Consider the following 57,671-nt stretch of genomic DNA (forward strand, 5'->3'; position numbering starts at 1 on the left):
GCCGTTGCGACCGACTTTAGCGGCGACAAAAAGAACATCCGATTTAAGGATATCGAGGCGATGAAAGAGGCGAGCCAGATCACCGGGTCGGTGGGAATCGGCTTCGATCAGCAGACGCTGGACGGTACGTTCGCCGTCCACGGCATCGACATCCGCGACCTGTACGATGGGCCGGTGGGTGGCGTGCTGGACCTCAAAAACGTCGCGCTCTCGGGCACGATCGGGAGCCCGCTGGTGCAAGGGAACTTCGAAGCGAAGAAGGTGCTGGCGTATAACTTCGCAGTCGATTCCGCTGAGGGATTTGTTAACTATGACGGCCAAAACCTCCACATCATGCGGGGAACTGCAGACTTCGCCAAAGGGCAACTGTCGGATATTGCCGGCGACTTTTCGGTCAAAGACAAGAGCGGAAAGCTGACCGGAAAGTTCGACAAAGTCGATCTCGGCGATGTGACGGAATCGGCGATGCACCCGGTGAAGCAGTCGGACGGCGGAAGCGAGCAGCCGGATGAAGCGCCCCTCCAGTTGGCGGTCAAAGGAAGCACGGGCGGGACGTTTGAGGTGAACGTCGCCAACGGAACGTTTGCAAGCTTTAAGAGCCAAGGCCGCGTGGATGATGTCCACATCAACAAAGCCTTCTTCGGTTCGGGCGATTGGGACGCGTCGTTCGACGGCAAGGCGTGGACGTCGAATGCATTCATCGGCTCGCTGGACGAGTATTTCCGGCTGGATGGAGCCACCTATGTTCCAGACTCGCAGGGCATCGGAGGTGAACTGCTGTGCTACCGGATCCCGATCCAGGATTTGTTGAAGGCGGTAGAACCGAGGCTTGGATTAAGTCAAGATAATCTAGACAAACTTCATCAATTCGATGGCAAGCTCGGGGCGCAGATGGTGTTCGGCGGGAACTTCGATAACCCAACGGTCGACGTTCCCGACCTCGAGGTTTCCAACATCAAGCTGGGCAAAGAGGACCTTGGCAACTTCTCGATCAAGGGCCGGTACCAGAACCGAGACATTTCGGTCCGAGACGGTCTGCTGGAGGGACCGAAGAACAACAAGGTCAACATTCCGTTTGCGGGCGTCGTGACGCTGCCGGATCAATTGGCTCGACCGGACGGTACCGCCCAGTTAGCGGGCACCATCAAAGATACAGGCGAACTCGACATCGCGGGTTCGCTTTACGGCTTCCCGGTCAGTAAGTTTTCTGCGCTGGCACCGACGCTTTCCAATGTCAACGTGTCCGTCGACGAGGCGAACTTTACGCTGAAGGGCACGAAAGACCGTCCAATTCTGAATAGCCAAGTGAAGGTCTCAGCGGCACTAACGCCGAACGGCCAGGGGATGGTGGGCGAAAAGGGCTCGCGACTCCGTACGAATACAGATATCACGGTTCAGCCGGTGAACGGACCGGATGACGGCGCGCTGAAGGTGGACGCGACTGGCAAATTCCGACTCAGTTCGATCGCAGGAACCCTAGATTCGCATTTCTATCTGAACTCGGACTTCGGCTTGGCTCAGAAAACGCCGGTCGATATCCGTGCCAAGCTGGACGGAGACCGAGATGTGTCTAGCTTCTTCAAGGAGCTAGAGGGCGTCGAATTGGGAGACGACGGCGTGAAGTTGAGCGGTGGTTTCGACATCGGCAACACGTTCGAGAACCCGACGGTAGACGGCTCGCTGGACCTCAAGGCAGGGACGGTGCGGTACGGCAAATCACAAGACATTATCGGTCGTCCGCTGGACCTGAACCTCAAAGACCTATCACTGTCGGCGATGGTGGAAAACAATCCGAAGTTCGGCTACCTCTTGCACCTGAAAGCGCGGACGACCTCGAATTACTCCCACACTGACCCGGCGATCCCGGATCAGGGCTACCTGGCGTTCGATGGCAAGCTGTCGATCGATGACTTTGTGAAGCTAAAGCCGAACGATGGATCGTGGAAGGACCGCCAGATCATGGATGCCACGCTGGCGGTGAATAAGTTCGGCGTATTCCAATCGTTCCCGCAAGGCGCCTATGTGCAGGCCACAGTGGATGTGCCGGATCAACCGATCAAGATCGGAGGCACACTGGGCAAACCATCGATTTCGGGTGCCATTGAGTTTGAGGACACGAAGACGATCATCCCCACCCTGAACCCCACCAAGGGCACGGCCACCGAGTCGGTCATCGACCCGACGCTGGACCTGAAATTCTCGGCCAAGCAACCGATAAATATCAAGGCCTCGCTAGCGGAGATCAATGCCAAAGGTGAAGGTTCGGTTAAAGGAACCTTATCAAATCTCAAAGCCGATGGCCTACTGACGGTCGAGAGCGGATCGCTGACTCTGCCGGGCGGGAACGTGAAGCTGTCGCCGGACGGCACGCTCAAGCTTCAGTACGCCAGCACGGGCTTCGACAACAGCGCCAAGCTGGACGCGAACCTGCACGGCGAGACCTCGCTGACGGCGCTGAAGAACGGCGTGACGCCGGAACGGTACGACATCTCGATCGACGTGAAGGGCGACCTGCTCTCGACGACCGACAGCCTGCAGTTGACGGCGAGCAGTCAGCCTGGCGACCTCAGTCAGGACCGCATTCTCCAGCTTCTGGGCCGTACGGACATCCTCACCAACTTCCTGCAGTCGGGCGTGAACAGCAACGTGGAGTCCGAGCTTCGCAACGCCTTCGCTAGCTACGCGCTGCCTTCGCTGCTGAACGGCATCACCACCAAGTTGGCGAAGGACCTCGGCTTCGACTACTTCGGTGTGGACTACAACGCCTTCGAGCAGACGTCGGTGTCGTTCGTCAAGGGCCTGGGGAAGGGCTTCTTCTTGCAGGGGCGGCAGCAGCTTTATCAGCCGCTTCCCGGCCAGCCGACGGCATACGATTTCCGCTTGGCATACCGTCCGCGACGGGGGCCAAATGCCCTGCGCGCCCTCTCTTTCTCGCTCGGAACGGACCAACTACGGCCCTACAAACTGTCCATCGATTTCACGAATCGGATCGCCACGACAAAACGACCGTATCAAACGATCAAACTGCACGTCCCAAGTAAATAACGCAGGTACAGTTATTGTGTTTGCCCAGGGAGGATCGAGTTTAGTGCTGGCTAGAGTTGCAAGTGTCGCGTGTCTGTTCGCCATCGCCGTAGTGGCGCGAGCGCAGGATTCAGGGAAGATCAATGAGATCGCCATTCGTGGCAATAAACGGGTCTCGACGGTCGCCATCAAAGCGAATATGAAGGTGAAGGAAGGCCAGCTCCTGAACCTGGGCGCCCTGAAGGAAGACTGCCAGCACATCCGCGATATGGGTTGGTTTTCCAAGGTGGACTACACCACCACGCCGGTAACCAACGCCGAGGGCAACTCATGGAACGTGACCATCGACGTGCAGGAATACGAAGTCGTGCGCGAAGTAGCGGTGGTCGGCAACAGCGCGATTCCTACTCAAGACATCCTCAAAGTCGTCTCGTTCAAGCCGCCGGCAGGCGCGAAGGACGAGGACCTCAAGCCTTTCAATAACGCGGACCTAGGCCCGACGGCCCAGGCGATCGCCAAGCTTTACACGGACCGAAAACTCTTCGGTCTGGTCGAGGGCATCGGCCCGGATCAGCAGAACCCAGAGACGGTTATCATCAAGGTCAAGGAACTGACGGTCAACTCGGTGACGGTCAAAGGGATGACCTCGACCCGACCCGGAGTCTTTAACCACCTGATCAAGACCAAGCCGGGTGACGCGTACAGTCCGGACAAGTGGTACAAGGACTACTCCCGCATTCTCAGCACGCAGTGGTTCGAGGGCGTCAGCCCGACCCAGCCGTCGCAGTCTGACCAGGAAGAGGGAAGCGTGGACTTGGTGATGAACCTCAACGACGCGCGAACCGGCCTCTTCAACGCCGGCGTCGTGTTGGACCCGCAGAACTCGCTGGCGGGTGCGGTCAGCTACTCGGATTCAAACTTCTTGGGGAGCGGCCAAACGGTCGGATTCAACTATACGCAGGCGACGGCCGGTTATGGCGGAAGCGTGAGCTTGGACTACGCCAACCCGTTCATGGACAGCAAGGATACGGCACTCCGAGTGTCGGTTTACGACCGCCTGAACTTCCGCTTTAGCAGCACGTTTGCAGGGACCACCAATACGGCCGATCAGTACAAGGAACGGCGTACGGGTATGACGATTTCGGCGACGCGACCGGTCAGCGAAAAGATGAGCTTCGGCCTGTCGTCCCGGTACGAGCGCATCAACACCGACAATCCGACGTTGAGTACGTCGGTTGGCTCCGTACCGTATGTTCAGCAGGACGGCGAAGTGGGCTCGTTTGGCCTCACGTCGATCATGAACACTCGCGATCTGGACATCGACCCATCGAAGGGAACGTACCTGCGGGTCGATCTGGAGCCCGGCTACTCGGTGATCCGACCGGTGACGACCTCGCCCCCCGATCTCCGCAACGTCAAGGACGGCCGCTTCGGCTTTGTGAAGCTGAGCTTCGACTATCGCACGTATTACACGCGCAACAAGAAGCCGCGCACCCCGGACGACATTTCGCGTGAAGTTTTCGCCTTTCGTTTGAAAGGAGGCACCGAAACCGGAACTGTTCCGTTCTTCGAGCAGTATTTTGCAGGAGGAAATGATTCGGTTCGAGGCTATAGCGAAGACCGATTCTGGGGCCGCAACTCAGTGGTGGCGACTCTGGAATGGCGCAAGCCGATCCAGGAGCAGTTCAGCTTGGTCACGTTTGTGGACTACGGCGGCGCCTGGGGCGGTTACGCGGGCGTGGCTGGCTTTGAGCAGAGCGCGAAGCCGACGTTCCACTACGGCTACGGTGTGGGTATCCGCTTCCGCACTCCTCTGGGTCCCATCCGCCTCGATTACGCGTTTAACGATCAGGGAAGCTCCCGAGCTCACTTCATGATCGGAACAAGCTTCTAACACAAGGAAATAGAAACTGAATGAATAAGACATATTGGACAGGGTTCCTCTCCGGTACGACGGTTTTGGCGCTGGGCATGACGGCGATTTTGGCCGGCTCGGGCTTTCAGGGCGCCAACCAAAAGATCGGCGTGGTCGACTCGAACGACGTGATCCAGAAAGTGGCCGTCGCGAAGAACCTGATCGAAACGGAAAAGAACCTGCGCACGGACCGCGAGACGGTGGTGCAGTTCTTGGATCGGTACCGCATCATGAAGAAGGAAGATGCGGATAAGTTCAAGACTTTGACCATCAAGCCAAACAAAACGGATGCCGACAAGGCCGAGCTTGAGAAGATCAAGGCTGGGGCCGAAGACTCGCTGAAGAAGTTCAAGGACCTCCAGTTGAAGTCGAGCCCGACCGCCGACGAACTGAAGGCTCTGGACGATTTCCGCAACCGGCAGAGCGAGATGAGCGACTATCTGCAGAGCCTGGTCAACGACTTTAAGCAGGAACTGCAGGATATCCACGACAAGAACCAGAATGACCTGCTTGAGGCATTCAAGGCGGGTCTCGCCGACGTGGGCAAGAAGCAGGGCTACACGCTGGTCATGGACAAGAACGTTGCCCCTTACGGTGCCAACGACTTGACCGACGAAGTCTCGAAGGCCGCGGCGAAGAAATGAAGTCGGGACGCCTAGCTTGGACGGGGTGGATTGTGGCCGCTGGGCTCGCCGGAATGATGGTGGGCAGCGGGTTCCAGACCCCCTCGATCAAGCTGGGCGTCGTCGATTTGAACGGTGTGATCGATAAGAGCGAGGTCGGAAAGACGACCAAGAAGACCTTCGACGACATGAAAGGCGCTCGCGAAGGGGTGCTGGAGTTCATCGACCAATACCGAATCCAGACCATCGAACAAGCCACGCGCATCCGCGAACTGATGCTGAAGAAGGATCGGACCAAGCCGGAGGATGCCGAATTGGACCGCCTAAAGGCGGACGTGATCGCGACCAGCAAGCGATCGCAAGAACTGGCGACGAAGGCCAACCTGACGCCGGAAGAGCGGACGCTGGTGGAAGAGTATTCGCGTCGCAGCCAGATCATCATCGACCTCTCGAACCGATGGCTGCGGGAGTTTGCCGACGAGATGCAGAAGTGGGTCTCGGATCGCAAGGACGAGAACTACGTGAAGGCGCGGGCGGCAGTGAACGAGGTCGCGGCGAAAGACGGATACACGATGGTTTTTGAAGGGACGGTCGCGCTGTACGGTGCGAACGACATCTCTGACGCGGCGCTGACGGCGATGAACGCGAAGCCGTGAGATTTTGAGCTACAAGCTTCTAGCGTCTTAGTTGCAAGCATTTCGTTTGTCTGGCGGACGAAGGTGACCCACCCAGTTCGCCTCCTGCTAGAGCTTGTCGCCCGGCAATCGAAAGCCTGATCGCGGATGGATTCGAACCTGAAATTGTCCGAGGAGTCCCAACGGGATGTAACAGTCTCTTCTGCGATCAGAATTCCTGGCTGACAAGCCCATTTCCGATGCGCCAAAATGCTCCTATGCACCACTCGCTCAAGGCGACTCGCGAGAACCTAAACGGCCATTTTTCACGGGATCTTGCCCCTGTGCTGACCATCGATCCCGGCGACCGGGTGACGTTCGAATGCTTGGACGCGAATTGGGGATTGGAGCCGCACAACGGAACGGATATCGATCGGCGCACGGTTCAGCGACGGCCGGACGGCCTGGACGCCGGACACGCCCTCACCGGGCCGGTTTTCGTCCGCGGAGCAAAGCCCGGTCTGACCCTGAAGGTCAGCATCGAGAGCCTGGCGCTTGGAGGGTGGGGAACCACCTATGTGGGCGGATGGCCGAGCGAGTGGAACGCCAAGCTGGGCGTCGAGAGCGAAGGCGCGATCCTCTGCTGGGAATTCGATTCAGACGGCAAAGTGGCGACGAACCAGTTTGGAGATCGGATCGCGCTGAGTCCGTTCATGGGGGTGTACGGCATGCCGACCGATGTACCTGGCCTCCAATCGACGATTCCGCCTCGGCGCACCGGCGGCAACCTCGACTGCAAAGAACTGGGCGTCGGCTCGGTTCTCTATCTGCCCATCGAGGTCGAGGGTGGGCTGTTCAGCACCGGCGACGGGCACGCGGTGCAGGGTGACGGCGAGGTGTGCATTACGGCCATCGAGGCGGCGGTGGAGGCGGTGACGCTGGCGTTCGAGGTCGTTTCGGACATGCCGCTACGCCGCCCAGTCGCAGAAACGCCGTCGGGATGGGTTGGCCTGGGATTTGGGGCGACTTTGGATGAGGCAATGTTGGACGCGATCGAGACGATGGTCGAGCTCTTGGGATGGCGGTACGGGCTAGATCGGGTGCGGGCGATCGGGTTTTGCAGTCTGGCGGTGGATTTTCGGGTGACTCAGGTCGTGAACGGAACGGTCGGAGTTCATGGGGTCTTGCCGCATGGGAAACTGAAGCTTGGATAGCGCTCGTTTCAAAGTTTGGGAGGTTTGCTCCTGAACCGAACACGGGCAACTCCCAGCTAAGCAGGAGTCGTTGTCCGCGCAACCCTTCTTTCAGAGGCTCAGGGCTCAGCTCGCCGCGTGAATGACCGGTCGCAGATTCGGATCGGATTCTACTCGCCGTAAAATCTCGCGCGTCAACGGAGCGATGTCGCCTTCGCCCGAGAAAAGGAACTTCATCAAGTACGCGCCAGGGCCGCGCTCTCCCCAATTAAAGTATGCGTGGGCGCGCTTGCCGCTGAGGCGGCCAAGGTGGAGCAATAGTGCCGCCAGCGAGTTCGGCACGGCCACGCCAGTCGCGCGCAGAATCTTGTATCCTTCGACCTCGTAGCCGCGCACCGAAAGTACGCCGGAGAAGTTCGATGCGTCCTTGATCGTCACCTCGACAAAGAGGATCGGCTCGTCGGGTGCGATGTCGTGGTCGCGGCGCGCCTCGATCTCCTTCAGTCGATACTCCTCAAGGTCTTGTGACTCGGGGCGGTTGGGAATGACGCGGATATGACTGCTTTGGGCCGCGCACTGTCGCACGAATTCTAGCGCCTTCAGGTCGAGTTCGACGCTACTCACGCGAAGCTCCAGCGTGCGCCAAATGCGCGAAATGAACGAGATCAGCACGATGCCGAGGATGAAACACGCAGCGATGCGGATGCCGTCCGGCTTCTCGTAGATGTTGAGGACCGTGGTGTAGATGAAGATGACGGAGATGATGCCGAAACCCCACTTCGACCACTTCTTTTTGCGGCGGGTCGAGATGGTGGCAGCGATGGCGGCCGAGGTCATCAGCACCAAAACGCCGGTGGCATACGCGCCACCCTGGGCCGAGACGCTGGCGTTGAATACGAGTGTGACGATGAAGGCCACGAGGGTGAAGATGAGTACCAGCGGGCGGTTCGCTTTGGTCCACTCTGGTGCCATGCCAAATTTCGGCAAATAACGCGGAACGAGGTTCAGGAGTCCGGCCATGGCCGACGCACCGGCAAACCAAAGAATGAGGATCGTGCTGACGTCGTAGACGGTGCCGAAGTTCGGCCCGAAGAAGTCGTAGGCGAGGTACGCCAGGGCGCGCTCGTAAGCGGGTCCGCCTTTTTCGAACAACGGAGCCGGGATCAGCGTGGTGGTGACGATGCTCGATGAAATGAGCATGACGCTCATGATCAACGCCGCCGACAGCAGGAGCTTGCGGGTGTTCTTGATTCGGACCACCGGCTTTTCTTCCGTGTCCTTCTTTCCGCCCTTCACGAGGGTCATGACCGAAACGCCGGTTTCGAATCCGGAGAGACCAAGCGCGAGCTTGGGGAACAGCAACGCGGCCATCGCGATCAGCATGATCGGGTTACCGTTGTGGTACGCCGGGGTGTGAAGCTTGTCTTGCCAGATCTGAATGTGCTTGGGATCGGCAATGACGCGTTGGATGCCTTCGAAAATGACGATGGCGTTGAGCACGAGATAGCCGAAAACGAGCACGATCGCGATGTTGACCGCCTCCTTAAATCCCTTGAGAAAGACGAGTGCGAGGGAGATGATCAGCAGGAGCGTGACCGCGATTTCATGGCCCTGCATGTGCAGGTGCAGTTTGTTCTGTACGAAGTCGTTTTCGATGAAGTGGACGGCCGCATCGGCGGCGGAAAGCGTGATCGTTATGATGAAGTCTGTAGCGGCAAAACCTAACAGAACGAGGACAAATGCCTTGCCCTGCCACCACTTCAGCAGCTTCTGAAGCATGGCGATCGAGCCCTCACCGTGGGGGCTCTCTTGGGCAACTTTTGCGTACACCGGGTAAGCGCCGAACAGCGTGAGGAGGACCAGAATGATGGTGGCCAACGGCGACAGATACTTGGCGGCTTCGAAAGCGATGAACGGCTGATAGCCGAGGGTGGAGAAGTAGTCGACGCCGGTAAGGCACATGACCTGCCACCAAGGATGAGCGGCGTGTTTTCCCTCTTTGCTGGATTCGGGTTCGTAAGGTCCGACGGGCTCTTCGGCATGTCCTTCGAGGAGCCACTTCACGATGGGGGAATGTTTCGTGCTTTTGAAGGTGGATGGGAGTTTAATTTCCATAGATGGGCCGGTCGGCGTTTTCGATTAGATAGCTTATCCCAAACATATTCATACGGTCGGTAAACTGGAATAGATTCATGGCGAACTATGTATGTAGCGTGGGGATGGAAGTCCACGCGGAACTGGCAACCAAGTCGAAAATGTTTTGTCGATGCCAGGTTGCCTTTGGCGGAGAGCCGAACACTCGAACCTGTCCGGTCTGCCTGGGCCTGCCCGGCGCATTGCCGGTGCCTAATCGCGCCGCCATCGAAATGGTGCTGAAGACCGCACTGGCGCTGAATTGCAAGATCGCGATGAACAGCATCTTCCACCGAAAGAATTATTTCTATCCCGACCTGCCCAAGGGCTACCAGGTATCGCAATACGGCGAGGAAAACCCGCTGGGCTACCACGGTTACCTCGATATTCCGACCACAGATGGTGGCACCAAGCGCATCGGCATTCGACGCGTCCACCTAGAAGAGGATACGGGCAAATTGATGCACCTGCCGAGCGGAGGGAGTGGCGTGGACTACAACCGCGCTGGCACGCCGCTGATGGAGATCGTCACCGACTTCCCGCCCGACATCAGCAATGGCGACGAGGCGAAGGAGTACATGACCCAGCTTCGCCAGATTCTCATCTACCTGGGCGTCTGCGACGGAAAGATGGAAGAGGGATCGATGCGGTGCGAGCCGAACATCTCGATTCGCGTATCGGGGACGGACGAGCTGGGCACCAAAACCGAGCTCAAGAACCTCAACTCATTCCGCTCGGTGCAGATGGGTATCGCATTTGAGGTTCGCCGCCAGGCGGCGGTGTTGGACGCAGGCGAAAAAGTACTCCAGGAGACGCGCGGCTGGAACGAACAGCGCGAGTCGTCCTTCGCCATGCGCGTGAAGGAGGCCGAAAACGATTATCGGTACTTCCCCTGCCCGGACCTGGTGCCGATGCAGTTCGACGAAGCGTACATCGAGTCGCTTCGATCGTCCCTGCCCGAACTTCCGCTGGCGAAGTTCAAGCGGTACACGGAAGAGTACGGCCTCAGCGTGTACGATGCTAACCTGCTGATTTCCGACGTCGCATGGGCGACGTGGTTCGAGAAAGCGGTGGTCGAGGGCGGCGAACCGAAGGCCATCTGTAACTGGATGAACTCGGACTTTGCCAAGATGCTGAACGAAGAGGGCAAGACTGCGGCGGAAAGCAAGATCACGCCGAGCCACCTCGTCGAGTTAACCAAGCTGATTGCGGACGGAACCATCAGCGGCAAGATCGCCAAGAAGCTTTTCGCTGACGCCTATCAGACCGGCAAGATGCCGGGTGAACTGGTGAAGGAGAGTGGCGCGACGCAGATCACCGATGATTCGGCGATTCGCCCTATCGTGGAGGCGGTTTTGGCCGAAAATCCCGATGTGGTGGCGAAGTACCGATCCGGTCAAGCCAGCGTGAAGGGCTTCCTGGTGGGGCAGATCATGCGGCAGAGCCAAGGACGCGCCAACCCCGGACTCGTGCAAAAACTGCTCGACGAATTGTTACAATAGGAATTAATCATGGGTTTCATCGCCTCGACGGCATTCATTCTCGCGACGCAGGGGCTGGTTAAAAATGAGTCGAACATCCGACTCGATCCGCCTGTAGCCTTGGCAGTTGTGCCGACGAAAGATCGTCTGGACGAAATCTGGGGCAATGTCGACAACCGCGTCAACGAGCAGATCGACGTCTGGTTCGACGACGGCGAGTTTCCGACCATCATCTCGCTCCTGAAGGTGCAGTACGCGTACTCGCCCGACGACTATGAAGTGGCGACCAACCTGGGCTGGATGCAGGAGAACATCGAACTGAAGAACGACGCGATCGCAACCTACACCGAATACCTGAACGCCCACCCGAAGGACGGCGATGCCGCCCTGCCGCTGGCTTTCTTGTACTACAACATGAACAAGGACTACGCCAAGGCGGTCGAAATTCTGGAGCCGATGCTGAAGTACAATCCGAGGCCCAACACGTACCGTGTCCTGGCCAAGAGCTACGAACGGCTAAAGAAGTACAGCGACGCGATCCGCATTTGGGAGCTGGAACTGAAGCGCTGGCCGGACGAAGAAACCGCGAAGGCAAACATCAGGCGAGTGAAGCAGAAGCTGGGCATAGGCGGCTAATCGCCATGCACACCGACGTCGTGGTGACGGTTCAGCCGAAATCTTCGCAGAACAAAATCGCGGTTGAGGAAGTCGGAGTGAAGGTATGGGTCAACGCACCGCCGGTCGATGGCGAGGCAAACGAGGCGGTTTGTCGGCTGGTTTCCAAGGCGTTGCGGGTGGCCAAAAGCAAAATAGAGATCGTTCGGGGCATTTCTTCGCGAGAAAAGACTCTTAGAATTGAAGGATTGACCGAAAAAGAAATATTAGAGCGTTTGAAGACGCCCTAAAATAGAAACACTGTCGTCAAAGAGAATAGCCGTTATGAGTGATGCGAATCGAACACAGATGATGGGGGGTGCCAACCGCACGCAAATGCTGAACACCGACCCGAACCGTACGATGATGGCCGGCGCGCCGTCGATGGACCCCAACAAGACGATGATGGGCTCCGCTCCGACGATCAACGCGACGGTGACCATCAAGCCCGTGCAATGTCCGGTTTGCAAAACCTTCAATCCCGTCGGCGTGATGTTCTGCGTCGATTGCGGCCTCATTTTCGACCGAGCGCTCCCGGCTGACGCATTCGGCGCCCCAGCGGTGCAGGTTCCCATGCTGGTGGAGCAGAGCGGGCGCGAGCATCCGCTTCGCCCCGGCGCGACCACGATCGGCCGCGAAGGCGATATCTCGCTGATGGATTCGCGCATCAGCCGACGACACGCGCAGATCACCAACACCGACGGCGCACTCACGCTGGAAGACCTTGGCTCCTCGAACGGTACCAAGATCGACGGACGCGCAATCGCCGCAGGCGAGAAGGCCCCGCTGGCGGGCGGTGAAAAGATTTCGTTCGCTGGACTCGAAGTTTCGGTTCAGCTTCCCGGCGGACCCTCGGGCAACGCCACCCAGGCCTTCGCGAACAACAAGACGGCGGCCATCTCGACCGCACCCAAGAAGGAAACCGCGCCCGCAATCCTCACCTGGGACGGCAAAGACTTCCCGCTCAAGCTCGGCGCAAATACGTTTGGCCGCAAGGCAGACAACGACGTGGCAATCACCGATCCGTACATCAGTGGCCGACACGGTGTCATCGAGATTGCCGAGGACGGCATCTATGTGACGGACACCGGCTCCACCAACGGCACCAGCCTGAACGACAGCAAGCTGGCGCCTAACATGCGCACCCTGATGAACGAAGACGACGTCATCAAGATCGGCGCGATTCAACTAACCGTGAAGCGCGCGGTGGTAGCATAACCGGCGATGGACGAAATTACCGCTGAATACGCCGTTGCGGACCTTTTGCCCCCGGCAGAATTGCGGGCCTTGGCCAAGGTCTCGATCGGTGCGAAAACCGACCTCGGACGCGTCCGCGAAAACAACGAGGACAAGTTTGAATTCTATGTATCCGACGACGAGGCCGTGCTTGCTTCGCGCGGGCAGGTTTTTGTCGTGTGCGACGGCATGGGCGGCCACGCGGCGGGTCAAATCGCCTCCGAGCTCGCCTCCAAAACGTTCATCGATGTCTATCTGAGCCATCCGGCGGCGGACGCCAAAGAGGCGTTGGTTGAAGCGCTGACGGCGGCCAATCGGTACGTGTTCATGGTCTCGCGCTCGGTGCCCAATCGGCGCGGTATGGGAACCACGTTCACCGGCATGGTGCTGTTGCAGAACATGGGCTACGTAGTGCAGGTGGGCGACTCGCGCGCGTATCGACTGCGCAACGGCGAACTGACGATGTTGACCGAGGATCACACGTACATGAACGAGATGATCCGAATGGGCGTGCTGACGCCCGAGCAGGCGGCGGTCCACCCGCAGAAGCACGTTCTAACCCGCGCCGTGGGTGTGGAAGAGAACGTCGTGTGCGACGTGTACGAGTTCGAGATTCGCGAAGGCGACATCTACTTCCTGTGCTCGGACGGCATTTTGAACCATGTGGAAGACGACCAGATCGGCGCGATTTTGGGTGCCAACGGTCCGGCGTCGGCGGCGTGGAAGCTTGTCGGTCAAGCGTTACTGGGCGGCGGCAGCGATAATGCCACCGCGCTGGTGGTGCGTATCGACGAGCTGAAGACATTCGATCTGCCGGAGTGATTTTTTAGCCGCAAGCTTTAAGTCACAAGCCGAAGCGGGGCGAGAATTGTCTCGCTTAGAAGAACAAATCCCTACCTCACCTCTCCGCTAGCTCCTTCGTCGCGCGAAGGTCCTCTCCTAGGAGGAGAGGAAATGGGGGTCCTCGATAGCTCTGGCTGGCACGTGCTATTTTCAGGTGAGGTCAGCTCCTTTGGGAGTGCTCAAGCCTGCTTGAGCTTTCGACTAGCGAAGCCTGCTTCGCTGGTCCTGGGAGTCGGCCCGATCTCGGGACAAAGGGCGGCGCTAATCGCCGGGTCGCTTTCGCCTCCGTACTGGGCTTTGGCGGACAAGACGCTCCTCGGACTTTTCGCGGGTGCGGGACTTTCCAGGGGTCTTCACTCCCTTCGGTCGTTGCGACACCCTGGCTATTGTCTGCGACCCCTCCGGGGTCGTTTCTAGCCCTGAAACTTACGCCGTAGCGTGTTGCTCGGCTTGGTCTTCCAGGTCCTTCAGGTACTTTGCCCGCTCAAACTCGTCAAGCTGGTTTAAGCGATCGCCCATAACCTTCTTGCTGAACTCTACCGCGTTATACGAACTCCGCACGAACGGGCCGCTGGCCACGAACGCAAAGCCCATATCCGAGCCGATCTTTTCGTACTCCTTAAACACGCGCGGGTGGATGTATTCGACGACCGGCAGGTGGCGCATGGTGGGGCGCAGGTACTGGCCGATGGTGACGGCGTCCACGCCGATCTCGCGCAGGTCCTCGAGGGTTTGCACCACTTCGTCCTGCGTCTCGCCGAGGCCGAGCATGATGCCCGATTTGGTGTAGATCGACGGATCGATCTCCTTCACCGTCTCCAGCACTGACAGCGTTCGGTTGTACTTGGCCTGCGGGCGCACCAGCGTGTGCAGACGCTCTACGGTCTCGATGTTGTGGTTGAAAATCTCCGGCTTGGCGTCGCACACGGTCTGAATGCAGTCGCGATTACCCTTGAAGTCGGGGGTCAGAACCTCGACGATGCACAGCGGATTTTGCTTATGAAGCTCCTGAATGGTGAGGCCGAATTGACCCGCGCCCTGATCGGGCAGGTCGTCGCGTGCTACGCTGGTAACCACGATGTGCTTGAGGCCCAGGTCGGCCGCGACTTTGGCGACGTCGGCCGGCTCGTGGGGATTGACGGTCAGGCCGCGCCCAACCTTGATGGCGCAGAACCCGCACGAGCGCGTGCAGGTGTCGCCGAGGATCATGAACGTCGCGGTTTTCTTGCTCCAACACTCGGGAAGGTTGGGACACCGTGCCGATTCGCAGACGGTGTGCAGGTTTTTGGAGCGCATCATCTGCTCCACCTGCTTGATCGTGTCTTGGCGAGGTACCCGGACGGTAAGCCATTCCGGTAACCGTTGATTCATAGATTTATTCTACTTGAGTCGAGCCCCGAGCGTTCCCGGTCGGGGCCCAGACCTGGTAGCCGTTACTTGATCAGATTGCGCAGGATCACGTACAGGAAGCCGATGTTCGTCACCTGCTTGAAGATGCTATCTACCTTCGTCTGACCGTCGGAAAGCTGGGCGACCATCACGCGAGTTGGCACGAAGATCGTGTCGCCAAGCTCGATGCGGGTCTTGCCCTTCGCCTTGGTGATCGATCCCGAAGCGCGGATGATGATGATCTCCTCCTTGTCGGCGTCGATCGTCGGCCCGCCACAGCGGTCGAGGTAGTACTGCAGGTCGTGCGAGCCATCGTACAGAATCGTCGACGGCACGAACACTGCGCCGCGTACCGCCACGGTCGTCGGCTTCTCGGGGATGACAATGATGTCGCCGTCCTTCAGAACGATGTTATTCGGCGAGGTCGGCTGGTTCAGAGCGATATCGAGGCGGATCGGGATGTTGCCGCTCTCCAACAGTTCCTCGTTGTTCAGTTCGCGGGCGGGCGAAACCAATTCGCGGTTCTGCACCAGCTTCTTCGCCGCCTCCATGTCGGCCCCCGAAGCAGGTAGCTGGGTGGCGGTCGAGCCGAGGCCAGAAAGGATCGAGAGGCCGTTTAGCGCCTGGTTGCCCTGCGAGTTGAGGATGCGAATCTTATCGAGGTCCGACTTGGCCAGCGCACGCACGTACTGCGCTTCGTGGATCACGTCGAATACGCGTCGAATGCGCGGCGAGAGTTTGGCCTCCGCGTCGGACTGCAGGTTCTTGGGATCGCGCAGGAACTGCGCACCCTCGGCCCAGGCATCGGTGGTGAGTCCGCCCGCTTCCTTTATCAGGTTGGCGATGGTTTCGGATCGTGAATTGACGGCGTACACGCCAGGCTTGGCCACGCGACCGCGAAGCTCGACCAGAAGCGGAGCCTCTTGGTAGTCGCCACGGTAGGGAATCGTCACCACGTCGCCATCGCGCAGAGCGATATCGACCGCGCCCTTGGCGAGGTCGGCGATCTGATAGGTCTCGATCTTGGTGTTCTCCGGCACGCGCGAGTGGGACACCTGGACCGTGGTTCCCACCGACGGCATGAGCCCACCGGCGAGCTTGATCAGGTCGGTGAGCATGAGGTTTTCGGCCCGTGGGAAGTTGCCCTGGTGCTGAACCGCGCCGTTGATCGACACCGTGTGCTCTGGCGTAAATTTGGCATCGGAAACGCTGAACACGGTCACGAGGTCGAGGTCGTTGAGCGCAACGTTGTCGTCGCCGCCCTGGAGCACTTTACGCACGTCGAGCTGGAGCAGCGGACCCTCGCTGCCGTCCGGATTCTTGCGGTTGACGAACAGTGTGTCGTAGCTAGCGTCGGGCTGAAGGCCGCCACCCTGAAGCAGGAGGTCGCGTATCCGCATGCCGTCCATTCGCACGTACTTGCCAGGGTTGCGCACCGCGCCGCGCAAGGTAACCATGCGGTTGTCCAGCCACGAGACTTCCTTCTGGAAGTAGATGTGCAGACGGTCGTGGTTTTGGAGCGGCACATTGGCTTCGCTATCGCCGCCGAGCGCTTTGCTGAGGTCGATCGGCACCAGCTTGAGCGATTTATCCGAGTTCTCGCGGTACAGGTCGGCGCGAGCAGTGAAGGCGTCGGAAAGGAGTCCGCGTGCGCCGCGCACGGCGTCGGCCACGGTCATGCCTGGCGCGAGCTGATACTTGCGCGGCTGGTCCACCGCGCCCTCGACTTCGATCGTGTTCTGGAACTCGCCTCGGACGGGGTAAAGCGTGATGATGTCGTCCGTCTTGAGCTTGGCGCTGGCCGCCTCCGCCATGTTCACGTTGATGATGCGGCGGCTAACGCCGGGCTCGGTGGAGGCCACTTCGATCTGGTCGACCACGGCGGTGGACTTTGCACCGCCCGCATAGGAAATCACGTCCTTCAGGCTGTCGCTGCTGGTGGTTTCGTACACGGCCGGACGTCCGACCTCACCCTTGACCGCCACGCGTTGGGTGGCAATGGGTACCAGGATGAGGTCGCCCGGCTGGAGCGGCACATCCTGCGAGGCGTCGCCTTTCAGCAGGTAGGAATAGAGGTCAACGGTAATGGCCTTGCCGTTGCTCCGGCGAAGCTGAATGTTGCGCATGGAGCCGTTGATCGTGGGTCCGCCAGCGGCGTAAAGCGCGTTGAAAAGCGTCATCACGGACGGAAATTGGTAGTTGCCTTGGGCTGTGACTTCGCCGACGATCGAAACCGAGATGCTTCGGAGTTCGGAAAGATTGACGGTGACCTGCGCGTCCTTCAGTCCGCGGCGAATCTCCTTTTCGATGGCGGTCTGAGCCTGGGCGAGGGTCATTCCTCGCACGGTCAATTTGCTTCCCATCACGGGGATGCTGATGCTTCCGGCCGCATCCACGACCACGATCTTCTCGACGGCCTCTTCAGTAGGACTCCAGAAGCGAACCGTCAGCTTGTCGCCAGGACCCAGTTGGTAGCGATCGGGCGCCGGCGTGTTAATGTTGCTGAAGGTCATCTGATTTGGGCCGACCGAGTTCGCCAAGCCGTTGACCGTCGGGCTTGCGTTGGGGTTCGTAGGCGCATCGATCAGAGCCTGCGACTGCGGGCCGCTCTTGCTCTTCACCGCTTGGCGGGCGGCGGCGAAGTAGGAGTAGCCGAAGGACTCCAGGCCCTCGAACGGGCCACTTTCAAAAAGGACCGGCTTATAGCCCGTGACCGGGGCACCAGTCGCGCCGATGAAGGTGACTCGACCGAGCCCGAATTCGGTGGGAGCGTCGGTATTTCTTGGCTTGTGGCCCGCGTCTTTCTGCTTGCCGAGAACATCATTGATGTCGAACGAGTTGTCGGCGGGCGGGTTACTTTTGTCCTGCGTGGTCCCGGAGTCGGTGCTTCCCGTGGTGCCGGTGGTGTCCTTCTTTTTGGTCGGCGAGTCTTGTTGCTGGTTTTGGTCCTGAGCCCATGATGGCGCGGTGATCATGGCAACCGCGAGCACCAATGCGGACAGGGCGAAGAGACGGACCGGTTTCATGCAAGCACCTAGGTTCCCCGATACATCGAGGTACCCCCTAAATTTACCTGGGTCCGGGTTGGATTGGGGTGGTTTAGGCCTGTTTGGCGTTGTAAGGTTGCTGGCTTGCGACTGTGTTCTAGGAGCGCGGGTTAACTTTGAGCAAGCCGACTAACCACGCGGGTGATCACTTACCCGCATAGTCTTCGACTATTCGGGCCACCCAAGATTATCGATGCCCCAATTCCTCTCCTCCTACAGCCTGTCGCACAGCAATCGGAAACCTGATCCCGGAGGGATCACAGATGGTAGCCCGGGGTGCTTGTCACCCCGAGAAAGTCTCGCAACGAGAAAGAGTCCGAGGAGTCCCGATACTAGGGACGACCCCGCCATTATGGCGGAGGCTCGTCGTTGGACTCCGCCGAAGGGAAATAGAGCAAGAGCCCTTGTTTGCTATGAAAAATGAGTTGCGGGACCGAGGCGAAGAGGCGAGGTAGAGAATCTTCATGATCGGCGAGGCTAAACCACCCGAATCTCAGCCGAACCCTCAGCCACAACCCCAATCGGCTCCATTCCCTCGATCTCCTTCGCCGTGAACAGTGCGAGACCGCCGCTGGTCTGGGCATCCAAGATAGCCTCGACCCGCCACGGATCGACCGAATCTGAAACCACAAAGGCAGAGCCAAGAAACTCTCGATTGCGACGCGACCCGCCCGTCAGGTGACCTCGCTCGATCAGCGACGGCAGGCCAGAAAAGACTGGCAAACGGTCGGCAAAGACCTCGATGGCTACCGACGACGCCCGCGCGACATTGAACAAATGCCCCGCCAATCCGAAGCCAGTAATATCCGTCGCGCATCGAACCTCATGCACATGCCCCAACTCGGCGGCGCGGTCGTTCAGCATCGCCATGCTGGCGATCGCCTCATCCAGCGTCGATGCCGGGCAGTCGTCGAACTTCGCGGCGGTGGTCACAATGCCGGTGCCCAGTTGCTTGGTCAGATAGATCAGATCGCCAGGGCGAGCCTCGGTATTGGCAAACATTCGACGAGGATCGACGGTGCCGGTGACGGCCATGCCGAACTTGGGCTCCTTGTCATCCACGCTGTGCCCACCGAGGATGGTCGCCCCCGCCTCGTGGGTCTTATCCGCCGCACCACGAAGCACCGACGCCCACACGTCGGCGGGAGCCGCAGTCGGGTCGAAACAGGCGATGTTCAGCACCGTCATCGGCTTGCCGCCCATCGCGTACACGTCGCTCAATGCGTTGGCGGCCGCGATCTGACCAAAAGCATACGGGTCATCGACGACCGGCGTGAAAAAGTCGACGGTTTGCACCAACGCAAGGTCGTCCGAGACGCGAAAAACCCCTGCGTCGTCGCGTGTTTCCAGACCGACGAGCAGATTCGGATTTTGGCTAGGCGGAATCTGACGGAGAACCTCCGTCAACTGGGTCGGACCCAGTTTCGCCGCTCAACCTGCGCAAGCAACCAGGTGCGTAAGTCGCATATTCGGCAGTGTACCGGCGGTACTCTGAGCGTAGAAACATTAAATCTATGCAACGCCCGCCCGCCCAATTCGACCTGCCCCCATCCTTCGATTTGGGCGAGCCGCCGCTTCCCCGCATGAAATGGGCGTGGTGGGTGCTGGCCGTGGCACTGATCATGCTCGTGTTTTTGGAGCTATCGGCGAACGATAAGAAGGGACCGGCGGTGCCACCCAACACGGCGCGCGATGAATCTATCTCGATGAAGCTGTCGGCCAAAGCCCTGCAGATGAAGACCGGGCAGGACAATAAGGACATGAAGCTGTTCGATGAGGAAGTCGACCAGCTTTTGGACGCCTCGAAGACCGATCCGAACGCCCAGAAACTGCGCATCGTGCTCCGCAACGAGGACCACGAAAAGCCGTTTTCGGACGACCTTAAGAACCTGGCGAACTCAAAGGACGAGAATAATCGGGCGTTTGCGAGGCTATTTGCCGACCCGCCGCCCAGCAAGGACGAGTCGAGCGAACTGCTGAAGAAGCTGGACACCAAGAACATCGCCGAGAAGATCGCGATGGTCGAGGTGAAGGAGCGGCTGGGTGATAAGGAAATTCGTGAGAAGACCTTCGATCCAACGCTCGCGATGCGGATGGGCTCGGTGGTGTTTATCGGCCTAGTTGGCGCAATCATGGGCATGATCGCTTGGGCCATTTACTTCTCCAAGCGGCAGGCCGGTCTCCTCCGGCCGAGGGGGCTTCCGATGGCCGACATCGACTGGGGTCGAGCCGACCGCCTCGCGTTCGTCGCATTGGTCCTTCTGCTGACCTTCGTCCTTGGCGGAAGCACGCTCGCCTACCTCCTGACGGGGACCCGAGCGCCAATCGATTTGATAAGCTTTGTACCGGTTTACATTGCGATATTCATCTGTCTGCGTGTGCCGATTTTCGGCTGGCGGATCATGCCCGAAAAACTGGGGGTCTCGCTGAAGGGTCTCCAGGAAAACCTTCTCTGGGCCTTGACGGCATTCCTCGGAAACATTCCCATCATCGCTGCGGTCATGATGCTCGCTTCGATCCTGGCTCCGTACCTACCCGGCGGCCCGCACCCGATCGGCAAGGAACTGACCGACAATCCGAGTGTCAGCAATATCCTCATGCTGGCAGTTGCCGCGAGCATTCTTGCGCCGATTTGGGAGGAGATCATGTTCCGCGGGCTCCTGTTCCCGGCTTTCACCAAGTTGCTTGGCAACCCGATTCGGGCCGCACTGCTGTCCAGCTTTATCTTTGCATCGATCCACCCGCAGGGTGTTTTGGGCATTCTCCCGCTGATGAGCATCGCGCTGATGCTGTGTGCGGTTAGCTACCAAACCAAATCGCTGGTCGCGAACATGATTCTGCACGGCCTTCACAACTTGGCCGCCCTGGGGCTCGCCCTGTTACTTGGTCCGCTCCTTGGTTGACATCGCGCCGCGCGGGTTGTGCCGCGCGCCGTCCCACGCCGCCACTTCCCAGTTGTCCGGCTCGGCCTGGCGATTGACCCACAACGGCAAGTCCATCAGGAGTCCGCGACCCAGGGCCACGCAATAGGGCTCGTACATCCAGCGCGCGTCGCACAGCGATTCGTATGCGCCGGCTATCGGCAGTCCGAGGTCGCGCAGTTCGGCCACCATGTACTCAAAATCGTCTTCGTTCAGGCGATGCGAGCAGTCGTCCGTCGGCGGCATTTTGATGACGTAGGCAAGGTCCACGATGACATGGCGAAGCATAGCGAAGGTGGCTTTGGCCTGAAAACGGAGTACCTTCGCATCGTCCTCTTCGGACTGGTAGCAGGCGTCGATCAGGGTGCAGGCGTCCATGATCGCCGTGGCTGTTTTCACCCAGTTCTGAGCGTCGTGCTGACTGCGGTAGTAGGCAATGATTGGGTACGAAAGGTACGCCTCCAGCATCTCGGCCCCCCATTGCTCGTACTTCTCGAGCAACGCCGGCAGGGCGCTCATCGCTCCCGCCGAGGCATGCCGCCTTAGAAGCTCAAAGCCGGTCGGCTCGGAGCCTGCTTTGGTGTCCAGCAGAACAATCGGGTACTCGCGCTTCTGCACGACGCCATACATAACAGGCAGATAGGTGATGACGCTGGCGAGGAAGACGAGGCCAGTAGCGGCTTCGGCCACCGCCATCATGCGACCGACCGGACCGGTTGGCGCGATGTCGCCATAGCCGAGCGTGAGGAAGGTGACGCCGCTGTAGTACCAAGCCTCGAACGGCCCCAGCGGGCCGTTGTTGTGCGGCAGAGCGAAGCCGTAGTTGATCATCGCGAAGCCGAGGATGAGGAAGCCTCCCCACAGGACGAAGAGGATGATGACCGAGAGCGGCGCGTACACCATCAGCATGGCGTGTCGCCACCGCTCGTTTTTCACCTTGGCGGCGGTCCGATAGTAGGTCTTGCGGGCGAAGTAATAGAACAGCTTGCTCAGCCGCCAACTCCGGCTGACGCTCCGTGTCATCACGATGGTCTCAAAGCCATCCCAAAGGGTGTTGAGCGCCACGAAGATGCCGAGAATGCCTACGACGAAAATAGACTTCCTCCTTGGTCGGGAGGTGTCATTTCAAGATGTTTATAGGCAAAATCTGTTACACATCGACCGCGCGGCGTTCGTTGAAGCAAGCCGATTTGCAGGAGGTACGGCTCGTACACGTCCTCGATGGTTTGGCTGTCTTCACCGGTGCTGGCGGCGATGGTGTCGATGCCGACCGGTCCGCCCTTGTGGCGTTCGATGATCATCCGTAGAAGGGTTCGATCGACGCGGTCGAGGCCGAGATGGTCGATCTCCAACGCGCGGGCCGCCTTCTCCACGATCGGCTTGTGGATCTCGCTGTGGTTCTCCACTTGGGCAAAATCGCGCACGCGACGCAGGAGTCGGTTGGCGATTCGGGGCGTGCCACGGCTCCGACGGGCGATCTCCTCGGCGCCGTCCGAGGCGATGTTGTAGCCGAGGATGTTGGCAGAGCGGCGTACGATTTCGAAAAGCGCCCCTTCTTCGTAGTAGCGGAAGTGGCTGATGATGCCGAAGCGGTCGCGCAAGGGGCCCGTCAGCAGGCCCTGGCGGGTGGTCGCGCCGACGACGGTGAAGGCCGGAACCTCCATGCGGACGGATCGGGCGGCTGGGCCCTGGCCGATCATGATGTCGACCTTTCGATCCTCCATCGCGGGATACAGGTACTCCTCAACGGTGCGGCTGAGACGATGGATTTCGTCGATGAAAAGGATCGCGCCTTCTTCCAGGTTGGTGAGGATGCCGACGAGGTCGCCGGATCGCTCGATGGCGGGGCCACTGGTGACGTGGATCGGCGCTCCCATCTCGTTGGCCACGATGTGGGCGAGGGTGGTTTTGCCCAGGCCTGGCGGGCCGTACAGAAGCAGATGGTCCATCGGCTCCTCGCGCTGGCGGGCCGCCTCGATGAACACGCGCAGGTTCTCCTTCAGTTGGTCTTGGCCGATGAACTCGCGCAGAAACCGCGGACGAAGCGACAGCTCGTCCCCGTCGCCGGGAAGCTGGTTGGGGTCTAGCGCGTCGTTTCGCATCGGTTGGTAGATTTTAGTCTACCAAGTCGGGTTGGGGCAATGGGTGAAGGACGCCATCAGGCCCTCACCTGATTGAGTAGCTCCCGTGTGAGGTCGAGCGGGAGGCCGACGACATTGTCGAACGGACCATCGAGCGACTTCACCAGAAAGCTCCCCATGCCCTGCGCGCCGTAGGCTCCCGCCTTATCCATCGGCTCGCCAGTGTCCACATAGTTCTCGATCTCTTGGTCCGAGACGTCGTTGAACGAGACATGAGTGACGCAGTGCGAGACGACGCTTTGGCGCGGCGTGAGCACGGCGACACCAGTGATGACCTGGTGGGTGCGGCCACGTAGCGTCTGAAGAATGCGGATGGCGTCGGTGCGGTCCCTAGGTTTGGCGTATTGGCGGCCATCGAGGGCGACCACGGTGTCACAGCCGATAATGACTGGGTTTTCGTACGTTTTGGGAATCGCATTCGCCTTCTCGAAAGCGAGTGTTTCGGCGGTTTGGATGGGATCGTCGGTGGTCAGCGCATCCTCGTCAATGTCGGTCGGGACGATAAGAAAGTCCTCGACGACCTGCTTAAGGAGTTGGTGGCGACGGGGCGACGCGCTGGCGAGGATGACCATGCGAGGGATAGTTTACATTTTGAAGTGAGCGAATCCGAATTCACCAAGGTCTAAAATGGGGCATGACGATTCACGAAGCGGCCGAACTTCTAAGCGACGCACCCGAGCTGACTCATCGGGCGATGTTTGGCGGATACGGCTTGTACACCAGGGGAAGAATGTTCGCCATCATGGACGAAGGCGTCGTGTACCTGAAGGGCGATTCGGTGTCGATTCCGATCTATGAAGAGGCGGGCGGCCAACAGTTCAGCTACCTCTCGAAGGATGGTCCGATGCAGATGAAGTATTGGAGCTTTCGCGACAACGAAGCCCTTTTGGCGCATCTGCAGGACGCGCTTGACACTGCCGCCCGCGCCCCGGCGCCAAAGCCGAAAAAGCCCAAGGTCAAGAAGGCTTAGCCCCGACTAGGCGAAGAGGCTAGCCCGATCGGGATGGAGGACGAGAAATTCCTCCGGCTTTCGGCCCCGCCGCGCGATCTCCTCGAATAGACCCTGCTGATAATGCTCCTTCGAAAACGCGCGCTCCTCTGCGTTCAAAAAGCCTAGGGTGAGGAAGACGATTCGGCGTCCATCGGAAAGATCGAGCACCGGAAAGCCCTGCGGCAGAATCATCGGCGGCCAAAGAACCGCCACCGAAAGGTCGGTGCCCGGAAACGGCTCGGCTGGATCGTCGCCGATCGTATGACCACCCCACAGCCAGGTTTCGTGGCGATGCGGCATTCGGGCAAGCTTGACTAGCGTGGCGATGGGCCAGCTTGCGGGTTGACCAAACTCAGCGAACAACTCGACCGGCATCTGGAGGACGAGCTCGGCGTAGCGATACTTCTCGGGGTCTTGTACCTGCGATGGCACGTTCATCGGCTTCTCAGCCATGCCGGTGGTCACAAACGTGACGAGGTTCGAAACCGGATCGGGGCCAAAGCGATAAATGTCGATATGGACAAACTCGGAGATGTTCTCGTGCAGGACCTCGACGCACGGTCCAAAGAACCGCTGGCAGTGGTTAGCGACCTCTTCGATGAGCACGAGGTCGCCGTCAGGTTCAGGCAGGAGGTCAGGCAATTCGTCCATCGGTGATGATAAGCATATCTTGTTTGGTGGACGCGCGGCCTGCAACCCAAGTAACCTAGGGTTCGTTCCTTGTAGAGGTTGGCGCAATGCAGATAGTCATCTTCGTGCTCTTCGTGGTCATGGTGATCGTTGGACTGATCTTCGCCAACCAGCAACAGAAGAAACGCTACGCGGCCCTACAAGAGCTTTGCAACCGCATGGGCCTGACCTTTATTGAGGGCGGTATACCGCTCCCTAATTCGATGGGCCTTGGCGGGCTCTTCGGACTTTCGACTCCCCCTCCGCAGATGGGCATCCAGGCTGGGTTTGCCACCTTCTTTCCTCTGTTTGGGCATGGCTCGGCACGGCGGATCGAACCAGCAATGGTCGGCCAGGACCGCGACGGCAACTACTGGTTCTTGTTTGACTATCGGTATACGGTTTCAAACGGAAAAAGCTCCACGACTTACCGTTTCAGCGTGGTCGTGGCCCAAGTGCCGCTCATGCTCCCCACGATGTCGCTTGCACCGGAAAACGTCGGCTACTCGATCGGTAAGTTCCTCGGCATGCGGGAGATGCAGGTCGAATCGGAGGAGTTCAATAAGCGGTATTTCATCAAGACCACCGACGAAAAGATGACGCTGGACCTGCTGAATCCCATCGCGATCGAGACGCTCCTGCGGCAACCGGCGTACGAGTGGCAAATGGCGGGACCGTACGTGATGCTCCACCTGTCGGGTCAGATCCAGCCGGAGCTGTACGAAGGATTGACGGTCTGCATCCGCGAGTTCTTGGCTCAGGTTCCGGCCTTCTACAAGCAGGACCATGGAGCTTTTGGAGCGCCAAACTAGGTGGGAAACCAGGACTTCGGCATTTACATAGGCGTCGGATTCTTCTTTCTCTTTGGGCTCATCGTGCTTCTGGTTATAGACGCGGCACGACGCCAAAACCTGAGAGAGCAAGACCTGATGGCCCTCGCGACTCGCCGCGGTCTCACCTATCTGCCCAACGGAATGCAATTGAAGTCAGATACGCGCGGTTGGTTTCGATCGCGAAAGGAAGATGCCCCTATCGCTGAATTTTCTGACTTCTTTCCTTTGTTCAAAACGGGAAGCTCGCCGCGTATCCCACGGGCTCTGGTTGGCAAAGACGAGCAAGGCACTTATTGGTACCTTTGTGACTTTTCCTACGACGAGCACACCACCACGACCGACAATCGAAGCGATACGCGCACCTTCTGGTATAGCGTCGTCGTGGGCATGGTGCCGATGCAACTGCCCACCATGCATCTGCGCCCCGAGACCGGCATGGACCGATTTGGCAAAATGCTCGGCAACCGTGAGATGGAAGTTGAATCCGAAGAGTTCAATCGACGGTATTTCATAAAGACATCCGATGAAAGAATGTCGCTTGACCTGCTTCATCCGACCGCGATCGAAACCCTGCTCCGCCAGCCGGCGCTGGAGTGGCAGATGAATGGCCCGTTCGCCATGCTCTACCTATTGGGGCACATCTCAGCCGACGACTATGAAGGTTTGATGGGTTGTCTCAAGCAATTCTTGGATAAGATTCCTGAATACTATCGTCAGGACCACGGTTACTAAATGGAAATTGCCATCATCATCGTCTTTGTGCTGATCGTGCTCCTCATTGGAGTACCGATCTCGATCTCGAACAACATCGTTCGGCTGGATCGCCTGTGCGACGAGGCCTGGTCGGGTATCGACGTGGCGCTGAAGCGGCGGCACGACCTGATTCCCAACCTCGTCGAGTGCGTAAAAGGCTATATGAAGCAGGAGCAGACGGTCCTCAGCCAAGTCATCGCGCTCCGCAATGAGGCTGTTCACGCCCACGGCCCACAGGGCGTATTGGCCGCCGAGCGAGCGCTGGTGCCCGCCCTCTCAGGTCTATTTGCGCGGGTGGAGGCGTACCCCGACCTCAAGTCGTCGGCGAACTTCCTCCAACTTCAGCAGGAATTGGTGAACACCGAAGACCGAATCGCGGCGGCGCGGCGGTTCTACAACAACAATGTGCGTGCCTTCAATGTCTCCATCGAGACGTTCCCGGGGTCGATGTTTCGCGGCGGACGACCCGAGCGGGAATTCTTCGAGGTCGAAGAATCCGGCGTGCGTGCTCCCGTGAACGTCGTCTTTACAAATAACTAAAAGAGCCCGGCCCCTTTTGGGGGTCCGGGCCTTTGCGCATTAACAGGAGGAGATTAATTCTCCGTCTGAACGGGGATTCGGAGGGCCTTGGGCTTCTCCTCTTCCACCTTCGGGATCGTGATGGTCACGAAGCCGTTCTTGAAATTGGCTGAGACGGCGTCCTGGTTGAGCTGAGGCGAAAGGCGGATCGAGCGGCTGAACGAACCATAGGTGTTTTCGCGTCGGAAGACCTTGGCGTTCTCGCTGATCTCCTCGGTTTTGTGCTCGCCCTTGATGGTGAGGACGTTGTTTTCGATGGTGATCTCCAGCTCTTCGGGATTGATTCCGGTGACGGCGGCCTTAATGGTGACCTTGCCTTCGTCCTCGATCACGTCGAGCGGAATGCTCAGCAAGTTCGATTGGGTGTTGACCTGCGGTGCACCGCTCATCAACCGGCTGAAGAGGTCGTCGAAATGTCGAATGTCGTCGAGGGATCGAAATGGGATCAGTGTGTTCATGGTTTTCTCCAACTGTTTACATGTGATACATACGCCAACATATTTCTTGAGCGTTTCACTATCAAGTAAAAATTTCTATTTATGAAGGAAAACTGTACAGTTTGCCTTCATAGTTGCGTAGTATCTGGTTATATGGACAGCGAACAGCTCAATTCGGCGATCGATGATCTGGCTTCGGGCATCGGGGTTTTGGTTCGACGCATGCGGCGGGCGAGCAGTTCGCACGAACTTTCACTGACCCAGCGAGCGGTGCTAGGTCGGCTGGCGCGGCACGGACCGATGACTACCTCCGATCTAGCTCGGGCCGAGGGCATGAAGCCGCAGTCGATGGGCGCGACGGTCGCAAACTTGGAAGAGACGGGACTGGTGTCCCGCATTCCGCACCCAACCGATGGCCGCCAAATGAACATCATCGCCACCGAGAGGGGCATGCAGGTCAACGACCAGATGCGCCGCGAGCGGCGAACGTGGCTCCTGGAGGCGGTCTCCGACCTCACCGAGCCGGAGCGCGAAATCCTGTTCGAAGCGGCAGGCATCATCAAGCGCTTGGGGGCGCAATGATCCGCACCGAATCGGTTTCCCACGCGTGGCGCGCGCTCAACCACCGCAACTTCAAGCTGTACTTCTTCGGCCAGAGCATCTCCGTCATCGGAACCTGGATGACGCGGCTGGCCACCACATGGCTGGTGTACCGGTTAACGCATTCGGCCCTGTTGCTAGGCGTCGTCAGCTTTTCGGGCCAGATCGTGGCATTCCTTTTGGGACCGTTCGCCGGGGTTATCGTCGAGCGGCTGGAGCGTCGACGCATGCTCATTTGGACGCAGGCGCTGGCCGCGATTCAGTCCCTCGCGCTCGCCGCGCTGGCCCTCACCAACGTGATTACGCTGGGGGAAGTCATCGCCCTTTCGGCCTTTCAGGGGCTTATCAACGCGTTCGACATGCCGGGGCGGCAGTCGTTTTTGGTCCACATGCTGGATGACCGTAAGGACCTCGGCAACGCCATCGCCATCAACTCGTCGATGGTGAACGGCGCTCGACTGGTGGGTCCGGCCATCGCGGGATTGGTGGTTGGTGCGGTGGGCGAAGGATGGTGCTTCTTCATCGATGGCATTAGCTACATCGCGGTCATCTGGTCGCTGTGGGCGATGCAGGTTCGGCCGGTGCAGACGCTGGAGGCGACCAACAAAATCGCCGTTCAGATGCGCGAAGGCTGGAACTACGTGCGGACGTTCACGCCCATCCGCACGATCCTGACGCTCTTCGCGCTGGTCAGCTTCATGGGCTTTCCGTATGCGGTGCTGATGCCGGTTTTCGCCAAGGACATTTTCCATGGCGGTGCGACCACCCTCGGCTGGCTGATGGCGGCTACTGGTGTCGGAGCGTTGATCTCGGCACTCTCGCTCACCTTGCGCAAGTCGGTCGTCGGCCTCACGCGCATGCTCCAAGTAGCGGCGGTATCGCTGGGATGCGGGCTGATCCTCTTCGGCCTTTCGAATTCCTTCTGGCTGTCGGTGGTGATTCTGGTTTTCGTCGGCTTCGGGCTGATGCAAAGCTCGGCGGCGAGCAACACCATCATCCAATCGGTGGTGAGCGAGGATAAGCGGGCACGGGTGATGAGCTACTATACCATGGCGTTCTTTGGGTCGGCCCCGCTCGGAAGCCTGCTGGCGGGCGCGATGGCGCACTGGCTGGGGGCACCGCACACCGTGATGATCACCGGGGCGTGCACTCTCCTGGGCGCGCTGTGGTTCACGCTTCAACTTCCGAAGATTCGCCCGATCATGGCGGCGCGGTATCGCGAATTGGGAATTATGTCGTAGCGCGGTCGGCTTCGAACCGCTATAATTGCCCCAACAATGCAAGCGGTTCGATCGACGATGATCACCAAACGGCAGGGAACGGCCTTCGTCGCAGCATGGCTGGGATGGGCGTTCGACGGCCTCGACGGATTCTTGTACGGATTGGTGGCCTTACCTTTCGTAGCCGAGCTTTTGGGCAAAGGACCGAAGGACCCCGAAACACTCTCCAAAGCGGCAATCATTCAGGCCGTTTTTCTGGTGGGATGGGCGCTCGGCGGAGCTGTCTTCGGCCGCATCGGCGACATCATTGGCCGGACCAAGACCCTCAATCTGACGATCCTCACCTACGCTTGCTTTACCGGCCTGGCCGCGATCTCCGGCGCGTGGTGGCACCTGATGATCTTCCGCTTTGTCGCCGCGCTCGGCATCGGCGGCGAGTGGGCGGCCGGTTCCGCGCTGGCAACCGAAACTCTGCCGAAGCGTTACCACCACTGGGGCAGCGCGATCCTGCAGAGCGGCTACATGGCGGGCATGATCATGGCGTCGTTCACGGCCAAGTGGATGAAAGACTTTGATCCGCGGTGGGTGTTCGTCGTGGGCGTGATACCCGCCTTTGTGACGCTATGGATTCGCAAAGCGATCCCCGAACCCGACGAGTGGAAAGGCGCCAAAGAGCGCGAGGCCGCGCCGCCAATTTCCGCTCTGTTCAGCCGTCAGGTCTTGCCGACCACGCTCAAGGTTCTGACGATGTCCTCGATCACGCTGTGCGGGGCTTGGACGATCCTTTACTACGGCGCTCAGCTCATCCGCGCCCATCCCGATAACGCCCATTTGACCCCCGCTCAGCTTACGGATTTGGTTTCCACCATGACCATTACGTACACGCTGTGGAACGTGGGGGGAAACTTTGCCGCGGCGGCGCTGACGAAATATCTGGGTTACCGGAAGGGCTTTACCATCCTGCTGACCGGTGCGCTGATCGCCTTTGTGCTTGGCTTTGGTGTGCCTCGATCATCGGACGAGTCGCGAGTTTGGATCACGGCCGCGGCGTTCTTCGGGCTTGGCGTTTTTGGGGCGTTCCCCCTCTATTTCCCCGCCCTCTTTCCGACCCTTCTGCGCACAACCGGGGCGGGCTTCTGCTACAACACGGGCCGGATCATCACCGCCGCGTCGACGATCTTCGCGGCGCAGTTCAAAGACGCCCGGCTGGCGTTCTACTACGTCGGCTTTGCGTACGTGATCGTAATCCTGCTCGCGTTCACCATGCCGGAGGTCCGCGAAGAGCCCCTCGCGGCGGGCGGCGAACCGTGAGGGATGCTCCTGCGCTTACCTCCAATGTTCGCTTCGCGTTGCTCGCTTACCGACCCCCTAGCGTGGCTAGCCGGCCTGTTCAGAGACCCGAGCTAACCATTTGAGCAGGCAATTGGGGCTGGTCATTTATGAGGCCCACCGGCACCTGGCGACAGCCCATTTCCTCTCCTTCTAGGAGATGACGCTGCCGCGACGGAGAATCTTGTCGTTGGACCCCGCCGAGCATCGCGAGGGAAATGTAGCGAAGCGGAATCGGGGGCAACAGGTGAGGTAGGGATCGCGACAAACGAAATCAAACGCCTTCGAGCGTCAAAATCGCAACCTGTGGCGGACACAGGAATCGCGAAGGAGGGCCCGTGGTCCCCACGCCGCGCGTCACGAATAGCGGCGTCGAGGCGTCGGGATAGAATCCATCCCGGTACCGATCACCATTGGCCGACGTCATCGGTGTTAGGTTGCCCGGGAATCGGAACTGGCCGCCGTGCGAGTGCCCGCTGAGTTGGAGAATCGCCTGGCCGGTCGGAAGCATATCTACCAGATCTGGCTCATGCCAAAGCACGATCGTCGGGTCGTCGGTCGCGTTCGAAAACGCCTTGGCCACGTTGGCGTGGCCCTCATTAAAGCTGTCGATGCCAGTCCAGCAGATGCCCTTGTGTACCCACGACTCGTTGCGAAGAAGCTTGATATTCAGTTCGTCGAGGATGATCCGCAGAATCTCGGGCGATCCGGCGCGGTAATCGTGGTTACCAGGGATAGCCACCACGCTCCCGTCCATGATGAGCAGGGACTCCAGCGCGTCGCCCAATAACCACGGCGATTCGACCTTCCAATACGACACGAAATCGCCGACCAAACACACCATGTCGGGGTCCTGGTCGAGGGCCATGTCAATGGCCCGCTGAGCCGTCTCCAGCGAGTACTTGTTACCCACGTGGAAGTCGCCCAGCACCGCGATGCGGAAGCCGTCGAGCCGATCCGGCAGACCCTTCACCGGGATCGAAAGCCGCTCCAGCACCAGCCGTTTGGACTCCACCAGCGCGCCATAAACCAGCATCGCGCCGCCGAGGGCCGATAGCCCGAACGCACCGACCGTCAACAAATCCTTATTTCGCATCTATTTCACTGCCTCCATGACACTTGCCGCGATGCCCGCATTCCCAAACGGCGGCATCAGATAGATGCCTTGCGAGAGCTTTTTGATCTCCGCGCTGAGCTTTTGCGCCTGCTCGATTCCGATCGCCAGCGCCGTCGCGTCGTCAGGGGCGTTCGCCATCATTGCGCGCAAATCCTCGGGGATCGTGACCCCCGGGACTTCATTGTGCATGAATTCCGTGTGCCGAGCCGATCGCAGAGGCAGAACGCCCAGCAGAAGCGGCACGCCCAACGAGCGGCAGACTTCCGCTGTCCGCTCCGCCGCGCCAAGGTCGAAGACCGGCTGAGTGTACACGATCTGCGCCCCCGCTTCCACCTTCCGCTTTAGGCGATCATCCTCTAATTCTTGGTCCATCGCGCCAGGATTGTAGGCGCAGCAGATGGTGAACGCGCACCGCATGCCAACCGAGTACCCCGCGAGGTCGAGCCCTTCGTTGAAACGGCTCATGATGCGACACAGGCCGATGGCGTCGATGTCGAAGACGCTGGTCGCGCTCGGGTAGTCGCCGATGTTGGCCGGATCACCGGTGACGGAAAGGATGTTGCGGATGCCCAGGGCGTGGGCGCCCAATAGGTCGCTCTGCACCGCCAGCAGGTTGCGGTCGCGACAACTGAAGTGCATGGTGACCTCGATGCCGCTCTGCGTTTGGATGAGGTTGCTGACCGCCGCCGGATTCATGCGCAGACGAGCGCGGGCACCGTCCGAAATGTTGATGACGTCGCACCCCATGTCGCGCAAGGTCTTGGCTCCATCGAGGAGCTTCTGGATGCGCAAGCCACGCGGAACGTCCATCTCGACCGCGATCACAAATTTCTGGCCGATCTTCTGCGAAAGCTGACTCGGTTCGGCCTGGGGAAGGTCCTCTTTCTCCTTCGCGCTGCGCGTCATGATCGTGCGGACCTTGGGCTTCACGCCCTGGTCGATCATTTTGCGCATGGCGCGGATGTGGTCGGGCGAGGTTCCACAGCAACCGCCAACGACCCGCGCGCCCTCCTCGATCAGACGCATCGTCGCCTTGGCAAAGTATTCCGGCGAGGTATCGTAGGTGATTTCGCCTTTGACCAGTTGGGGTAGGCCGGGAGTTGGGAATGCGATGATCGGCAGATCGGTCTCTTCGGCCATCATCCGCACCAGGTCCAGCATGCGCTGGGGACCGACGATGCAGTTCGCGCCGAGGGCCGTCACCCCGAGGTCCGACATTTCGCCCGCGCGGCGGCCAGGCAAGCCTTCGGCCAGCATTTCGCCGTCCTCGATGAACGCCTTGCTGACCAGGATCGGGAGGTCGCTGACGCTCCGCACTGCCTTCACCGCGATGGCGATCTCTTCGATATCCACGAAGGTCTCCAGGAAGAAGCCATCGACTCCGCCCGCGACAAGGCCCTGCGCCGCCTCGACAAACGAAGCGAATGCGGCTTCCTGGGAAATCTGTCCGAATGGGGCCAGCGGCTTTCCGCACGGACCCATCGCGCCGAGGACGAATTTGCCCTCCGGGCACACGCTACGGGCCAGTACCGCTCCGGCCAAATTCAGATCGTGGACGCTGACGCCAAAGCCTTCCAGCTTAAAGTGATTCGAGCAAAACGTGTTGGTCTCGACGAAGTCGCTCCCCGCATCGAAGTATTCGCGGTGGGCGGCTCGAACGAGCTCTGGGGCTTCGAGATTCGCGAGGTCGTACGGCTGCTTTTTGTAGCCGCGATCCGCGAGTAGGGTTCCGTTTGCACCATCGCCAAGGAGCACGCCGTTTGCTAGTGCATCTGCCAAACTCACCCGTAGAGGGTACCTTTTTGGCCCGCTACGGGTTCGCTAGACGTGCTCTAGGTCTACGGCACTCCAGGGTAGAACCGCCATGTCGCCTTGAAGTCGGGCGTCAATTTCTGACCCGACATCAGCGCACGAAGAATCTCGATCGGCATCTCGTTTTCCTGCAAGAACTGGTCGTGGAACTGCTTCTCGGTCATCTTTCCGGCTTCGACCATCTCCTTGCGCAGAGCTCGAATCTGGAGCGCACCCAGCATGTACGCGGCCTGGTACAAAGGCGGATAGCTGCCGTTGAACGACCGGCGCACCTCGCCTTCGGCCGTCGAGCGCTCGTGCCCGACCTTTTCCACCAGGTAGTCCACGCACTGCTGAGGCGTCATCTGACCCATGTGGAACTTCAACGAGAAGACGATGCGCGCGCACCGGTGCATGCGCCAGAACAGCGCTCCCACCCGGTCTTCGGGCGTCGCCGTAAAGCCTCGATCCCACAGGACCATCTCCCAATACAGCGCCCAACCTTCGATCCAAAACGGCGTGTCGAAAAGCTGTCGGTAAGGTCGGTACCGCGCGTTCATGAACTGCTGGAGGTGGTGGCCCGGAATCAGTTCGTGGAACACCGTTGCCCTCGCGAAGTGTTTGTTGTTGCCGCGCATGCTCATCAGCTTGGCGTCGTAGTCCATCGTGTTCGTCGGGAACGAAACCATGATGGTGTCGCCACCGAGGAAGAATGGGCTGACCTTCTGCCGCTCGGGGCTCATCATGACCATCCGCCAGGTTTCTTCGGCCAGCGGCGGCACCGTCACGAGATCGTATTTCTTGACGTAGTCGATGGCCTCCAGGGCGAGGTCGCGGATGAATTCGGGCTGTTCGCCGGGGGCAACGTGATCGTTCTTAACCTTCTCTAGCGCCTTCTTCCAGTCGTCGCCAAAGCCCATCTCGCGCGAGGCCTTTTTCATCTCGGTTTCGCACCAGGCGAACTCCTTCTCGGCGATGTCGAGCAGTTCCTGTGGCGAGTAGGCGATCAGCTCGGCCTGCAGTTCGTCCTTCAGCCCCTGCACGCCGATTGGCGAGCCGATGATGGTGTCAGTGTCGTCGCCCTTGATGCCCACCAGCTTCTCCTTGGCGAACGGAATATAGTCCTCCAGCGCCTTGTGCGCGCTCTCGTACGGCTTCTGCACCCACCACGAGAACATCGGGTCGTAACCGTTATAGAACTTGAACCACTCTTCGAGGTGCCGCTTCAGGTCGTCCAAGATGTTCGCACCCCGATAAGCGTCGGTTTTGTCCATCTTTAGACCCTTTTCTATCTCTTTTCGAGAGTCCTTGATGGCGTCCTCCAGCTTCTTCATCGCCGCCGCGCAGGCTTCGGGGTCGATGGGCTTCATCTGCTGGCGTGCTTCGCAAAGGTCGATGATAAGGCCGCTGAACGGACGCATCTTCTCGCTGGCGGCGTCCAGACGGGCGTCGATGCTGAGGCGTCGTTGGGAGCTTTCCAGTTCGTGCTTGAGGAGCAGATAATCGATCTGCGATTCGCGGTCGAGGCCGTCGAAATTGACCGTCTTGAGGTCGGTCAATTGGGACTTGTAGTAGGTCTCAAACCGGGCGACGCGGTTGGGCGAACTGTTGATGTTGTAGAAACGCCGGAGGCCGTCGAGGTCCTCAGAAACAGACTGGATTCGGTGTTGCATGACGCTTTCTTGAGCCTGCGCCCCGGCGACCAAGAGGCATAAGGCGATGCTGGCGAGACTCCGCATGAGGGAGAGTATACGCGTTGGGGGTTTCTTGAGAGCTTTCTGCCTTTAGCCTTCAGCTTTTGTGCGCGAAATGTTCCTTCTCTTGTTTTAGTGGAACCACTGGTAAATTCTAGCCTCGCCTTGCTTTGTCCCTGCTTCTCGGACTTCGGCGGACAAGCAGATGTCTTTACCAGTGCAACTGTAGGTTCTGATCTTAGAGCCCCAACGGGGCGATCAAAGTTAGCCCGGCCCGCAAGGGCTGGGTACCAAGACGCCGCATAAAGGCGGTCTGAAGGACCGCGCCAATAAGACTTTCTCTCCCTCCATGCCTGCCCCCTTACTCTCTCAGTGAGGAAGGGAACGAAGGAGACGGACAGACCGTCCAAGCTCGCGATGAACGACCCCATCGGGGTCGCAGATGGTAGCCAGGTGGTCGGAGCGTCCAGGAGGGAGCGCAGACCCCTGGATAGCCCCGCAACAGCAACAATCCGAGGAGTGGAGCGACCCGGCGCTTAGCGCCGCCATTTATCCTGACCACCAGATCAAATCCAGGTCTTCACAACCTGTCCTAAGCACTCTGCACCATCGATCCCCCCACCCAAACGAAATTCAAATCTTCATTCTCGACAATGGGGCCAGCGAGCTTCGGTTCGCCTTAGGAGAAGCGAATGACAAATCGCAAAAAAACTGTCGCAACGGGATCCGTCGCGGCCCTTGGCCTGTTCCTCCTCGGAGCATGCGGAGGTTCATCGTCGGATCCCACTTTTACTATCGTCACCTTGCCCGACGATCCCGAGGGGCGGTCCTACACGCTAGGCGAACCCCTCCACGGACTCTCGAGCGCGGACCTCGTCGCCTTCAACGACGGGCTCAACACGTTCGCCGAGACCGAGGACAAAGAAGACGGCCTGGGGCCGGTCTTCAACGGAGAATCGTGTGGGCAGTGCCACATTCGTGGGGCCCTGGGTGGGGCCGGAACCGACCTTCAGCTCACGCGGGAGACTCGGATCGGCGGAATGCGGAACGGGAAATATAGCGACCTCGAGGACGTCGGTGGACCGGTGATTCAAGCCCGGTCGCTGAAAGAGTTCGATGCTAGCTACCGCTTCCCGGGGGAGGTGGTCCCGCCGGGGACGCAATTTGTCTCTCGCCGCATCACCACGCCCACGTTCGGTGACGGCCTCATCGAGGCGATCCCGGACGACGCCATTCTCGCCCGGACGCACATGAAGCTCCCGGACGGCGTGGCGGGTGTGGCCAACATGGAGATGGATCCCATCACCAATCGGCTCCGGGTGGGACGTTTCGGGTGGAAGAGCCAGCATGCGACATTGGATGTCTTCGCCGCCGATGCGTATCTGAACGAAATGGGGATCACCACACCTCTGTTTCCGACCGAGAACCCCCCGCAGGGGCATCCGCTCCAGCCTGGCGACGACGTGGCTGCCGATCCCGAGGACACCGAGGACGTGGCGAAATTCGCAGCGTTCATGCGGTTCCTCGCGCCGCCGGCTCGCTCGCCGCTGACCCAAAAGGGCAAACAAGGCGAGATTCTGTTCAGCAAGTTCGGTTGTGCCAACTGCCACGTGCCGTCGATGACGACCGGGCCGAACGCCAACCCTGCGCTGGACCATAAGCCCGCCAACTTGTATTCCGACCTGCTGGTGCACCACATGGGCGGTCAGCTAGCGGACGGGGTGGTGCAGGGCCAGGCCAAGGGAGACATGTTCCGGACCGCGCCCCTTTGGGGGCTGTCGAAGCGGCTGTTCTTCCTACACGACGGACGCGCGAATACGTTCGACGCGGCCATCACCGGCCACGGCGGCGAAGGGGAGGCGGCCAAACAGCGCTACGTCCGAGCCAAGCCACAGGAGCGCGATCAACTGATCGAGTTCCTCGGTTCGCTGTAGCCGATCGTCAGGGAGGGGATGCCCCTGCGACTCGTTCGCAGGGGCCTTTTTCAGGCCTAGATGCGCTCGGCGCCGCCCGCCGAAAAACCGTAGCCGATGAAGTCGGTTTCGGGGAAATCCTCGTCGCCGCGAGCCCGTCGCAGGCCCCGCAGTTCGCCCCGGTGGTAGGTGCCGTGGTTGATGGCGTGTTGGACGATCCACGAGATAACTGCGCGGGCACCCTCGCCGGTGGTGCGCCGAAACTCGATGGACGATTGCAGGTCGATGGTCTCCAGCAGGCCAAGCCACTTGGCGTTGATCGTTTCCATCGTTTCGACCGTCAAGTCCGGCTTGGGAATCGCGGTCGGCGACTCGCCCGCCAGACGCATGGCCCAGATCAACTGGGACCCGAGGATGTGCTGGAGCAGGCTTCGATCCGGCTCGCCCGCGCCGGTGCGATCCAGGCAGTCCAGCCACTGCTTATTCGCCCACAGGTCGTACTCAAACCCACGTTTAAAGATATCTTTGTCGGTCACGAACTGTACTACGCGGGCGGCGCGGCTAAAATCAACGAGAGATGCCCACTCGCCAAGACGCCCTCGATTTGGTTCGCGAACACACGAAAAGCGACTCGCTCGTCCGCCACATGCTGGCGGTAGAGACCTGCATGCGCTGGTACGCCGAGCGCTTGGGTGAAGACGTCGAAACGTGGGGTCTGGCTGGCCTTCTGCACGATTTCGACTACGAAGCCCACCCGGACGAGCATCCGCGTTGGGGCATGGCGCTGTTGCCTGGCTTGGGCTATTCGGACGAGATCGTGCGGGCAGTGGCTGCCCACGCGCCGGAGCGAACCGGTGTGGAACCGGAATCGACGATGGAGCGCTATCTGTTTGCCTGCGACGAGCTGAGCGGGTTCATCACGGCGGTGACCTACGTTCGACCCAGCAAGTCGGTTCATGACGTCGAGGTCAAGAGCGTCAAGAAGAAGCTGAAGGAGCCGTCGTTTGCCGCAGGTGTCAACCGCGATGACGTCTCGCGTGGGGTTGAACTGATCGGCGTGGAGCTTGACGAGCATATCGGCAACATGATCCAAGCGATGCGCGGCAATGCGGAGGAATTGGGGCTCCAAGGCGTGCCTGGGTGATCATTGAGTTCCTCCTTTTCGCCCTAGCCTTCATCATCCTATCGACGCTGGCCGATCTGGTGATGGCGCAAATTCGTATCCCCTACTGGAAGCGCCGGATCGCGGAGTTGGGTATCCCCGAGGACCCCAGCGAGTTCGTCGAAAAGTTCTATCCAGAAGGCGAGATTTCGGCCGACGTTGAGGCGGTCGGCGACGCGCTCGCTTCGATCTTTCCCATCGAAAGCGACGTTACGCTGACCGTTCCTCAACTCGAAGCCTGCATCAGTTACATTCTCACGCTGCCGGTAGGACCGATCGTGCCGCCGAAGTATATTGGCAGTGCCGACGAAACCCTAGTTGACTTGATGAGGCCCTGCTTGTCCTTTGCCAAATCAGCCGAAAAACTGGTCCAAAGTGGGGCCGTGCAGGGGGACTCAATAATGCAGTGCCTACTGGCGCTTCAACGCCTCCTCGATGTTTACCGAGAGACGCCGTTTGCTTTTGCACGCATCGTCGAATACCGAACCCTGCTGGCCTATGGGCGAATATTTGCGGTTGGCATTCAACGCACCGATTTCCGAGATGAGGGCTTCTCCGAAACGTTGGTCTGGCTGAGCGACGTGAAGTGGGATTGGTATCTGGAACGGATGGTCCTCAGCGAGATCAGCCTGAGTTACTACTATTCAGGTCAAAAGCTAGCAAAGGATAGCTATGAACGGGGGATGTTGGCTCTGGCAAAGTCCCGCCGAACTCGCCTCATGCGGCTCTCCTCTTGGGTTCGCTACCACATGCCATGGACCGTGCCCGTCTACGTAGCCGCGTACCTCGAGAAATTCTTTAAGACGCTTGAAGTCGCCCGTCGCGGCGGATACCATGTAACCTTCAAAGAAGTTACAAGAGCTTTTAACCGAACCAGGAACCCCTTTAGCCTCTTTACGCCGTTGATCAATGAGCGTCGGTCCCGCGAGATAATATTTCGTAGTTTCGAAATGCACAAGTCCCGCCGCGACTTCTACTTGTGGCTCCGCGAGACGCTCGAGGCCCTCAACACCTGCCTACCCGAAGAAATCGACCGCAGTTCTGAATTCAGTTGCATCCTTGTCCGCCGCGAAGGCGGCCTCATCCGGTCCCAATTCACATTCCTCAGCCACATCGCTGGGCCAGTTCAAATCGAAGCATCGTGGCCCGTCGAGTCCCCGCCGATCGTCTAGCGTCCCCAATCTTTAGTACAAAGTATCTCGTACAAACGGAAAACCCGATCTGCGGAAGCCGTTCTTGTATTCGTACAATCTCCCCAGAGACCCGGAGCTTCAACGGAGAAGCCCCCCACTTAATTCTCTCGCGAAGTCTTCGAGTGTCTCTTATTTTTCTTCGGCCGAAGTGGGGTTTTTGGAGCGGTATCCTAATCCACGTGGAGAAGGCGAGGGGTTCGAGTCCGTGGCCGTGGATCACATTCGTGCTCCTGGTACTCTCGATCATCGTTTTTTGGGTGCTTCCCAACCGGCGGCCCGCTTCCGAAATTCATCTTAACTATCGCACCACGCAAAACGCCCCCGCGGCTAATGGTCCCTGAGGTAAGTTATTTCCGTGCTCACCACGCTTTTCATCGCAACGAGTCTCGACGGCTATATTGCGGGGCCCGATGACGATGTTTCTTGGCTGTTCACCGACGCCGACTACGGGTTCGATGAGTTCTATACAACCATCGACACCCTCATCATGGGGCGCGGAACCTACGACGTGGTGCGCAAGCTGGGCCGATGGCCGTACCACGGCAAGCGGACCATGGTCGTGACCCGAAGCGAAAAGCTGGACATTACCACTCCAGATACCGCCTACTTCAACGGCTCTCTGCCCGACCTGGAAAAGCTCCTCAAGGAGCAGGGTGTTCGCAACTCGTGGCTGGTGGGGGGCGGCGAGTTGGTGGCGGGCTACCTCAACGCGCACCTGGTGGAGCAGGTCGTGGTGTCGGTGCATCCAGTCCTGCTGGGACACGGCGTTCCGCTGTTCCCGACCGAGATTCCGCGCACGCGCCTGGAACTTATCAACGCCGAAGCCTACGATAGCGGCCTTGTTCAGTTAAAGTATAAGATAAAGCGGAAGTAGCCTCTCCGACGGCGCGCCTTCCGCAAGAGTGGACAGGATGGTCTTTCGCGCGACCAAATGGTACAAGGACCCCAATTTTCAAGGGTTCATGTTCTGTGGCGTTGCGTGCATCTTGCTGATTCCTTTCCGTGCGGCGCAACTGGCAAGGGACCAAATCATTATCTTCACCATTTTCGGAATTTGGGCCGTTTTCGCCGCGCTTTGTTCCATTCGCGAGATTGAAGTCACGCCCGAGGTTCTGCGAATTCGCCGTTGGCCAAAGGGCCTCGAGTTGACCAAGAACGACATAAAACAGCTTCAGATCGAAGTTGCAGGCAACCATTCACGCATTAGTGTGGCGACGTCCGAAGGGATTCAACTCAAGATAGCGCTGGTTACCTTCGAACATCCCGATTCAGTGATTCAATCGTTGCATGAATGGGTAACTTTCGAGCCTAAATTTGGCATCTATGGCGGGAAGAGAAACAGGATTGGACTATGGCCCTTTGTCGTCTTCAGCCTTTGTATTTTGATCGCCGGTTACGGGCAACCGGATTGGCCGTTTGTCACATTAGGGGTTTACCTCGGTTTCCTTATTAGCTCGCTAGCATCTGATCGCGGAGGTATCAAGGCGGACGTCGAACCAACTGGCCTTACGTTTCGCGCCAAAGGGATTTCATATTCGGTCCGTTGGGACGAACTGAGTCAGGTCAAGCTTTTGTCCACCTGGGGAATACAAAAGATCGAGACCGCCACGATCTCGGAGGGAGACCGCACGTGGCGCCTACGACAGTTCGGAAACTACCTCGACTTGCGCGACACCATCCTCGCCAACGTCCCCGCCGGCATCGTGGTCGATAACCGACAGATTTGATCGCCTTTTGAAGGCATCCTTACCTCACCTGTTGCCATGCTCCCTTGTCGCGGCAACGTCCTCTCCTGAGAGGAGAGGAATTTGGTTTTCGTCATCCTCGGGTGGCCCGTATAGTCGAAGGCTAAAGAATAGTCCTGCGTCATCAGTTTGGAGTTGGCAGAGCTGTTTCCAAGTACTGCGCGACAAGTGACCAAGCCTACCAGCCACGCTATCCCGCGGAGGGGATCCCCCTTTCTGCTAACTGCCGACTGCCGACTGAATCCTAGTGATTAAAGTGCCGAACGCCCGTCAGGCACATCGCGATCCCCAGATCATTCGCTTTCGCAATCACATCCGCATCCTTCTTGCTTCCGCCCGGCTGAACGATCGCCGCGATGCCATGCTCCGACGCCGTCTCGATCGAATCCGGGAAAGGGAAAAACGCGTCGCTCGCCAACACTGCGCCCTTCACCAAGTCGCCCGCCTGAGCGATGGCCAACCGCACCGACTGTACGCGGTTCATCTGCCCCGCGCCGACACCCAGCAGGCGCGAGTCGTTGCCCACCACGATGGCGTTCGACTTCACATGCTGGACGATCGCCCACTGCAGGCGAAGCGCCCGCATCTGCGCCTCGGTCGGCTTCAGTTCGGTCGCGACCGTCCACTCAAAGCCGGGATCCTCGTCCGAGTGCTGGATCACCGCTCCGCCGCGGATGCCCTTCAGCGCCAGATACGACGCCTTGGCCGGCAGAGTCGCCTTCAGCAAACGCACGTCCTGACCCCATCCCGAGCGGCCCTTAAACACCTCCAACGCGTCGTCGTCGAAGCCCTCGGCAATGACGATCTCCAGGAAGTTGCCTTTTTCGGTCATCGCTTCCGCCGCCGCCTTATCGACCACGCCGTTGAACGCCGCGATGCCGCCAAATGCGCTGATCGGATCGGACTCCCGCGCCAGCCGGTAGCTGTCGGCGAACGACCCCGACACCGCCGCCCCACACGGGTTCGCGTGCTTGATGATCGCGCAGGAGGTCGGCGGCATATCGCCCACCAATTCCCATGCGCCAGTCGCGTCGGTGATGTTGTTGTACGAAAGCTCCTTGCCCCAAAGCTGGTGCGCTTGCGGCAGCCCGACGCCGTTCATCGAGTTCGAGTACAGCGCGCCGGTCTGGTGCGGATTTTCGCCATAGCGGAAGCCCTGGACCTTGCGGAACCCAAACGAGATTGTCTCCGCCGCCAGGGGGTCGCCCTCAAACTTCTGTGTCAGGTAGTTGGAAATCGCTGAATCGTAGTAGGCCGTGTGCCGAAAAGCTTTGGCTGCCAGCTTGGGTCGGAGCCCGGCCATGCCGTCCGAATCCAAAGCCGAAAGCACCGCGCCGTAGTCGCCCGGATCGACCACGATCGCCACCGAGTCATGGTTCTTCGCCGCCGCGCGGATCATGGTCGGACCGCCAATGTCGATCGACTCGATAGCCTCCTCCAACGTGTGCGGTTTGGCTACCGTTTCCTCAAACCGGTACAGGTTCACCACCACCATGGCGATCGGCTCGATCCCTGCGCCTTTCATCGCCTCTGCGTGGGCCGGATTGCCCGGGATGCCGAGGATGCCGCCGTGGACCTTCGGGTGCAGAGTCTTCACGCGCCCGTCGAGCATTTCGGGAAAGCCGGTGACCTCGCTCACGTCCTTCACCGCCAGCCCCGCATCGCGCAGAGCCTTGGCCGTTCCACCCGTCGAAATCAGCTCGAAGCCGCGCTTGGAAAGCTCGGTTGCAAAGTCGACGATGCCGGATTTATCGGTGACGGAGAGAAGGGCGCGCGGGGAAGAACTCACCCAGTTGTTGTACCCCTGGTGGCGCCTGTCGCGCCGCCCCCGCCATCGGTCGGCGGACCCACGCCGCCGTCGGGCGGAGTGTCGGGTTGCTTCAACTTCACCTGAATCGTCTTCGAGATCGATTTTCCGTTGCTGTCGTAGGCCGTAATCTTAAAGTCCGTGTCGCCCACAACCTGAATTTCCTGGCTACCAACCGTCTGCAAAACGTACGGATTCTTCGCGTTGGTATAGGTCAGCTCGACCCGAATCGCATTGGTCACTTGCCATGAAAGGTTGACGGTGCCGCCCGGAGGATCGACTTCGGTTTGGTCGGTGTCAAACTTCACGATCTTCGCCAAACAGGCGTCCACGACTGTGACCTTGAACGACTTCTTGACCACCTTGCCCGCCGAGTTGTAAGCGGCGACCTCGAACAGGTTTTCGCCGACATCGGACGGATCGACCAAAATCGAGTTGAGATTTAGGTTCAAATCCGTGTTTTGCGGCGACAGCACAGCGCGCGTTACCCCATCGCCAAACTTGTAGGTGAGCGTGAATTTTTCGCCCTTGTTCAGCGTGGTCTTCGACGGCTTCAGATCCACGATGGTGGGATCGGGGATCACCGGCGCGGTCTCCACATTGATATCCAGCGTCGCGGTATCGCTCTGGCGGTTATCACGATAGGCGATCGCTTGAATCTTGAGCGTTCCCACTAGCGAGGTAGGAATATCTTCCTGCCCTTCGGGGCCCAAATTGTCCTTAAACACCTCGCCGCCCGCCATCAGCTTCACCGACGTCGCGTTCTCCGCCGCCCAATGCACCGAAACCGGCATCCCGCTGAACACCTTGTGCAGGCCGCCCACCATCGAAAGGTGGACTACCGGCTTCTTCGGCTGGGTGTACCAAAACACCGCGATGACGATCGCCAGCACGGCGATGATCGACGAACTGAGCGGCGTGAAGAACGGGCGGATTTCAAGCTGGGCCTGGGCCGACGCAACCACGCTCGGCACCGTCAGGCTTCGGCCCGTGACGGCAAAGCCGATCAGGCGCGTGGAGCCGAACGGAGAGCCTTTCTTGGGGTTGACGATGAAGTCGACATCCTTTTGCTGACCTGGCGCCAGCACGATCTGCTCGTCGTCGAACTCAAAAGCGCAAACCTCCTCCGGGTCGTCCGCCGTGAGCTGAATCATGTGCTCCGAGTTACCCATGTTCGTCAGCGACACAGTGAAAACGTTCTGTCGCTTCGTCGGCGTCACAAACCCCTTTTTCGGGTTGATCTCCATCGTGAGGCTGTGGTACGGCTTGATGGTGAGCACACCCTGCGCCGATCGCGTGTCGCCATTGGTCAACGACCGAACTCGGGCGATGAAAGGGAAGTTCCCCGCCGAACTTTCACTGGTGCGCGGCGGCTTAAAAAAGATTTTGACTGCCTGTTTCTCGCCGACTTTCAGTTCGACGACCGGCACGGGAATTGCGATCCATTCGCCATCGATTCCCTCAATTCCAACTTCAATCTGGTCGTCGACATCTCCGTTGTTCTCGACCTCGATCGTAAGGGGAGCGGTGGCTCCGGGCTCGACAACAACCATGTCCGTGGAAATATTTGATTGAAGAGCCATCCAAGTAATAATAGCAGTTTCGGGGCCGTCTCCTTAACCTAAGAGAAGCCCTGGTCCTAGTAATATGGATGGATGAACGCCGAGATCGTTTCGGTGGGCACGGAGCTCCTTCTCGGCCAAATCATCGATACGCACGCCGCTACCATGGCGCGCATCCTTGCTGAATGCGGGATCACCTGCCGCCATCGCGCCACTGTCGGCGACAATTTTGACCGTGTGGTCGAGACCCTGCGGGTCGCCCTCAGCCGTGCCGATGTGGTGGTCACCATCGGCGGATTGGGCCCAACCGCCGATGACCTGACCCGCGATGCCATCGCTGCCGCCCTCGACGACACACTGGAAATCGTGCCCGAAGTGGAAGAGAAGCTCAAGCGGTTCTTCGCCCAGCGCGGCGTTCAGTGGGTCGCGTCGAACGGTCGCCAGGCCCAAAAGCCGACCTGCGCCGACCTGATCGACAACCCCAACGGCACCGCGCCGGGCCTCGTGTGCCGCAAGAACGGAAAGACCGTATTTGCGCTTCCCGGACCGCGCGGTGAGTTCGACCCGATGGCGTACAACCAGGTGAAGCCAATGCTGGAGCGCCTGGGTGGCGGCGAAGTGATCCACTCGCGTGTTCTGCGGGTCATTGGCGTCGGCGAGAGCCTCGCCGAAGAGAAGATCAAGCACCTGATGGTGTCTGAGAACCCGACCATCGCGCCATACGCTCAGCCGATGGAGGTTCACCTTCGAGTAACCGCCCGGGCCGCATCCGTGTCCGCCGCCGAAGCGCTGATCGATCCTGCCGAGCGGGCGATTCGCGAGATTCTGGGTGACGCCGTCTACGGGACAAATCTCACCACGCTCGAAGCGGCGGTGATTGAGCTTCTGAAGGCTCGCGGCGAGACGATCTCGACCGCCGAGTCGATGACCGGCGGCGGGCTCGCTGGACGATTGACCTCGGTCGACGGAAGCAGTCAGGCGTTCATGGGCGGCGTGGTGACCTACACCGTTGGCGCGAAGCAGACTCTGCTCGACGCGCCCACCGACATGGACCTCTCGAACCCAGTTTCGGCCGATGTCGCGCGCTTCATGGCCGAATCGGTCCGCGCTCGCCTCGGCACGACCTATGCGATGTCGGTCACCGGCAACGCCGGGCCGACTTCCGATGTCGGCGGTCAGCCGGTGGGATTGACGTACATCGGCATCGCCTCACCGGGCGGTACGCACGTCGAGGAATGCAAGTTCCGAGGCATCCGCGCCGATATCCGAAGCCGCGCCGAGCAGACGGCGTTGCGATTGGTACGCGAGGCGATCCTAGCCCGCTAGCTTGGCAAGGATCAGGTTGGCGCACTCCTGCGGCGTCAGGACCGAGGTGTCGACCTCCAGGTCGTACGCTTTGCCTTCGTGAACGGTGTCCTGCCACCGCTGGACCGGAGCCGGAACCGGCTCATCGACCGTGCTTTTGGCGTAGCCGTCGCCCCCGGCGTTCCGTCGAGCCATGATCGTCTCGATTGGGCATCGAACGCCCACGACCAGAACCGGCAGATCGGCCCACGCCCGCAGGGCTCCTGAGAACGGATCGAACGGCTGGGAGTACCACCGATGAAAGCCGATATCGACGACGACGTTCTGTCCTGATCGCGCCGCATCGCCGATCCATTTGTAAAAGTCTCGAAAGGATTCTTGTATGAAAGATTCCAAATCCGGCCGTTCACCACCGGGCCGTAATCCGATGCCCGGTCGAAATTCCTCCGGCGTGTGCTCGCGCATCCATCGGTCTACGCCAAGGTTTTCCCAGCCGACCATCGCCTCTGCGATGCTCGACTTGCCCGAGCGTGGCGCTCCATTGAGGATAACGATCTGTCCCGTCGGCGGCATAACTATGCCCCTATCATGACCGATACCAGACTTGGTCATCTATGACATGGAAGCCTTATGGCTCTCTGCCAACTGCCGACTGTCAACTGCGGACTGTCAACTGCGGACTGGCGCTCGCTAGGCGAGCCCATCGCCTACGCCACTTTCGCGTACTCGCCGCTCAAAATCCGCTCATATGCTCCCGACTGAATCCACCGCTCCAACTCCTGCGTGCGGTGAACCGGCATCGGATGCGTCAGAGTCTTGCCAAACGTCGCAAACAGCACGATCTTGCCGAGCTTATCGAGCGAATCCGCGTCCTGATACGCCCGCGCCTGCTCCATAAACGCTTCTTCGTTCAACTCGTCCGCCAGCCGCGAAGGGCCCGCCGCGAGCTTGATCAACGATCGACTCGCCAACCGTGTATCCTGGCCCACCAGCAGCCCGGCGCGATCGCACGAAAACTCGGCCTGACGCGACCACTCGAAGAACGCCAGATACAGCGCATAGGTCGCGATGTCCGACGCTCCCATCGACCGCCGACCCAGCAGTTCCAGCAAAGGGAACAGCAGGTACCCGACCGACCGATACAGCACGTGGTCGGCCTTGATATGCCCCAATTCGTGGCCCATGATGAAGAAAAGCTCCTCGTTCGACATCGTGTCGATCATCGACGAACGCAGCGTGATATAGGGTCGCTCGACCCCACCCGCAAACGCGTTCGGGAACGGGTTGTTGGAGACGTAAAGCTCCGGCTCCGGCATGTCCATCACCTTGCACGACTCCTTCATGATGTTGTAGAGCGTGGGGTACTGGTTAGGCCCGCAGCGGATCGAACTGCTCATGTTGTAGCAATACATCCACCGGTCGATGCCGATCTCATAAAACTTGGCGACGAGCTGCGGAACCAGCGGCAGCTTCTTCAGTTTGTCGAGCGCCCATTTGTCGGCGTCGCTCACAAACGCATCCGGGCTGATCCCGGTCAAATGAATTCGTTCGCTCATTGGTGAATAAGAATACGCCTACAACCAAAACCGGTTGCAGGCGTAGGTTCTTTTGTCCGAGTCAAGCTGGCTTAGGCGGCGAGACTGATCTTCGTTTCGCGAAGGCTAACGTTGACCTCGATCGCACCAACTCCGTCGAAGTTGAACGGAATCACGAGCGTCGGGACGTTGAAGGTCGAAATTCGAATGCTGTTTCCGCGAACCAGCGTCGGCGGCGTAATGTTGCACACGATTCCCTTCGTGGAGAAGATCGACGAGCTGTTACCCGTGATCATGTTGCCAAGCTCCGAGATCGCCGAAGCCACCATCTGGTCGAACACGCGCGGCGCGGTACCCAGCATCAACTCGGCAATCTTCATCGCGGTGTCCTTGGACATGCTATACATGACCAGGCCCTCGAGATCTCCATTAACTCCGCACAGGATGTTAACGGGAAGAGCGGTAAAAAGAACTTGCTTCGCCGAAAGTTCTCCTCTTTGGGGCGGTGTGCCCATAATCATCTCCGCGACCGAGGTTGCGGCCTCAGCAAACGGAGCAATGTACTCTGCTTTCATCTATATATTCGTTCCCCTAAAGTCGGTGGGTCTTCGCATCACGCCGCGTGACGCTTGATGACCTCAATAACCTTATCGGCTTGAAAAGGCTTAGTTATGAACTCTTTTGCACCGGCCTGAAGAGCTTCGACCATCAAATTTTGCTGTCCCATCGCCGAGCACATGACCACGACAGCCTCTGGATTTGAACCTCGAATAGCCTTGAGAGCCTCGATTCCATCCATCTCCGGCATAGTGATGTCCATGGTGACCAAATCGGGCTTCAGGTCCCCATAAAGAGCTACAGACTCAAGACCGTTGGCCGCCTCACCGACGACTTCGTAACCGGCATCCGTTAGGATGCGCTTCAATGTGACGCGCATGAAAAGCGCGTCATCCGTAATTAAGATGCGTTTCGCCATACTTTTTCCTCGCTAGGTTTTTTGTAGAAATACGGTCTCGGACATTCGAAACCAATCTCCCTGGTGTTGTAGATGCGCTCGCTGCTCCCCAAGAAGAGGTAGCCACCAGGGCGGAGCGCATTGTAGAACCGCTGAAAGATCTGATCTTTCGCCTCGTCGACGAAGTAGATCAGGACGTTGCGGCAGATGATCAGGTCGTAACCCACGCCGTAGCTATCTGCCAGCAAATTGTGTTTTTGGAAGGTCAAAAAGTCCTTCAGTTTTGGGATGACGTTCGCGCCGTCCTCGGTAACCTCGAAGTACTTTTCGAACTCCTGCGGAATCATCCTCGCTTCCATGCGATTGAGGAATCCCCGCTTGGCCTGGGCCATCGCCGTCTCGTCGATGTCCGTGCAGACGATCTTGTGCGGTCGGCCGGGAGCAAATTTGTCCAGCACCGCCGCCAGGCTATACGCCTCGGCCCCGGTCGAACATCCCGCGCTCCACGCACGGATCGATCTTCCCCCGTCGGCCAGTTCGTGCTTCACGATCTTCTCGAGGTCGCGCCACAGCTCTGGGTTTCGGAAGACCTCGGTGACGTTGATCGCCAACTTGTCCAGGAACCATCGCCGCTCGTCTTCGCTCTTCAGCACCAGGTCCACTAGAGCTTCGAAGCCGGGCATTCGCCGCTGTTCGCCCAGCATCAGAATCTGTCGCTGAAGCTGGTTTTGCTTGTAGAGGTTGAAGTCGATCCCCGTCTGCGTTTTCAGCTTTCGGTAGAAATCGGCCCACTGAATGTCATTAGGCGCTTGCACGTCGACCTCCTGAGAGCGCTGCGGTGATCGCCGCACCCATTTGGTCGATCGGAAACTCGCCATCGGTTGCACCGGCTTCTTTTGCCGACTTGGGCATGCCGTACACAACGCAGGTCTGGTCACTTTCGCCGAAAATCGTGGCGCCCGCCTTCTTCAGGGCCAAGGCCCCAGCGGTACCGTCTCGACCCATTCCGGTCAAGATCACGCCCAGCACGTTCGCACCGATGTACTTCGCCGCCGACTCAAACGTGTAGTCCGCACATGGCTTCACGCCGTTGCGATCCGGTCCGTCATTCAACAAAATCTTGGTTGCGTTCACGAGTTCCAGGTGCTTGCCGCCCGGGGCCATCAGGGCCACGCCTGGCTCCAGCGCGTCTTCCTGGTTCGCCTCGCGCACCTTAAAGGCACCGATGCGGTCCAGTCGCTCGGCTAGGCTCTTGGTAAATCCGGCGGGCATGTGCTGGACGATCACGCACGGGACCGTCATGTTTTTGGGCAGCGATTCGAACAACGTCATCAGCGCCTTCGGTCCGCCCGTCGAACTGGCGATCAAAAGCGTTTTCTGCGAGGTCGGCGCGCGCATTTCGGTTCGCGGTGTGCGAACGACCGGAGCTGGCCGAACCGGCGCCGGGCGGAATTTAGCCCGCGAAGCGGCACGAATCTTCGGAATCAGTTCCTGAAAAATTGCGGACAAGGACTCGCCCGTGATGGCTTCCGGCTTGCACGCAAAGTCCACCGCGCCGATTTCCAGCGCGAGAACCGTCGCATCTGCGCCAATCGAGGTCAGCGTCGAGAACATGACCGCCGGGGTCGGCGCCTCCGACATCAGCTCCTTCAGAGCGATGAGGCCGTTCTTGCGCGGCATCTCGATGTCGAGCGTCACCACGTCGGGCTTTAGCTCGCGCACCTTGGCGAGGACTTCCTCGCCGCTCGATGCGGTTCCGCAGACCTCCATATCCGACTCTCGATTGATCGCGTCCGAGATCACTCGGCGCATAAAAATCGAGTCGTCAACGACGAGAACGCGGGTCACAGTTAAGCCGCCTCCGCGAAGGCGCTTCCACCCGCTTCACTCAACTTGCTGAGGGCTTCGTCCAGCCACTCATTCAATACGTCTGCCTCAACACCAAGCCTTTCGAACGCGGCCTCGTCGCGGACGTAGAACGTTCCCGGCAGGTTCTCATGGATGCCCCGCTCGCGAACCATGATGTCCGCGATGTGGATGATGTCGGTCAGCACGTCGGTCTCTTCCATCTCCGAAGGGCGATGGTGGAATCGGATGCTTCGGCAGTATGCCTTGGGCAGGTTCCAGCTCTCAGCCAGAGTTGCGCCCAGTTCGGCATGGTCAAAACTCAAGGTCTCTCGCTCGATCTGGTCGAATGGCTTATCTCCGGCCAGGCTCGTCTGGGTCATCGCCGTAAATTCGTCTTCAAGCGTCAGGTACAGGGCCACGGTGCCGATGTCGTGAAGCAGACCGATACAAAATGCCTGCTCCGCGTCCATGTCGGTTTTGCGCATCGCCAGCATCTTGCTGAAGTAAGCGCAAGCCAGACAGTGGTTCCAAAGGTGCTTGGGGCTCAGGCCCTTGCCTTTAAGGGCGATCTGAAGCCAAGGAAAACTGGCGGCCACGAGGGAAAGGCTCTTGGTGGTGCGCATGCCGAGAACGACAACCGCTTCCTGAATCGAGTGGACGTCTCGCGCCATTCCGTAAAAGGCAGAGTTTGCCAATCGCAGAACGCGAGCGCTGAGGCTCGGATCGCGAGAAAGCGTCGCCGCAACCGTCGAAGCGCTTGAATCCGCTTGGTCGGCGATGCGAATCACCTCGAATGCCACTTCCGGCATCGACGGCAGATCGCTCGCTTTTTTGATGACTTCTTTAATGTCCCACATGGCCCATCTATCTTTCTTGAACACTCGTCCAAGGAACCCTCAGGACCTAAGTGCCACATAGGGGATAAGCCCCTGCTAAGTACAAATACTAGGACCGGGATTTTTGGCACACTTCTTGCTAGACCGTCGTTCTGCGAGGGATGTAAACGTTCTCTCACTTTGCAGGAATCGCCCGCCTTGGTAAACTATTTCGATATGGCACCGCTGGACTTTGCACTTGTCCGCCATGCACTCAACCTGGCCAAGAAAACGGGCATGGACGAGGTCGAACTAGAGCTTGGAGAATCCAAATTCCGAGCCGTCTTGGATGAGAAGGCCAAGAAGCCCGCAAAGGCCGCCTCCGCTGCACCCGCCGGAAAGGCCGAAGAACCGGCCGTCACCGCCAAACCCATCAAGAGCCACAACGTCGGCATCTTCCGTCAGGGCGACCACGCCATGAAGGTTGGCGACGAAATCAAAGTCGGCGACATCGTCGGCTCCGTGGTGGCTCTCGGCATTGCGAACGACGTGGTGTCGTCGGTGCAGGGCAAAATTTCCGAGGTCAACGTCCTCGACTCCGAAACCGTCGAGTACGGTCAGGTTCTCGCGCTTGTGGAGGTCGAGTGAAACAGCGCGGCCAGACCCTGGTCGCTAGCTTGGTCGTTGTCGCGATCATCCTCGTCGCCGTCGTCATCTTCATGCGCGGCACGGGCGACGCCAAGCCGACGATGAAGGCCGATGGCCGCGGCAAAACCGTGCTGGGTAACGCCAAAGCCAGCGCCGAAGACGAGGTCTGTCGAAGCAATCTGATGCAGGTTCGCCAACTTCTTGAAGTTCAAAAGGCGACCGACGAAGACTTCAAACCTACCTCGGTGGACGATATCCCCGGTGCAAAAAGTGTGTCACACTGTCCTGTCGGGAAAGAGGCATACGTCATCGACGAGTCGGGAAAAATCCACTGCCCACATCTAGGACACGAAAAGTTTTAATGCTGAAAAAGGTGCTCATTGCCAATCGCGGGGAAATCGCCTGCCGTGTCATTCGCGGCTGCCGCGAACTCGGAGTCAAAAGCGTCGCGATCTACTCGGAGGCCGACCGGGATAGCCTTCACGTCAAGCTCGCCGACGAAGCTATCTGCGTCGGTGCTGGTTCCAACTCCGACTCCTATCTCAACCTTGCCAACGTCCTCATGGCCACCCAGATCAGCGGAGCGGAGGCCGTTCACCCCGGCTATGGTTACTTCAGCGAGCGGGCCAACTTCGCGGTCGCGCTCGAAGCCCTTGGTGTCAAATTCATCGGTCCGCCAACCGGCGCGATCGAGGCGATGGGCGACAAAGCCAGCGCCAAAAAAGCCGCCATTGCCGTGAAGTGTCCGGTCGTCCCCGGCTCCGACGGTCCAGTCGCAACCGACATCGAGGCCCTCAAGATCGCCGAAAAGATCGGTTACCCGGTTCTCCTCAAGGCCGTCGCCGGTGGCGGCGGACGAGGCATCCGCAAGATCAACGCCCCCGACGAACTGCCGGATGCGTGGAAGATTGCGACTGCCGAGGCCCAAGCGTCGTTCGGCTCCGGCGAAATGCTCGTCGAGAAGTTCGTCGAGAATCCGCGCCACGTCGAAATCCAGGTCTTCGGCGACCAGCACGGCAACATGGTCTACCTCGGCGAGCGCGAATGCTCGATCCAAAACCTGCGCCACCAAAAAATCGTCGAAGAGGCTCCGTACGCCCAACTGCCCGAGCGCATCCGCAAGAAGATGGGCGAGGCCGCGGTGCGAGTGGCCAAGAGCGTTGGCTACCAAAACGCCGGTACGGTCGAATTCCTTGTGGACGATAAGTTTAACTTTTACTTCCTCGAAATGAACACAAGACTTCAGGTCGAACACCCGGTCACGGAAGAGATCACCGGCTACGATCTGGTTCACATGATGCTGAAGACGGCGAGCGGCGAAAAGCTCCCGATCACGCAGAAGAACATCGAACTGAAGGGTCACTCCATCGAGGTCCGCGTCACCGCCCAAGACCCCGACAACGATTTCGCCCCTTCCACCGGAAAGATCACGGGCTGGCGCGCGCCGATGGGCCGCGGCGTCCGTATGGAGAGCCACTGCTACGCGGGCCTGACCGTCTCCCCGTTCTACGACCCGCTTCTTGCTAAGCTGATCGTCTGGGGCGAGGACCGCGCCGACGCGGTCACCAAGCTCCAAACCGCCCTGCACGAGTTTGAGGTCGAAGGCATCGCCACGAACATCCCGTTCCTACGACGGCTGTGCGCAACCCCGTCCTGGATCGAAGGGAAGTTCGACACCGGCTTCGTGCCGAAGTTCCTGGACGGAGAGGCTTCCTAGTCTATGAAGCTGGCCAACCTCGCTTTGTCCGCTTCTAACTCTTCTTGCGCTCCCGCCGCCCGCTCACTCCGACCCACTATGGTCGACGCTGGACGGGAGGAAATTCTTCCACAACTTAGCCAAACTCTGGCGGCACCGACTAGCCTGCGTCAGGTGACCAACCACCCCCAAAGGGGCGGCAGTATCTTAGCCCAGCCTGAAGGGCTGGGTAGAGACGATCTCAAGCAAAAGTCCAAGGCGACGCAGTCGTCCCGGTCGTTACGACCGCCGAAAACGTCCACGACTGCTCAAACTTCTTTCGCTCCACCCGCTCTCGACTCGAACCGACCCGCTAGGGTCGAAGCTGGTAGCCAGGGTGTCAAAGCGACCAAAGGGACCGTAGACCCCTGGATAGCTCCGCAACAGAAAAATTCCAAGGCGACGCAGGAGCCCCGGCGATTATCGCCGCACCATAACGCCACCCCCAAGACTTCCCCATGCCCCTCGCCCTGGATCGAGGTGCCCCAATGACCCCCTTCGCCTGGCGACGAATCGCTCGCGAATGCGCCCTCCGCGCGCTCTACACCGCTGACCTAGGCCAAGGCTCGCTGTCCGACGCCCTGCACCTCACCATCGACTCGCTCGAAGACGAAGAACAATCCGAAGAACTGGTCAACGGCGTCGAACTCGTCGACGCAACCCTCGATCTCGTCGACCGCTTCGCAACCGCTCTTGCCGAAGGCACCTGGAAATCCCGCGTCTCGCTCGACCGCGCCATCTCCGCCGCCATCCCCGACTACGACTTCTCCCGCCTCGCCCTCGTCGATCGCTCCGTCCTGCGGCTCGCCCTCTACGAACTGCAAAACTACCCCTACATTCCGCCCGCGGTCACCCTCAACGAGGCCATCGAAATGGCCAAAAAATACTCGACCACCGAGAGCGGAAAATTCGTCAACGGCGTGCTCCACACGCTCCTCAAACAGACCGAAAAGGCGAATTACGACCCCAAGACCGCGCCCAAAGACCCCGATTTGGGTGAAATAGAAAAGATCATGCGCACTCCTGAGCCCGTTGTCGAGGAGGAGACCGTCGACGCTGACTCGGAAGAAGGCAAGATCGCCAAGCGCTACGGGGTTTGGAAAGTGAAAGGAGACGAAAAAGAATGATCCTCGACGGCCTCGCCCTCTCGAAAGAACTTCGCGTTCAGCTCAAGGAGCGGGTCGACCGCCTCCGCGAGCATGGCGTGATCCCCCGCCTCGATGTCATCGTCGCCGCCCAGGATCCCGCGTCCGTCGCCTACGTACGCATGAAGCGAAAATGGGCCGAAGCTGCCGGCATGCACGGCGAATCGTACGAAATCAACGAGGAAACGACCCAAGAACAGCTCATCGAGATCATCTACAAGCTCAATGGCAACCCCAAGGTCCACGGTGTGCTCCTCCAGCACCCCCTGCCCAAACATCTCGATGAGGACGCCGCCCTCCTCGCCCTTGGTTCGGCCAAAGACGTGGATGGTATCACGCCCCAGTCGCTGGGCCGCCTCACCGCCGGACTCCCCGGCTTCCGATGCGCCACCCCGCTCGGCATCACCAAGATTCTCGACCATTACAACATCGACTGCACCGGCAAGCGCGCCCTCGTCATCGGCCGAAGCCACATCCTTGGCAAGCCGATGGCCCTCATGCTCTTGGAGCGCAACGCGACCGTCACCATCGCCCACAGCAAGACCGTCGATCTGCCCGACCGATGCCGCGAAGCCGACATTCTTGTCGCCGCCGTGGGCCGCGCCGAAATGATCAAGGGCGACTGGATTAAGCCCGGGGCCACCGTTATTGATGCTGGATATAACAAAGTTGAGGGCCGAAAGGGAGATGTTGGGGACGTTCACTTCGAATCCGCTGTTGAAGTAGCCGGAGCGATTACCCCGGTGCCCGGAGGCGTGGGACCGATGACGGTGACAAGTTTGCTGATCAATGCGGTCGACGCGGCAGAAAAAACGGTTTCGTAGAGCCATCTACTTCCTGGCGGGGCTCTTCCTCGCCTACATCGTCCTGTGCTTTTGGATCGCCGACAAGGTGGTCTCGCCCCGGCGCGTAGTACCCAGCCTTCCCAAAGATTTTGTGGTGTGGGAGCCGGTCAAAGGCGTGCCCGCTTGGGCGTCGCCGACCCTTGGCGAAGGCAAGGCCAAAAACCTCTTCATCTTCGCTCACGGCATCAAGGCCAGCCGCGCCTTCTTCGAGGACACAGCGAGGGAACTTCAACATCGCGGCTACGACGTGGTCATTCTGCCCATGCCGGGGCATGACGCTAGCCCCGAGCCGACCGTCGGCTTTGGCACGACCGAGTCCAAGCTGATCCGCGAGACCATCGCCGCCGCCCACGCTCAACACACGGTGCTGGTGGGAGCCTCGATGGGAGGAGCCAGTTGCTGGATGGCCTCCGACGATCCCCACGTGGACGGGATCGTGACCGAGTGCGCCTTTGGCCGCCTCGAACCAGTGACTCACCGGTGGTTCAACAGCATGCTCCCGTACGGCGACATCCTCTTCAAGCCCGTGATCTGGATCGCCTCCGCCCGATTGCACATCAACCCCAACGACATCAACCCGGTCGAAACCGCCCAGAAATGGAATCATGCCAAACCCGCGCTGGTCATTGAGGCAAGCGATGACCGCCTGATCCCCGAAGCCCAGTCCAAAGAACTCGCTTCCGTCTCCGGCGCCGACTTCTGGCGTGTCCCCTTCGTCACCCACGCCAACTGCCAATCGGTCGGAAAGGAGTACATCGACCGAGTCGAAGGCGTGATGAAAAAGGTCCTCAGGCGCTAGGTGTTTTTTGGGGCCCAGGCGTCCCGCCTGTGGAAAGTAGAAGCTAACCACGCTACCCCACTGAAGGGGGTCGGCGAACGAAGTGAACCGGAGGGGGAAAGGGCCATACATAAACCCTTCAGCTCACAAAGCAGGACAAGAAATCTCACGCCTCGCGCTTCGTCGGAACCCGCGCCAAATACACCGTCAGCGCCAAAATCGTCCCCGCCAACAACCCCACCGGAATCCATTTCGGCAATTCCATCTCCAACTGCTCGATCACAATCGGTGGCTTCGACAGAATCCGGTAGATCGTAAACCCGATCGCCACCCAGATCATTGAGATCGCGATGACCTTCGTCCGCAGACGCATCGACCGATGCTCCTCCCAATCTCGCAAAGTCGGTCCGACGGTCCGATTCGCCAAGAGCCAACTCTCCAGCCGCTCGCTCGAATTTCGAAACGCCCACAGCGCGATCAGAAAGAACACAAAGCCCGGCAGGCCAGGGGTAATAATCCCTACGAACCCCACCCCCACGCATACAATTCCGAAGCCCGCGAACAGCGAGCGAACCAAAAGTGGACGGTTTGTGTGGGGCATTTGGCCCGATTATAGAGCCTTTGCAACCCCAAAACCTACGGCTCCGATTTGAAAAGATAGAGGATGATAAAGCTATGGTTACAATCGGTGACTCCTTCTCAATCGTCGCAACCCTGGCCGGACTGGCCGTAACGCTCTGGGCCTTTTTGGTCGCCTGCGCGCTCCTTTTCCCGGCCCGGGTGGCCTCCGCCCGCAACGCGGTTTCCACCCACACGAGCGCCTGCATCGGCACCGGGTTCGCCGCTTTTCTCGTCGGATTTTTCGGCATCGTCGTGCTCCAAGTGCCCAATCCGGGCGTCAAGCTCTTCGGCATGATCATGGTCTCCAGCTACTTTGCCATGGTCGCCATCGGCAGTAGCGGCATCGCCAAACTTGCCTCCGAGCGCCTGCGCTCCCTCAAGGGCGACCACTCGAATCTGTTCGACTCCTACGCCAAATCCGCGCTCTACATCGTGGTGGCCGGCATGCTCCCGATCCTCGGTTGGTTCCTTTTCGCCCCGATCTTCATGCTGACCGCCGGCGGCGCGGGCCTGTTGGCTTTGCTCAAGCCCGCCACCGCAAACGAGGTCGCGTAATGTCTCTGACTCGGCGCGACGCGCTCCTCCTTGGCGGCGCCGCTGCAATCACCGCCGCTGGGTGCGGGCGCGTCGCGACCGAGGTCAGGCGACGCAAGCAGTCCGAGCCGTGGCGCGAGCCCAGCGATCCCAAAACCACCCGCTTGCTCGACCGGATGTCGTTCGGCTGGTCGGGGGACGAAGAGGCGACCTACGCCTCGCTGGGGCACGACGCCTACGTCGAGAAGCAACTCAAAGCCGGATTCGACGAACCGATCGAACTCACCCTTCAACTCCA

Annotated in this window: 55 protein-coding genes (2 of these 55 cut by a window edge); 32 read left to right on the plus strand and 23 right to left on the minus strand. The window is 59.4% G+C overall.

Annotated elements, in window-relative coordinates; translation table 11 throughout:
- From GC165_05770 to GC165_05790, 5 genes are all read left to right on the plus strand, one after another.
- Positions 1-3,045: the 3' portion of a hypothetical protein gene (locus tag GC165_05770; protein ID MBI1332367.1), read on the plus strand. It extends 1,722 nt beyond the left edge of the window; only the last 3,045 of its 4,767 coding nucleotides appear in the window; the start codon falls outside the window, past its left edge; it ends in the stop codon at positions 3,043-3,045.
- Complete coding sequence (locus GC165_05775) at positions 2,909-4,918, plus strand: BamA/TamA family outer membrane protein (protein ID MBI1332368.1); 2,010 nt, start codon at positions 2,909-2,911, stop codon at positions 4,916-4,918. Before GC165_05770 ends, GC165_05775 begins: the two co-directional genes overlap by 137 nt.
- A 20-nt stretch (positions 4,919-4,938) precedes the next feature.
- Complete coding sequence (locus GC165_05780) at positions 4,939-5,583, plus strand: hypothetical protein (GenBank protein ID MBI1332369.1); 645 nt, start codon at positions 4,939-4,941, stop codon at positions 5,581-5,583.
- Positions 5,580-6,218 carry a hypothetical protein gene (locus tag GC165_05785; GenBank protein ID MBI1332370.1) on the plus strand — a complete coding sequence of 213 codons (639 nt, stop codon included), beginning with the start codon at positions 5,580-5,582 and terminating at the stop codon, positions 6,216-6,218. The genes GC165_05780 and GC165_05785 overlap by 4 nt, the downstream gene beginning before the upstream one ends.
- Positions 6,219-6,454: 236 nt before the next feature.
- A complete protein-coding gene (locus tag GC165_05790) occupies positions 6,455-7,390 on the plus strand; it encodes an acetamidase (GenBank protein ID MBI1332371.1) in 936 nt (311 codons plus the stop codon).
- A 105-nt stretch (positions 7,391-7,495) separates the two neighbouring features.
- Here GC165_05790 and GC165_05795 read toward each other — a convergent pair whose 3' ends face one another.
- Complete coding sequence (locus GC165_05795) at positions 7,496-9,484, minus strand: amino acid transporter (protein MBI1332372.1); 1,989 nt, start codon at positions 9,482-9,484, stop codon at positions 7,496-7,498.
- Between the two features lie 77 nt (positions 9,485-9,561).
- On the opposite strand from GC165_05795, the gene gatB reads away from it, so the two are divergent.
- From gatB to GC165_05820, 5 genes are read left to right on the plus strand one after another with little or no spacing between them, the layout of a single operon-like run.
- Positions 9,562-11,004: an Asp-tRNA(Asn)/Glu-tRNA(Gln) amidotransferase subunit GatB gene (gene gatB, locus GC165_05800; protein ID MBI1332373.1), complete on the plus strand. Its 1,443-nt coding sequence runs from the start codon at positions 9,562-9,564 to the stop codon at positions 11,002-11,004.
- A 9-nt stretch (positions 11,005-11,013) separates the two neighbouring features.
- A complete protein-coding gene (locus GC165_05805; GenBank protein ID MBI1332374.1) occupies positions 11,014-11,619 on the plus strand; it encodes a hypothetical protein in 606 nt (201 codons plus the stop codon).
- Between the two features lie 5 nt (positions 11,620-11,624).
- Complete coding sequence (locus GC165_05810; GenBank protein MBI1332375.1) at positions 11,625-11,888, plus strand: DUF167 domain-containing protein; 264 nt, start codon at positions 11,625-11,627, stop codon at positions 11,886-11,888.
- A gap of 34 nt (positions 11,889-11,922) precedes the next feature.
- A complete protein-coding gene (locus GC165_05815; protein ID MBI1332376.1) occupies positions 11,923-12,855 on the plus strand; it encodes an FHA domain-containing protein in 933 nt (310 codons plus the stop codon).
- A gap of 6 nt (positions 12,856-12,861) precedes the next feature.
- Positions 12,862-13,695, plus strand: a complete 834-nt coding sequence (locus GC165_05820; protein MBI1332377.1) for a Stp1/IreP family PP2C-type Ser/Thr phosphatase — start codon at positions 12,862-12,864, stop codon at positions 13,693-13,695.
- A 447-nt stretch (positions 13,696-14,142) separates the two neighbouring features.
- Here the strand turns inward: GC165_05820 and lipA are convergent, their stop codons facing one another.
- From lipA to selD, 3 genes are all read right to left on the minus strand, one after another.
- Positions 14,143-15,087 (minus strand): lipoyl synthase, encoded by a 945-nt coding sequence (gene lipA / locus GC165_05825; protein MBI1332378.1) that lies wholly within the window; start codon positions 15,085-15,087, stop codon positions 14,143-14,145.
- A 62-nt stretch (positions 15,088-15,149) separates the two neighbouring features.
- Entirely contained in the window at positions 15,150-18,131 is a 2,982-nt protein-coding gene (locus tag GC165_05830; GenBank protein ID MBI1332379.1) for a hypothetical protein, read from the minus strand.
- Positions 18,132-18,629: 498 nt separating this feature from the next.
- On the minus strand, positions 18,630-19,628 hold the full coding sequence (gene selD / locus GC165_05835; GenBank protein MBI1332380.1) for a selenide, water dikinase SelD: 999 nt from the start codon (positions 19,626-19,628) through the stop codon (positions 18,630-18,632).
- 38 nt (positions 19,629-19,666) lie between these two features.
- Here selD and GC165_05840 point away from each other — a divergent pair, with 38 nt between their 5' ends.
- On the plus strand, positions 19,667-21,055 hold the full coding sequence (locus tag GC165_05840; protein ID MBI1332381.1) for a CPBP family intramembrane metalloprotease: 1,389 nt from the start codon (positions 19,667-19,669) through the stop codon (positions 21,053-21,055).
- On the opposite strand, the gene GC165_05845 is transcribed toward GC165_05840, so the two are convergent.
- The 3 genes from GC165_05845 to maf are packed head-to-tail and all read right to left on the minus strand — an operon-like array spanning position 21,032 to position 23,786.
- Positions 21,032-22,138 carry a two pore domain potassium channel family protein gene (locus GC165_05845; protein ID MBI1332382.1) on the minus strand — a complete coding sequence of 369 codons (1,107 nt, stop codon included), beginning with the start codon at positions 22,136-22,138 and terminating at the stop codon, positions 21,032-21,034. The two genes, GC165_05840 and GC165_05845, sit on opposite strands and share 24 nt — an antisense overlap.
- A 17-nt stretch (positions 22,139-22,155) precedes the next feature.
- A complete protein-coding gene (gene ruvB / locus GC165_05850; protein ID MBI1332383.1) occupies positions 22,156-23,175 on the minus strand; it encodes a Holliday junction branch migration DNA helicase RuvB in 1,020 nt (339 codons plus the stop codon).
- A gap of 56 nt (positions 23,176-23,231) precedes the next feature.
- Positions 23,232-23,786 carry a septum formation protein Maf gene (gene maf, locus GC165_05855; GenBank protein ID MBI1332384.1) on the minus strand — a complete coding sequence of 185 codons (555 nt, stop codon included), beginning with the start codon at positions 23,784-23,786 and terminating at the stop codon, positions 23,232-23,234.
- 62 nt (positions 23,787-23,848) lie between these two features.
- Between maf and GC165_05860 the strand changes: the two genes are divergently transcribed.
- The gene (locus tag GC165_05860; protein MBI1332385.1) at positions 23,849-24,184 is read left to right on the plus strand and encodes a competence protein TfoX; all 336 of its coding nucleotides are present in this window, start codon (positions 23,849-23,851) and stop codon (positions 24,182-24,184) included.
- 6 nt (positions 24,185-24,190) lie between these two features.
- Here GC165_05860 and GC165_05865 read toward each other — a convergent pair whose 3' ends face one another.
- Complete coding sequence (locus GC165_05865) at positions 24,191-24,856, minus strand: hypothetical protein (GenBank protein ID MBI1332386.1); 666 nt, start codon at positions 24,854-24,856, stop codon at positions 24,191-24,193.
- 86 nt (positions 24,857-24,942) lie between these two features.
- On the opposite strand from GC165_05865, the gene GC165_05870 reads away from it, so the two are divergent.
- The 3 genes from GC165_05870 to GC165_05880 are packed head-to-tail and all read left to right on the plus strand — an operon-like array spanning position 24,943 to position 27,000.
- On the plus strand, positions 24,943-25,686 hold the full coding sequence (locus tag GC165_05870) for a hypothetical protein (GenBank protein MBI1332387.1): 744 nt from the start codon (positions 24,943-24,945) through the stop codon (positions 25,684-25,686).
- Complete coding sequence (locus tag GC165_05875; GenBank protein MBI1332388.1) at positions 25,687-26,439, plus strand: hypothetical protein; 753 nt, start codon at positions 25,687-25,689, stop codon at positions 26,437-26,439.
- Positions 26,440-27,000 carry a LemA family protein gene (locus tag GC165_05880; GenBank protein MBI1332389.1) on the plus strand — a complete coding sequence of 187 codons (561 nt, stop codon included), beginning with the start codon at positions 26,440-26,442 and terminating at the stop codon, positions 26,998-27,000.
- Positions 27,001-27,053: 53 nt separating this feature from the next.
- Here GC165_05880 and GC165_05885 read toward each other — a convergent pair whose 3' ends face one another.
- A complete protein-coding gene (locus GC165_05885; GenBank protein MBI1332390.1) occupies positions 27,054-27,497 on the minus strand; it encodes an Hsp20 family protein in 444 nt (147 codons plus the stop codon).
- A 132-nt stretch (positions 27,498-27,629) separates the two neighbouring features.
- Here GC165_05885 and GC165_05890 point away from each other — a divergent pair, with 132 nt between their 5' ends.
- From GC165_05890 to GC165_05900, 3 genes are read left to right on the plus strand one after another with little or no spacing between them, the layout of a single operon-like run.
- Complete coding sequence (locus GC165_05890) at positions 27,630-28,058, plus strand: MarR family transcriptional regulator (GenBank protein MBI1332391.1); 429 nt, start codon at positions 27,630-27,632, stop codon at positions 28,056-28,058.
- The gene (locus GC165_05895) at positions 28,055-29,317 is read left to right on the plus strand and encodes an MFS transporter (GenBank protein ID MBI1332392.1); all 1,263 of its coding nucleotides are present in this window, start codon (positions 28,055-28,057) and stop codon (positions 29,315-29,317) included. Before GC165_05890 ends, GC165_05895 begins: the two co-directional genes overlap by 4 nt.
- A 36-nt stretch (positions 29,318-29,353) precedes the next feature.
- Entirely contained in the window at positions 29,354-30,607 is a 1,254-nt protein-coding gene (locus GC165_05900) for an MFS transporter (GenBank protein MBI1332393.1), read from the plus strand.
- Positions 30,608-30,899: 292 nt separating this feature from the next.
- On the opposite strand, the gene GC165_05905 is transcribed toward GC165_05900, so the two are convergent.
- From GC165_05905 to GC165_05915, 3 genes are read right to left on the minus strand one after another with little or no spacing between them, the layout of a single operon-like run.
- Positions 30,900-31,721, minus strand: coding sequence for a hypothetical protein (locus GC165_05905; GenBank protein ID MBI1332394.1), 822 nt, complete (start codon positions 31,719-31,721; stop codon positions 30,900-30,902).
- Entirely contained in the window at positions 31,722-33,527 is a 1,806-nt protein-coding gene (locus GC165_05910) for a bifunctional homocysteine S-methyltransferase/methylenetetrahydrofolate reductase (GenBank protein MBI1332395.1), read from the minus strand.
- 53 nt (positions 33,528-33,580) lie between these two features.
- Positions 33,581-35,206 (minus strand): DUF885 family protein, encoded by a 1,626-nt coding sequence (locus tag GC165_05915; GenBank protein ID MBI1332396.1) that lies wholly within the window; start codon positions 35,204-35,206, stop codon positions 33,581-33,583.
- 713 nt (positions 35,207-35,919) lie between these two features.
- On the opposite strand from GC165_05915, the gene GC165_05920 reads away from it, so the two are divergent.
- A complete protein-coding gene (locus tag GC165_05920) occupies positions 35,920-37,161 on the plus strand; it encodes a hypothetical protein (GenBank protein MBI1332397.1) in 1,242 nt (413 codons plus the stop codon).
- A 56-nt stretch (positions 37,162-37,217) separates the two neighbouring features.
- Here the strand turns inward: GC165_05920 and GC165_05925 are convergent, their stop codons facing one another.
- Positions 37,218-37,676 carry a hypothetical protein gene (locus GC165_05925; protein ID MBI1332398.1) on the minus strand — a complete coding sequence of 153 codons (459 nt, stop codon included), beginning with the start codon at positions 37,674-37,676 and terminating at the stop codon, positions 37,218-37,220.
- 41 nt (positions 37,677-37,717) lie between these two features.
- Here GC165_05925 and GC165_05930 point away from each other — a divergent pair, with 41 nt between their 5' ends.
- The 4 genes from GC165_05930 to GC165_05945 all read left to right on the plus strand — a co-directional run bounded on the left by GC165_05930 (position 37,718) and on the right by GC165_05945 (position 41,222).
- Positions 37,718-38,284 carry an HD domain-containing protein gene (locus GC165_05930; protein MBI1332399.1) on the plus strand — a complete coding sequence of 189 codons (567 nt, stop codon included), beginning with the start codon at positions 37,718-37,720 and terminating at the stop codon, positions 38,282-38,284.
- A complete protein-coding gene (locus GC165_05935; GenBank protein MBI1332400.1) occupies positions 38,281-39,474 on the plus strand; it encodes a hypothetical protein in 1,194 nt (397 codons plus the stop codon). The genes GC165_05930 and GC165_05935 overlap by 4 nt, the downstream gene beginning before the upstream one ends.
- Before the next feature lie 370 nt (positions 39,475-39,844).
- Complete coding sequence (locus GC165_05940; protein MBI1332401.1) at positions 39,845-40,369, plus strand: dihydrofolate reductase; 525 nt, start codon at positions 39,845-39,847, stop codon at positions 40,367-40,369.
- 37 nt (positions 40,370-40,406) lie between these two features.
- Positions 40,407-41,222, plus strand: a complete 816-nt coding sequence (locus tag GC165_05945) for a hypothetical protein (GenBank protein MBI1332402.1) — start codon at positions 40,407-40,409, stop codon at positions 41,220-41,222.
- A gap of 262 nt (positions 41,223-41,484) precedes the next feature.
- On the opposite strand, the gene purH is transcribed toward GC165_05945, so the two are convergent.
- The gene (purH, locus tag GC165_05950) at positions 41,485-43,029 is read right to left on the minus strand and encodes a bifunctional phosphoribosylaminoimidazolecarboxamide formyltransferase/IMP cyclohydrolase (protein ID MBI1332403.1); all 1,545 of its coding nucleotides are present in this window, start codon (positions 43,027-43,029) and stop codon (positions 41,485-41,487) included.
- Positions 43,026-44,630: a hypothetical protein gene (locus GC165_05955; GenBank protein MBI1332404.1), complete on the minus strand. Its 1,605-nt coding sequence runs from the start codon at positions 44,628-44,630 to the stop codon at positions 43,026-43,028. The genes purH and GC165_05955 overlap by 4 nt, the downstream gene beginning before the upstream one ends.
- A gap of 72 nt (positions 44,631-44,702) precedes the next feature.
- Here GC165_05955 and GC165_05960 point away from each other — a divergent pair, with 72 nt between their 5' ends.
- Positions 44,703-45,935, plus strand: coding sequence for a competence/damage-inducible protein A (locus tag GC165_05960; protein ID MBI1332405.1), 1,233 nt, complete (start codon positions 44,703-44,705; stop codon positions 45,933-45,935).
- Here the strand turns inward: GC165_05960 and GC165_05965 are convergent.
- The 7 genes from GC165_05965 to GC165_05995 all read right to left on the minus strand — a co-directional run bounded on the left by GC165_05965 (position 45,924) and on the right by GC165_05995 (position 51,109).
- On the minus strand, positions 45,924-46,487 hold the full coding sequence (locus GC165_05965) for a chloramphenicol phosphotransferase (GenBank protein MBI1332406.1): 564 nt from the start codon (positions 46,485-46,487) through the stop codon (positions 45,924-45,926). The genes GC165_05960 and GC165_05965 overlap by 12 nt on opposite strands.
- A 134-nt stretch (positions 46,488-46,621) precedes the next feature.
- Positions 46,622-47,470: a M48 family metalloprotease gene (locus GC165_05970; protein MBI1332407.1), complete on the minus strand. Its 849-nt coding sequence runs from the start codon at positions 47,468-47,470 to the stop codon at positions 46,622-46,624.
- 71 nt (positions 47,471-47,541) lie between these two features.
- Positions 47,542-48,024, minus strand: coding sequence for a chemotaxis protein CheX (locus GC165_05975; GenBank protein ID MBI1332408.1), 483 nt, complete (start codon positions 48,022-48,024; stop codon positions 47,542-47,544).
- Positions 48,025-48,062: 38 nt separating this feature from the next.
- Positions 48,063-48,425: a response regulator gene (locus GC165_05980; GenBank protein ID MBI1332409.1), complete on the minus strand. Its 363-nt coding sequence runs from the start codon at positions 48,423-48,425 to the stop codon at positions 48,063-48,065.
- Positions 48,407-49,282, minus strand: coding sequence for a methyltransferase (locus GC165_05985; GenBank protein MBI1332410.1), 876 nt, complete (start codon positions 49,280-49,282; stop codon positions 48,407-48,409). The genes GC165_05980 and GC165_05985 overlap by 19 nt, the downstream gene beginning before the upstream one ends.
- On the minus strand, positions 49,206-50,252 hold the full coding sequence (cheB, locus tag GC165_05990) for a chemotaxis-specific protein-glutamate methyltransferase CheB (GenBank protein MBI1332411.1): 1,047 nt from the start codon (positions 50,250-50,252) through the stop codon (positions 49,206-49,208). The genes GC165_05985 and cheB overlap by 77 nt, the downstream gene beginning before the upstream one ends.
- Positions 50,253-50,254: 2 nt before the next feature.
- Positions 50,255-51,109 carry an HDOD domain-containing protein gene (locus GC165_05995; GenBank protein ID MBI1332412.1) on the minus strand — a complete coding sequence of 285 codons (855 nt, stop codon included), beginning with the start codon at positions 51,107-51,109 and terminating at the stop codon, positions 50,255-50,257.
- Positions 51,110-51,304: 195 nt separating this feature from the next.
- Here GC165_05995 and GC165_06000 point away from each other — a divergent pair, with 195 nt between their 5' ends.
- The 6 genes from GC165_06000 (at position 51,305) to GC165_06025 (ending at position 56,239) form a co-directional block, all read left to right on the plus strand.
- A complete protein-coding gene (locus GC165_06000) occupies positions 51,305-51,715 on the plus strand; it encodes a hypothetical protein (GenBank protein MBI1332413.1) in 411 nt (136 codons plus the stop codon).
- Positions 51,712-52,077 (plus strand): hypothetical protein, encoded by a 366-nt coding sequence (locus GC165_06005; protein MBI1332414.1) that lies wholly within the window; start codon positions 51,712-51,714, stop codon positions 52,075-52,077. The genes GC165_06000 and GC165_06005 overlap by 4 nt, the downstream gene beginning before the upstream one ends.
- On the plus strand, positions 52,077-53,432 hold the full coding sequence (locus GC165_06010; protein MBI1332415.1) for an acetyl-CoA carboxylase biotin carboxylase subunit: 1,356 nt from the start codon (positions 52,077-52,079) through the stop codon (positions 53,430-53,432). Before GC165_06005 ends, GC165_06010 begins: the two co-directional genes overlap by 1 nt.
- Positions 53,433-53,908: 476 nt before the next feature.
- Positions 53,909-54,577, plus strand: coding sequence for a transcription antitermination factor NusB (gene nusB / locus GC165_06015; protein MBI1332416.1), 669 nt, complete (start codon positions 53,909-53,911; stop codon positions 54,575-54,577).
- The gene (locus GC165_06020; GenBank protein ID MBI1332417.1) at positions 54,574-55,419 is read left to right on the plus strand and encodes a bifunctional methylenetetrahydrofolate dehydrogenase/methenyltetrahydrofolate cyclohydrolase; all 846 of its coding nucleotides are present in this window, start codon (positions 54,574-54,576) and stop codon (positions 55,417-55,419) included. Before nusB ends, GC165_06020 begins: the two co-directional genes overlap by 4 nt.
- The gene (locus tag GC165_06025; protein MBI1332418.1) at positions 55,385-56,239 is read left to right on the plus strand and encodes an alpha/beta fold hydrolase; all 855 of its coding nucleotides are present in this window, start codon (positions 55,385-55,387) and stop codon (positions 56,237-56,239) included. The genes GC165_06020 and GC165_06025 overlap by 35 nt, the downstream gene beginning before the upstream one ends.
- A gap of 145 nt (positions 56,240-56,384) precedes the next feature.
- Here the strand turns inward: GC165_06025 and GC165_06030 are convergent, their stop codons facing one another.
- Positions 56,385-56,819, minus strand: a complete 435-nt coding sequence (locus GC165_06030; protein ID MBI1332419.1) for a DUF454 family protein — start codon at positions 56,817-56,819, stop codon at positions 56,385-56,387.
- A gap of 74 nt (positions 56,820-56,893) precedes the next feature.
- Here GC165_06030 and GC165_06035 point away from each other — a divergent pair, with 74 nt between their 5' ends.
- Complete coding sequence (locus tag GC165_06035; GenBank protein MBI1332420.1) at positions 56,894-57,394, plus strand: hypothetical protein; 501 nt, start codon at positions 56,894-56,896, stop codon at positions 57,392-57,394.
- Positions 57,394-57,671 carry the 5' end (the start) of a DUF1800 family protein gene (locus GC165_06040; protein MBI1332421.1) on the plus strand. Its footprint extends 1,126 nt past the window's final position, so 278 of the gene's 1,404 nt are visible here — the first part of the coding sequence; it begins with the start codon at positions 57,394-57,396; its stop codon lies beyond the right edge, outside the window. The genes GC165_06035 and GC165_06040 overlap by 1 nt, the downstream gene beginning before the upstream one ends.

The organism is Armatimonadota bacterium, assembly GCA_016125185.1.
GTDB lineage: Bacteria > Armatimonadota > Fimbriimonadia > Fimbriimonadales > Fimbriimonadaceae > Fimbriimonas.

Coding starts and splice junctions, on each gene's coding strand:
- maf (MBI1332384.1), bottom strand. CDS start 23,786: ATGGTCATCCTCGCCAGCGCGTCGCCCCGTCGCCACCAACTCCTTAAG.
- GC165_05915 (MBI1332396.1), bottom strand. CDS start 35,206: ATGCAACACCGAATCCAGTCTGTTTCTGAGGACCTCGACGGCCTCCGG.
- GC165_05890 (MBI1332391.1), top strand. CDS start 27,630: ATGGACAGCGAACAGCTCAATTCGGCGATCGATGATCTGGCTTCGGGC.
- nusB (MBI1332416.1), top strand. CDS start 53,909: ATGCCCCTCGCCCTGGATCGAGGTGCCCCAATGACCCCCTTCGCCTGG.
- GC165_05960 (MBI1332405.1), top strand. CDS start 44,703: ATGAACGCCGAGATCGTTTCGGTGGGCACGGAGCTCCTTCTCGGCCAA.
- gatB (MBI1332373.1), top strand. CDS start 9,562: ATGGCGAACTATGTATGTAGCGTGGGGATGGAAGTCCACGCGGAACTG.
- GC165_05995 (MBI1332412.1), bottom strand. CDS start 51,109: ATGTGGGACATTAAAGAAGTCATCAAAAAAGCGAGCGATCTGCCGTCG.
- GC165_05900 (MBI1332393.1), top strand. CDS start 29,354: ATGCAAGCGGTTCGATCGACGATGATCACCAAACGGCAGGGAACGGCC.
- GC165_06035 (MBI1332420.1), top strand. CDS start 56,894: ATGGTTACAATCGGTGACTCCTTCTCAATCGTCGCAACCCTGGCCGGA.
- GC165_06000 (MBI1332413.1), top strand. CDS start 51,305: ATGGCACCGCTGGACTTTGCACTTGTCCGCCATGCACTCAACCTGGCC.
- GC165_05975 (MBI1332408.1), bottom strand. CDS start 48,024: ATGAAAGCAGAGTACATTGCTCCGTTTGCTGAGGCCGCAACCTCGGTC.
- GC165_05785 (MBI1332370.1), top strand. CDS start 5,580: ATGAAGTCGGGACGCCTAGCTTGGACGGGGTGGATTGTGGCCGCTGGG.
- GC165_05815 (MBI1332376.1), top strand. CDS start 11,923: ATGAGTGATGCGAATCGAACACAGATGATGGGGGGTGCCAACCGCACG.
- GC165_05920 (MBI1332397.1), top strand. CDS start 35,920: ATGACAAATCGCAAAAAAACTGTCGCAACGGGATCCGTCGCGGCCCTT.
- GC165_05860 (MBI1332385.1), top strand. CDS start 23,849: ATGACGATTCACGAAGCGGCCGAACTTCTAAGCGACGCACCCGAGCTG.
- GC165_05880 (MBI1332389.1), top strand. CDS start 26,440: ATGGAAATTGCCATCATCATCGTCTTTGTGCTGATCGTGCTCCTCATT.
- GC165_05885 (MBI1332390.1), bottom strand. CDS start 27,497: ATGAACACACTGATCCCATTTCGATCCCTCGACGACATTCGACATTTC.
- GC165_05790 (MBI1332371.1), top strand. CDS start 6,455: ATGCACCACTCGCTCAAGGCGACTCGCGAGAACCTAAACGGCCATTTT.
- GC165_05840 (MBI1332381.1), top strand. CDS start 19,667: ATGCAACGCCCGCCCGCCCAATTCGACCTGCCCCCATCCTTCGATTTG.
- GC165_05965 (MBI1332406.1), bottom strand. CDS start 46,487: ATGCCGCCGACGGGACAGATCGTTATCCTCAATGGAGCGCCACGCTCG.
- GC165_06030 (MBI1332419.1), bottom strand. CDS start 56,819: ATGCCCCACACAAACCGTCCACTTTTGGTTCGCTCGCTGTTCGCGGGC.
- GC165_05930 (MBI1332399.1), top strand. CDS start 37,718: ATGCCCACTCGCCAAGACGCCCTCGATTTGGTTCGCGAACACACGAAA.
- GC165_06025 (MBI1332418.1), top strand. CDS start 55,385: ATGCGGTCGACGCGGCAGAAAAAACGGTTTCGTAGAGCCATCTACTTC.
- GC165_05780 (MBI1332369.1), top strand. CDS start 4,939: ATGAATAAGACATATTGGACAGGGTTCCTCTCCGGTACGACGGTTTTG.
- GC165_05870 (MBI1332387.1), top strand. CDS start 24,943: ATGCAGATAGTCATCTTCGTGCTCTTCGTGGTCATGGTGATCGTTGGA.
- GC165_06020 (MBI1332417.1), top strand. CDS start 54,574: ATGATCCTCGACGGCCTCGCCCTCTCGAAAGAACTTCGCGTTCAGCTC.
- GC165_05985 (MBI1332410.1), bottom strand. CDS start 49,282: ATGGCGAGTTTCCGATCGACCAAATGGGTGCGGCGATCACCGCAGCGC.
- GC165_06010 (MBI1332415.1), top strand. CDS start 52,077: ATGCTGAAAAAGGTGCTCATTGCCAATCGCGGGGAAATCGCCTGCCGT.
- GC165_05830 (MBI1332379.1), bottom strand. CDS start 18,131: ATGAAACCGGTCCGTCTCTTCGCCCTGTCCGCATTGGTGCTCGCGGTT.
- GC165_05775 (MBI1332368.1), top strand. CDS start 2,909: ATGCCCTGCGCGCCCTCTCTTTCTCGCTCGGAACGGACCAACTACGGC.
- GC165_05810 (MBI1332375.1), top strand. CDS start 11,625: ATGCACACCGACGTCGTGGTGACGGTTCAGCCGAAATCTTCGCAGAAC.
- GC165_05955 (MBI1332404.1), bottom strand. CDS start 44,630: ATGGCTCTTCAATCAAATATTTCCACGGACATGGTTGTTGTCGAGCCC.
- ruvB (MBI1332383.1), bottom strand. CDS start 23,175: ATGCGAAACGACGCGCTAGACCCCAACCAGCTTCCCGGCGACGGGGAC.
- GC165_05865 (MBI1332386.1), bottom strand. CDS start 24,856: ATGGACGAATTGCCTGACCTCCTGCCTGAACCTGACGGCGACCTCGTG.
- GC165_05795 (MBI1332372.1), bottom strand. CDS start 9,484: ATGGAAATTAAACTCCCATCCACCTTCAAAAGCACGAAACATTCCCCC.
- GC165_05980 (MBI1332409.1), bottom strand. CDS start 48,425: ATGGCGAAACGCATCTTAATTACGGATGACGCGCTTTTCATGCGCGTC.
- GC165_05805 (MBI1332374.1), top strand. CDS start 11,014: ATGGGTTTCATCGCCTCGACGGCATTCATTCTCGCGACGCAGGGGCTG.
- GC165_05895 (MBI1332392.1), top strand. CDS start 28,055: ATGATCCGCACCGAATCGGTTTCCCACGCGTGGCGCGCGCTCAACCAC.
- GC165_05945 (MBI1332402.1), top strand. CDS start 40,407: ATGGTCTTTCGCGCGACCAAATGGTACAAGGACCCCAATTTTCAAGGG.
- GC165_05970 (MBI1332407.1), bottom strand. CDS start 47,470: ATGAGCGAACGAATTCATTTGACCGGGATCAGCCCGGATGCGTTTGTG.
- GC165_05905 (MBI1332394.1), bottom strand. CDS start 31,721: ATGCGAAATAAGGATTTGTTGACGGTCGGTGCGTTCGGGCTATCGGCC.
- GC165_05820 (MBI1332377.1), top strand. CDS start 12,862: ATGGACGAAATTACCGCTGAATACGCCGTTGCGGACCTTTTGCCCCCG.
- lipA (MBI1332378.1), bottom strand. CDS start 15,087: ATGAATCAACGGTTACCGGAATGGCTTACCGTCCGGGTACCTCGCCAA.